The organism is Sphingomonadaceae bacterium OTU29LAMAA1, assembly GCA_024072375.1.
Classification (GTDB): Bacteria; Pseudomonadota; Alphaproteobacteria; order Sphingomonadales; family Sphingomonadaceae; genus Sphingomonas.
Genome location: CP099617.1, coordinates 56,919 through 100,000 on the forward strand (window position 1 = coordinate 56,919; position 43,082 = coordinate 100,000).

39 protein-coding genes, 2 tRNA genes and 1 pseudogene (2 of these 42 cut by a window edge) are annotated in these 43,082 nt (G+C 66.7%); 24 read left to right on the plus strand and 18 right to left on the minus strand.

The features are described from left to right. The 3 genes in view from NF699_00640 to NF699_00650 are tightly spaced (at most 13 nt apart) and all read right to left on the minus strand, a layout consistent with a single transcriptional unit that may run on beyond the window. On the minus strand, nucleotides 1–177 hold the 5' portion of the coding sequence (locus tag NF699_00640; GenBank protein USU05256.1) for a phospholipase D-like domain-containing protein. 1,266 nt of this gene lie to the left of the window's left edge; the window shows 177 of its 1,443 coding nt (coding positions 1–177); it begins with the start codon at nucleotides 175–177; the stop codon falls past the left edge of the window. Further along, nucleotides 158–1,174, minus strand: coding sequence for a Gfo/Idh/MocA family oxidoreductase (locus NF699_00645; GenBank protein USU05257.1), 1,017 nt, complete (start codon nucleotides 1,172–1,174; stop codon nucleotides 158–160). Before NF699_00645 ends, NF699_00640 begins: the two co-directional genes overlap by 20 nt. A gap of 13 nt (nucleotides 1,175–1,187) precedes the next feature. Further along, complete coding sequence (locus NF699_00650; GenBank protein ID USU05258.1) at nucleotides 1,188–2,195, minus strand: zinc-binding dehydrogenase; 1,008 nt, start codon at nucleotides 2,193–2,195, stop codon at nucleotides 1,188–1,190. A gap of 14 nt (nucleotides 2,196–2,209) precedes the next feature. Here NF699_00650 and NF699_00655 point away from each other — a divergent pair, with 14 nt between their 5' ends. Then, nucleotides 2,210–2,704, plus strand: a complete 495-nt coding sequence (locus NF699_00655; GenBank protein ID USU05259.1) for a DUF1003 domain-containing protein — start codon at nucleotides 2,210–2,212, stop codon at nucleotides 2,702–2,704. A 2-nt stretch (nucleotides 2,705–2,706) separates the two neighbouring features. Here NF699_00655 and NF699_00660 read toward each other — a convergent pair whose 3' ends face one another. Genes NF699_00660 through NF699_00670 form a run of 3 tightly spaced genes read right to left on the minus strand, consistent with a single transcriptional unit; the run spans nucleotide 2,707 to nucleotide 5,023 of the window. Beyond that, nucleotides 2,707–3,633: a glycosyl hydrolase gene (locus NF699_00660; protein ID USU05260.1), complete on the minus strand. Its 927-nt coding sequence runs from the start codon at nucleotides 3,631–3,633 to the stop codon at nucleotides 2,707–2,709. Beyond that, nucleotides 3,630–4,427: a TIGR04290 family methyltransferase gene (locus tag NF699_00665; GenBank protein USU05261.1), complete on the minus strand. Its 798-nt coding sequence runs from the start codon at nucleotides 4,425–4,427 to the stop codon at nucleotides 3,630–3,632. Before NF699_00665 ends, NF699_00660 begins: the two co-directional genes overlap by 4 nt. Continuing rightward, entirely contained in the window at nucleotides 4,424–5,023 is a 600-nt protein-coding gene (locus NF699_00670) for a histidine phosphatase family protein (GenBank protein ID USU05262.1), read from the minus strand. Before NF699_00670 ends, NF699_00665 begins: the two co-directional genes overlap by 4 nt. A gap of 231 nt (nucleotides 5,024–5,254) precedes the next feature. Between NF699_00670 and NF699_00675 the strand changes: the two genes are divergently transcribed. The 11 genes and pseudogenes from NF699_00675 to NF699_00725 all read left to right on the plus strand — a co-directional run bounded on the left by NF699_00675 (nucleotide 5,255) and on the right by NF699_00725 (nucleotide 17,573). Further along, nucleotides 5,255–6,370 (plus strand): NAD-dependent epimerase/dehydratase family protein, encoded by a 1,116-nt coding sequence (locus NF699_00675; protein ID USU05263.1) that lies wholly within the window; start codon nucleotides 5,255–5,257, stop codon nucleotides 6,368–6,370. 153 nt (nucleotides 6,371–6,523) lie between these two features. Beyond that, nucleotides 6,524–7,591, plus strand: a complete 1,068-nt coding sequence (locus tag NF699_00680) for an SDR family NAD(P)-dependent oxidoreductase (protein ID USU05264.1) — start codon at nucleotides 6,524–6,526, stop codon at nucleotides 7,589–7,591. Continuing rightward, nucleotides 7,588–8,835, plus strand: coding sequence for a glycosyltransferase family 4 protein (locus NF699_00685; protein USU05265.1), 1,248 nt, complete (start codon nucleotides 7,588–7,590; stop codon nucleotides 8,833–8,835). The genes NF699_00680 and NF699_00685 overlap by 4 nt, the downstream gene beginning before the upstream one ends. After that, nucleotides 8,832–9,941, plus strand: a complete 1,110-nt coding sequence (locus NF699_00690; protein USU05266.1) for a glycosyltransferase — start codon at nucleotides 8,832–8,834, stop codon at nucleotides 9,939–9,941. The genes NF699_00685 and NF699_00690 overlap by 4 nt, the downstream gene beginning before the upstream one ends. Continuing rightward, entirely contained in the window at nucleotides 9,938–11,020 is a 1,083-nt protein-coding gene (locus tag NF699_00695) for a glycosyltransferase (GenBank protein USU05267.1), read from the plus strand. The genes NF699_00690 and NF699_00695 overlap by 4 nt, the downstream gene beginning before the upstream one ends. Before the next feature lie 770 nt (nucleotides 11,021–11,790). Continuing rightward, nucleotides 11,791–11,976 (plus strand): annotated as a pseudogene (locus NF699_00700) (glycosyltransferase). Between the two features lie 90 nt (nucleotides 11,977–12,066). Further along, on the plus strand, nucleotides 12,067–13,059 hold the full coding sequence (locus tag NF699_00705) for an SDR family oxidoreductase (protein USU07162.1): 993 nt from the start codon (nucleotides 12,067–12,069) through the stop codon (nucleotides 13,057–13,059). 46 nt (nucleotides 13,060–13,105) lie between these two features. Continuing rightward, nucleotides 13,106–13,888, plus strand: coding sequence for a Crp/Fnr family transcriptional regulator (locus tag NF699_00710; protein ID USU05268.1), 783 nt, complete (start codon nucleotides 13,106–13,108; stop codon nucleotides 13,886–13,888). Continuing rightward, a complete protein-coding gene (locus tag NF699_00715) occupies nucleotides 13,885–14,091 on the plus strand; it encodes a hypothetical protein (GenBank protein ID USU05269.1) in 207 nt (68 codons plus the stop codon). Before NF699_00710 ends, NF699_00715 begins: the two co-directional genes overlap by 4 nt. A 90-nt stretch (nucleotides 14,092–14,181) precedes the next feature. Further along, complete coding sequence (locus NF699_00720; protein ID USU07163.1) at nucleotides 14,182–16,287, plus strand: M3 family metallopeptidase; 2,106 nt, start codon at nucleotides 14,182–14,184, stop codon at nucleotides 16,285–16,287. Then, the gene (locus NF699_00725) at nucleotides 16,284–17,573 is read left to right on the plus strand and encodes an MFS transporter (GenBank protein USU05270.1); all 1,290 of its coding nucleotides are present in this window, start codon (nucleotides 16,284–16,286) and stop codon (nucleotides 17,571–17,573) included. Before NF699_00720 ends, NF699_00725 begins: the two co-directional genes overlap by 4 nt. A 63-nt stretch (nucleotides 17,574–17,636) precedes the next feature. Here the strand turns inward: NF699_00725 and NF699_00730 are convergent, their stop codons facing one another. From NF699_00730 to NF699_00750, 5 genes are all read right to left on the minus strand, one after another. Beyond that, the gene (locus NF699_00730) at nucleotides 17,637–18,962 is read right to left on the minus strand and encodes a HAMP domain-containing histidine kinase (GenBank protein ID USU07164.1); all 1,326 of its coding nucleotides are present in this window, start codon (nucleotides 18,960–18,962) and stop codon (nucleotides 17,637–17,639) included. A gap of 29 nt (nucleotides 18,963–18,991) precedes the next feature. Beyond that, the gene (locus NF699_00735; GenBank protein USU07165.1) at nucleotides 18,992–19,711 is read right to left on the minus strand and encodes a response regulator; all 720 of its coding nucleotides are present in this window, start codon (nucleotides 19,709–19,711) and stop codon (nucleotides 18,992–18,994) included. Between the two features lie 68 nt (nucleotides 19,712–19,779). Beyond that, nucleotides 19,780–20,271, minus strand: coding sequence for a hypothetical protein (locus NF699_00740; GenBank protein ID USU05271.1), 492 nt, complete (start codon nucleotides 20,269–20,271; stop codon nucleotides 19,780–19,782). Nucleotides 20,272–20,390: 119 nt separating this feature from the next. Then, nucleotides 20,391–21,161 (minus strand): thioesterase family protein, encoded by a 771-nt coding sequence (locus NF699_00745; protein ID USU05272.1) that lies wholly within the window; start codon nucleotides 21,159–21,161, stop codon nucleotides 20,391–20,393. 73 nt (nucleotides 21,162–21,234) lie between these two features. Further along, nucleotides 21,235–22,437 (minus strand): MFS transporter, encoded by a 1,203-nt coding sequence (locus NF699_00750; protein ID USU05273.1) that lies wholly within the window; start codon nucleotides 22,435–22,437, stop codon nucleotides 21,235–21,237. Nucleotides 22,438–22,595: 158 nt separating this feature from the next. Between NF699_00750 and NF699_00755 the strand changes: the two genes are divergently transcribed. Both NF699_00755 and NF699_00760 read left to right on the plus strand, forming a co-directional pair. Beyond that, complete coding sequence (locus tag NF699_00755; protein USU05274.1) at nucleotides 22,596–23,804, plus strand: acyl-CoA dehydrogenase family protein; 1,209 nt, start codon at nucleotides 22,596–22,598, stop codon at nucleotides 23,802–23,804. A gap of 97 nt (nucleotides 23,805–23,901) precedes the next feature. Further along, nucleotides 23,902–24,966, plus strand: a complete 1,065-nt coding sequence (locus NF699_00760) for an acyl-CoA/acyl-ACP dehydrogenase (protein ID USU05275.1) — start codon at nucleotides 23,902–23,904, stop codon at nucleotides 24,964–24,966. A gap of 40 nt (nucleotides 24,967–25,006) precedes the next feature. Here NF699_00760 and NF699_00765 read toward each other — a convergent pair whose 3' ends face one another. After that, entirely contained in the window at nucleotides 25,007–26,266 is a 1,260-nt protein-coding gene (locus NF699_00765) for a TetR/AcrR family transcriptional regulator (protein USU05276.1), read from the minus strand. A gap of 154 nt (nucleotides 26,267–26,420) precedes the next feature. On the opposite strand from NF699_00765, the gene NF699_00770 reads away from it, so the two are divergent. The 6 genes from NF699_00770 (at nucleotide 26,421) to NF699_00795 (ending at nucleotide 32,877) form a co-directional block, all read left to right on the plus strand. Further along, the gene (locus NF699_00770) at nucleotides 26,421–27,683 is read left to right on the plus strand and encodes an acyl-CoA dehydrogenase family protein (protein USU05277.1); all 1,263 of its coding nucleotides are present in this window, start codon (nucleotides 26,421–26,423) and stop codon (nucleotides 27,681–27,683) included. Nucleotides 27,684–27,793: 110 nt separating this feature from the next. Then, complete coding sequence (locus tag NF699_00775) at nucleotides 27,794–28,876, plus strand: Zn-dependent alcohol dehydrogenase (protein ID USU05278.1); 1,083 nt, start codon at nucleotides 27,794–27,796, stop codon at nucleotides 28,874–28,876. 172 nt (nucleotides 28,877–29,048) lie between these two features. After that, a complete protein-coding gene (locus NF699_00780; GenBank protein ID USU05279.1) occupies nucleotides 29,049–30,092 on the plus strand; it encodes a phosphotransferase family protein in 1,044 nt (347 codons plus the stop codon). A 22-nt stretch (nucleotides 30,093–30,114) separates the two neighbouring features. Next, the gene (locus NF699_00785) at nucleotides 30,115–30,879 is read left to right on the plus strand and encodes an SDR family oxidoreductase (GenBank protein USU05280.1); all 765 of its coding nucleotides are present in this window, start codon (nucleotides 30,115–30,117) and stop codon (nucleotides 30,877–30,879) included. Then, nucleotides 30,879–31,679, plus strand: a complete 801-nt coding sequence (locus NF699_00790; protein ID USU05281.1) for an SDR family oxidoreductase — start codon at nucleotides 30,879–30,881, stop codon at nucleotides 31,677–31,679. Before NF699_00785 ends, NF699_00790 begins: the two co-directional genes overlap by 1 nt. Nucleotides 31,680–31,719: 40 nt before the next feature. Then, nucleotides 31,720–32,877, plus strand: a complete 1,158-nt coding sequence (locus NF699_00795) for an energy transducer TonB (GenBank protein USU05282.1) — start codon at nucleotides 31,720–31,722, stop codon at nucleotides 32,875–32,877. A gap of 4 nt (nucleotides 32,878–32,881) precedes the next feature. On the opposite strand, the gene NF699_00800 is transcribed toward NF699_00795, so the two are convergent. The 5 genes from NF699_00800 to NF699_00820 all read right to left on the minus strand — a co-directional run bounded on the left by NF699_00800 (nucleotide 32,882) and on the right by NF699_00820 (nucleotide 39,522). Then, nucleotides 32,882–33,775 carry an acyl-CoA thioesterase II gene (locus tag NF699_00800; protein ID USU05283.1) on the minus strand — a complete coding sequence of 298 codons (894 nt, stop codon included), beginning with the start codon at nucleotides 33,773–33,775 and terminating at the stop codon, nucleotides 32,882–32,884. Further along, entirely contained in the window at nucleotides 33,775–34,908 is a 1,134-nt protein-coding gene (locus tag NF699_00805) for an acyl-CoA/acyl-ACP dehydrogenase (protein USU05284.1), read from the minus strand. The genes NF699_00800 and NF699_00805 overlap by 1 nt, the downstream gene beginning before the upstream one ends. A 97-nt stretch (nucleotides 34,909–35,005) precedes the next feature. Next, a complete protein-coding gene (locus tag NF699_00810) occupies nucleotides 35,006–36,190 on the minus strand; it encodes an acyl-CoA dehydrogenase family protein (GenBank protein USU05285.1) in 1,185 nt (394 codons plus the stop codon). Next, complete coding sequence (locus tag NF699_00815) at nucleotides 36,187–38,199, minus strand: 3-hydroxyacyl-CoA dehydrogenase NAD-binding domain-containing protein (protein USU05286.1); 2,013 nt, start codon at nucleotides 38,197–38,199, stop codon at nucleotides 36,187–36,189. The genes NF699_00810 and NF699_00815 overlap by 4 nt, the downstream gene beginning before the upstream one ends. Nucleotides 38,200–38,301: 102 nt before the next feature. After that, entirely contained in the window at nucleotides 38,302–39,522 is a 1,221-nt protein-coding gene (locus tag NF699_00820) for a beta-lactamase family protein (GenBank protein ID USU05287.1), read from the minus strand. Nucleotides 39,523–39,628: 106 nt separating this feature from the next. Between NF699_00820 and NF699_00825 the strand changes: the two genes are divergently transcribed. The 4 genes from NF699_00825 to NF699_00840 all read left to right on the plus strand — a co-directional run bounded on the left by NF699_00825 (nucleotide 39,629) and on the right by NF699_00840 (nucleotide 42,969). Further along, a complete protein-coding gene (locus tag NF699_00825; GenBank protein ID USU05288.1) occupies nucleotides 39,629–41,398 on the plus strand; it encodes an acyl--CoA ligase in 1,770 nt (589 codons plus the stop codon). Nucleotides 41,399–41,448: 50 nt separating this feature from the next. Beyond that, nucleotides 41,449–42,672 (plus strand): AI-2E family transporter, encoded by a 1,224-nt coding sequence (locus NF699_00830; GenBank protein USU05289.1) that lies wholly within the window; start codon nucleotides 41,449–41,451, stop codon nucleotides 42,670–42,672. Nucleotides 42,673–42,724: 52 nt separating this feature from the next. Further along, nucleotides 42,725–42,801, plus strand: a tRNA-Asp gene (locus tag NF699_00835). Between the two features lie 91 nt (nucleotides 42,802–42,892). Next, a tRNA-Asp gene (locus NF699_00840) sits at nucleotides 42,893–42,969 on the plus strand. Nucleotides 42,970–42,990: 21 nt separating this feature from the next. Here NF699_00840 and NF699_00845 read toward each other — a convergent pair. Further along, nucleotides 42,991–43,082, minus strand: the 3' end of a protein-coding gene (locus NF699_00845) for a DUF2842 domain-containing protein (protein USU05290.1). The gene runs 115 nt beyond the window's last position; the window shows 92 of its 207 coding nt (coding positions 116–207); its start codon lies beyond the right edge, outside the window; it ends in the stop codon at nucleotides 42,991–42,993.

Genomic DNA, 43,082 nt, shown 5'->3' on the forward strand with positions numbered 1-43,082 from the left:
GCCGGTGCTACCTACCAGCCGGATGCGCGCGTCGAAATCCCAGCCGACCAGCATGATCCGCTTCTTCGCCTGAAGGAACGCCTCGCGCGCGACTCCGAAATAGCGATCCGCATCGACGATCACCGACAGGCGATCGGCACGTTCGATACGCCAGACGTTACGGCCGGGGTCGAGCATCGTGGGCGTTCAGTCCTTCCTGTCGGCCATAGATGCGGTCGAGCACCTCGGCACTGCACGCGAACTGCTCCGCGGCGGGGTCGAAACGGGAGGACGCAGCAAGCTGTTCCGCCCATATGGCAGCGGACCGGGCGCCCCATGGATCGGGAGGCTCGGCCAGCGTGATCGCCTGCGTACCGGTGAAATGCTGCGCCGTGAAGTCATAGAAGGACCCGGAAACGTTGCGTAATGCCGCGCCGCCGCGGGTGCCGTAGAAGGCCGCCTCGATCACCGCATCGCGACCGGCGTGCAGATTCCACGAGCAGGCGAGGCGGATCGCCGTGTCGCCGGCCATGAACTGTGCGGTGGCGTAATCCTCGACCGATCCGGACTGCAATGGCCTGCCTTTCGCGAGCAGCGTCGCCTCGACGTTCCCGACGTTCGGGAAATTCAGCGTCCAGAGTGCCAGATCGACCAGATGGACGCCGAGATCGATGACGCAACCGCCGCCCGATTGCGCGGGGTCGAAGAACCACGGCTTGCCCGGTCCGTATGCGTTGTGGAAGGTGAGGTCGACCGCGAAGATCTCGCCCAGCGCTCCGCTGCGGACGCGATCCGCTATCGCCGTCATCGCAGCCGTGTGGCGATAGGACAGGTCGACGCCCAACAGGCGATCGGCAGTGCGTGCGGCGTCGATCACCGCCTGCGCCTCGGCTGCCGAGCGACCGAGCGGCTTCTGGCAGAATACGGCGGCGCCGGCTTGCAACGCGGCGATCGACTGTTCGGCGTGCAGCGCGGACGGCGTCGCGATGACCACGCCGTCGAGGCCGAGCGCGAGCATGTCGTCCAGCGACGAAACGATTCGTGCATCCGGGGCCAGCGCGACCGCATCCGCGATGCAGTCCGGGGACGGGTCGCAGATCGCGCCGACCCGGATCGCACCGGTGGCGACCATCGCCTCCATCCGGTGACGACCGATCCAGCCGGTGCCGAGAAAGCCCAAGCGTGGGATGTTCAAGCGGATGTTCCTTTTACGATGCCGTGCCCGCCGGGGAGGATGTCATGTCCACCAGCGCCTTCACGAACCCGCCGGGCTTGTCCCGTGTCGCGTCCAGCGCGTCGCCCAGCCGTTCCAGCGGATAATGGTGCGTGTACAACGGTGCCGGATCGAACCGCCCGCTTGCGACCGCATCGATCGCCTCGTGCAGCCCGCGCATCTGCACCGCCGGATCGCGTTCGTGCGCGTTGACGACGTCGATGCCCTTCCAGTTCCAGTCCTGCATGTTGACCTGGCGCGGGCCGTCCTGATGGTAGCCCGCGATCACCAGCTTGCCCCCGAACCCGATCAGTGCGGTGGCGAGGTCCAGTGGCCATTGCTTGCCGACAGCCTCGATCACCCGCTCGCACATCGCTGCGCCGGTCAGCGCCTTCACCTGTTCGATGATCTGCCAGTGATCGTGCATCGGGATCGTCTCGGCCGCGCCATAGTGCGTCGCGAGGTCGAGGCTTTCCTGCCGACGCGAGATCGCGATCACCCGTGCGCCGGCATCACTGGCGAGCCGGGTCAGCACCGCGCCCAAAAATCCGATACCGACGATCGCCACCGTCTGGCCAGCACGAATGTCGCTGCGTCGAAAGATGTTGAAGGCGCAGCCCAGCGGCTCACCCGGAAACGGCTGGCCATCGAGTGCGGCGGGTAGTCTGGCGACCATGTCCGCCTTCGCCAGATCGTATTCCGCGAACGAACGGTAGGAGAGGGCGGCGACGCGATCGCCGACGCTCAGTCCCTCGACCCCGGCGCCCAGCGCATCGATCCGCCCCCAGCCTTCATGCCCCAGTCCGCCGGCCTCGCCGGGGTAGGTAACCCAGGGCAGCCCGGCCCATGGCTCGAGGTTCGACGCGCACACGCCGCAACCCTCCAGCCTCAACCGTATCTCGCCCGCGCCCGGCTCAGGCACTGCGACCCGGTCCACCCGCATCGCGCCCGGCGCATCCAGCACCGCAGCGCGCATCATTCCTGCAACCATCTGATCTTCCATGTCTTATTGATCCCATGAGCGATCCCGGGATGCAGACGACCTTGCGCGATAATATCGCCGCGCTCGCGGATCGCGCACGTGCCGAACGCCGTGCCGCACCGCTGCCGGCGCGTATCGCCGATCGGATCACGCGCTTCACCGGATCGATGACCTTCGTCGCGATCCATCTGACCATTTACGGCCTGTGGATCGTCGCCAACCTCGGCTGGATACCGGGCATTCCCCGTTTCGATCCGACGTTCGTCATTCTGGCGTCCGAAGCGTCGGTGGAAGCGATCTTCCTCTCCACCTTCGTCCTCATCAGCCAGAACCGCATGGCCGAACAAGCCGATCGCCGCGCCGATCTCGACCTGCACATCAACCTGCTCGCCGAACACGAACTGACCCGCCTCGCCGCGCTGGTCGGCCGAATTGCCCAACGGCTCGACGTGCCGGTCGAGGACCGCGAGATCGAGACCGACGTGGAGCCCGAACGCGTGCTCGACGCGCTCGACGCTCAAAAAGCCTGACGTCACGCCGCCGCGATCTGCGGCACGGATGAGACGCCCGCAGGTGCATAGCGATCGATCATCCACGCGCAAAAATCGGCGAATTGCTGCGGGTCCTTCGCCGCGCTGGTATGGTGCGGCTGGATGCCGAGATGTTCGGGCGTGAAGCAGAAGGTGACGGTGACGTCGAAGTCCTGCAACGCCTCCATCTGCCGGTCGAACCAGTCGATCGCATCGGGGCGGAAGCTGTCCGCCCAGCTGAGGCCGGTGCGCAGCCGCTTCGTGCCGAGCCGCTTCATCCACGCCACCGCCTCATCCAGCCGCGGGTCCTGATAGTGGAACCATTGCATCAGCCCCATGCGATCCGCGACCTCGGCATAGACGTCCAGCGACGCCTTGGGCGTGCCGTCCTCGCGGATCAGGCCCATGTAGAAATGGCGGTAATAGCTCGACCCCTCCGCCTCGCGATGACGGGTGGTCGCGCCCCAGGCATGCGGCAGGTCGAACAGCGAATACCAGAACACGCGGTCGACGCGGTCGAGCAGCAGTTCGGCGGTACGGCGGACCCCGAATTCCTGCACCTCCTCCGCCCCGAAGCTGCCGACGCCCACTTCAGTGGCCCAGATCGGCTTGTCGGGACACACCGCCTCAATCTCGGCGATCTTGTCGGGCCAGGCGTGGATCGGCCACAGGTTCCAGTCGAGCGGGAAGCCGTGCACCGCGACCACGTCGACCGCATCGAGCGCGCCATGGCCGCGCATCCGGTTGACCCATTCGGGATCGATGGGGCTCATGCCGCCGAGCACCCGCGTCACCGCCGGATTGATCGCCTGGATCGCGTTGCCCGCGCGGATCACCGTGTCGGCGAACAGCGACCAGTCGGGATCGACCTCCGGGTCCCAATGCGATTTGTTGTTCGGCTCGTTCCAGATCATTGCCGCTTCGATCATGCGTCGCTCCCCCTGTTTGGCCCCGTGCTGGGGTAGACCGCTGCGGGTCCGAATTCTGCGTAAGGCACCGGCGCGACCCGGCAGAGATAGACCTCGCTCTCCGGCTGCGCCTCGATGGTGAAGCCCGATGCGCGCAGCATCGCCGCGCTGCACGCTGCATTGGGTGCCCACCAGTTGGTCCAGTCGTGCGCGAACTCGCGCTCGATGAAGTGCATTCTGGGATAGCCCGGCTCGTCGAAATACGGCGGCGGTTCATGTGTATCCGGCATATGGAAGGGATGATCCGCCGGCACCGGATACACCTCGCGCGATCCCTGTTGCATTGTCTGGAACAGCATCAGGTCGCCCGCAACATGCTCGCGGATCAGGTCGAGCGCCAGCAACGGATGGCGCAGGTGATAGAGCACGCCCATGAAGATCACGAGGTCGAACCGCTCGCCCAACGCACCCACATCGTAGACCGACAGGTTGCGGAACTCGACGCCCTCGAAGCCCAGTGCAGCGCTCGCCAGCCGCGCCTGCGCCAGATAGCGGTCGTCGCTGTCGATGCCGAGCACGCGATCCGCCCCGCGCCGCTTCATCTCGACCGAATAGAAGCCGGCGTTGCAGCCGATGTCGAGCACCGATTTGCCGGTCAGATCGGCGGGCAGCGCGTCGGCGAAGCGCGCGAACTTGAATCGCGGATAATCGCCCAGAAAATGCTCCGGCGCGGTCTCGATGCCGTGCCCCAGATCGATGTTGTGAAACCACGGGCCGAGGCGCTCCACCTCGGCACGCAAGACATCCGGCGTCATGCAGCCACCCTTTCGTTCAAGCTCAACAGCCGCGCGCCCCAATCGCCCAACACCACGCGGCTGACCGAGGCCGGCGCGACATCGAAGCGCAGCAGATTATCCAATGGCAATCCGATCGCGTCGGCGACCGCAGCGCGGATCATGTCGGAATGTGTCACCAGCGCAATCACCGCGCCATCCTCAGCCGCGGCGACCGCGTGCATATAGCCGACGATCCGCGCCTGAGCCTCGGCCATTGTTTCCCCATCGGGAATCCGCGCGGTGCCACGCGATCCGTTCCAGTCGTCCCATGCCGGCCCTGCCAGCGTGCCGAAGGCGGCACCGGTCCAGTCGCCCATGTCTATCTCGATCAGCGCCTCGACCGGGATCGGAGCCGCCAGCCCGCAGGCCTCCGCGATCGCCGCCGCAGTGTCGCGGGTGCGCTCCAGCGGTGAACAGGCGATCCGGTCGATCCGTTCGCCGCGCAGGCCCCGTCCGAGAGCAGCGGCCTGCGCATGGCCTTCGCCGCTCAGCGCCACACCGTGCATCCGCCCGGACAGACGGCGATCGAGGTGCACATGCGCGGCATGCCGGATGAGGAGGAACGTCGCCGTCAACTCTGCGCCCTTGTCCAGAAACGCCGGCGAGTCGATGGCGAAACACCAACTTGCCAGCTTAACATCGGTTAAGAGGTTTGTACCTCAAGCTACTAGGAACAAAGAAGAAGAACCTTCGTTCCACCCTCGTAGCGATTGTCCATACGAGAGGGCCGGGCACCGGATGCTTCGAACAGACACCAACAGCCGCAACCTGTCCTTGACCTCGATCATCAACATGGGTCAGTCGGCATGAGCGAGACGGTCCTGATCACCGGCGGCGCCGGTTTCATCGGTCGCTTCGTCGGCGACGAACTGCTCCGCCGCGGCAACCGGGTCCGCGTACTCGACAGCCTGATCCCGCAGGTTCACGGCCATGTCGACCGGCCGCCGCTGCTCAACGGCGAGGTCGAGCTGATCAAGGCGGACGTTCGCGACGGCGACGCGGTCGCGCGTGCCTTGCAGGGCATCGACAGCGTCATCCACCTCGCCGCGGAGGTCGGCGTGGGCCAGTCGATGTACGAGGTCGAGCGCTACACCTCGACCAACGACGTCGGCACCGCGGTGCTGTTCGAACGGCTGATCGACAACCCGGTGCGCCGCGTCGTCACCGCCTCGTCGATGTCGATCTACGGCGAGGGGCTGTACCGCGACGCCGACGGTGCGCTGGTCGAGAATGCGGAGCGTGGCGCGGTGCGCGACGGCATGGCGAACTGGGACCCGGTCGATGCGCAGGGTCGCACGCTGACCCCGGTGGCGACGCCGGAATGGAAGCGACCCAGCCTCGCCTCGATCTACGCGCTCAACAAATACGTGCAGGAGCGCACGACGCACATCATGGCCAAGCCCTATGGCATGGAAGGCGTGTGCCTGCGCCTGTTCAACGTCTACGGACCGGGGCAGGCGCTCTCCAACCCCTATACGGGTGTGCTCGCGATCTTCGCGTCGCGGTTGCTCAACGGGCAACAGCCGATGATCTTCGAGGATGGCGAGCAGCGGCGGGACTTCGTCCATGTGTCCGACGTCGCGCGCGCCTTTGCCGATGCGCTGGTGCTGCCCGAGGCGGTCGACCAGACCTTCAATATCGGCTCGGGCCACGACCGCTCGGTAACCGAGGTCGCCGAGGCCCTGGCCAAGGCGATGGGCAAGAACGACATCCGCCCCGAGATCGTCGGCAAGGCGCGCATCGGCGATATCCGCCATTGCTTCTGCGACACCAGCCTCGCCGAGGAGCGGATCGGGTTCCGGGCGACGCAGGACTTCATCGAAGGGCTGGCGGAACTGGCCGAATGGGTCGGCGAACAGACCGCCGAGGACAATGTCGGGCAGGCGAGAGCAGAGCTGGAGAAGCGGGGGCTGGTCGCGTGACGCCGCAGCCGTCCACCCGCACTCTTTCCGTCATCCCGGCGAACGCCGGGACCCATGGAGGGGGTGCCGCCTCTGAGTCGCTCCACCGGCAGCCGATCGGGTCCATGGGTCCCGGCGAACGCCGGGATGACGGACGTGTGGAGACGAGCCACCATGCTCTCTGACGCGCCCATTCTCGTCACCGGAGGGGCGGGCTTCATCGGCTCCAACATCGCCGACCGTCTGGCAAGCGAAGGGCATCACGTCCTGATCTACGACGCGCTGACCCGACCCGGCGTCGAGCGCAACCTGTCGTGGCTGCAACAACGCCACGGCACGCAGATCACCGCGATCCAGGCCGACGTCCGCAACGCCGCGGACCTGACCCGCGCGGTGAACGAGGCGCAGGCGGTGTTCCACATGGCGGCGCAGGTCGCCGTCACCACCAGTATGGAAGACCCACGCGCCGACCTCGAGATCAATATCCTCGGCACCTTCAACCTGCTCGAGGCGCTTCGGCAGAAACCGGGCACCCCGGTCATCTTCGCCTCGACCAACAAGGTCTACGGCGACCTCGCCGACCTCGATTTCGCGCGTGACGGCGACACCTACGTCCCCGTCGACGCCGCCGTCCGCGCCCATGGCATAGGAGAGGATCGGCCGCTCGATTTCCACACGCCGTACGGCGTGTCGAAGGGGGCGGCCGACCAATATGTCCTCGATTACGCGCGCAGCTATGGCGTCCCCGCCGCGGTGTTGCGCATGTCGTGCATCTACGGTCAGCGCCAGATGGGGACCGAGGATCAGGGCTGGGTCGCGCACTTCCTGATCCGCGCGCTCGAAGGCAAGCCGATCACGCTCTACGGCGACGGCTATCAGGTCCGCGACATCCTCGACGTGTCGAACGCGGTCGAGGCGTATCTGCACGCGTGGCAGCGCATCGATCAGGTGAAGGGCAGGGCGTTCAACCTGGGCGGTGGTCCCGCCAACGCGATATCTCTGCGGGTGCTGCTGGGCCACATCGGCGACCTGATCGGCCGCGAGGTCGACGTGTCCTTCTCCGACTGGCGCGCCGGCGATCAGCGCTATTTCGTCGCCGACACGCGTGCGGCGGAGGTGGCGCTCGGCCTGTCGTCGAAGGTGGCTTGGCGCGACGGTGTCGCCAATCTCGCGCGGTGGCTGGCGACGGAGCGCGGGCTCAATCATCCGATCGGCGAGCGGCTGACGGTGGCCGCCGAATGAAGATCCTGCTCACCACCGATGCGGTCGGCGGCGTCTGGCAATATACGACCGAACTGGCGCAGGCGCTGAGCGCGCGCGGAGTCGAATGCGTGGTGGCGGTGCTCGGGCCGGCGCCTGACGAGAATCAGCGTGGGGCGCTGGCGCCAACCCCGGCCAAAAGCACTCCGTCACCCCGGACTCGTTCCGGGGTCCACTCATCCCCATCGGAAGGCCTCTCGCCTCAAGCCCTGCGTCTCGCCGTGGAGTGGACCCCGGAACACGTCCGGGGTGACGGGGGAGGTGGGGCAGCCCCGTCCCCAGCCCCCATCACCCTCATCGAAACCGGCCTCCCGCTCGACTGGACCTGCGTCGACGCCGCGCCCGTCCTTGCCGCCGGGAAGGCGATTGCCACGCTGGCCAAGGACCATGCCGCCGATCTCATCCATTATAACATGCCGACGCTCGCAGCCGTGGGTACGCCGCCGGTGCCGTCGATCGCGGTTGCCCACGGCTGCGTCTCGACCTGGTGGGAAGCCGCCAAGGGCACGCCGCTCGGTCAGGATTATCGCTGGCACCGCGCACTCACCGCCGATGGCCTGCGCGCGGTCGACCGCGTGGTCGCACCCAGTGCCGCTTATGCCACGATCGTCGAGCGTCACTACCGCCTCGAAACGCCGGTGCTGGCGATCCACAACGGCCGCACGCTCGCCGGCGCCTACGATTCCGCCGCGCCGATGGCCGATATCGCGCTGATCGTCGGTCGGCTGTGGGATGGCGTCAAGAACGCCGCGCTGCTCGACAAGGCCGCCGCGCGCCTGCCGATCCCGTTCCTCGCCGCCGGCGCGTCTAAGGGGCCGCACGGCGAGACGATCCGCCTCGATCACCTGCGCGAACTCGGCCACCTGTCGGGCGAGCAGATCGCCGCGCACCTCGCCAAGCGGCCGATCTTCGTCTCCGCCGCCAGCTTCGAACCCTTCGGCCTCGCCGTGCTCGAAGCCGCGCAGGCCGGCTGTGCACTCGTCCTCGCCGATATCCCGACGTTTCGCGAATTGTGGGACGGCGCGGCCAGCTTCGTCCCCCTCGATGGCGGATGGTGCGAGGCGATCGAGGCGCTGGTCCACGACACGCCGCGCCGCGCCGCACTGGGCGAGGCCGCCCGCAGCCGTGCAGCCCGCTACACTCCCGATGCGACCGCCGATCGCATGCTCGCGCTCTATCGCGACGTAATCGCCTCGCATCCGCCCGCCCGGAAAGCCGCCGCATGAAAATAGTCTACTTCACCCACAGCCTCGCCTCGTGCTGGAATCACGGCAACGCCCACTTCCTGCGCGGCGTGCTGAGCGAACTGATCGCACGCGACCACGACGTCCGCGTTTATGCGCCCGAAAACGCCTGGAGCCTGACGAACCTCGTCGCCGATCATGGCCCCGAAGGGCTCGATGCCTATCGCGAGGCCTATCCGGAATTGGGCTCGGTCAGCTATCCCGAGCGGCCCGATGTCGCCGAGATGGTCGACGGGGCGGACCTCGTCATCGTCCACGAATGGAACGACCATGCACTCGTCGCCGCGATCGGTGCGCTGCGCAAACGGGGCGCGCCCTTCACGTTGCTGTTCCACGACACCCACCATCGCGCGGTCAGCGAGCCCGATCAGATGCGCGCCTACGACCTGTCGGGTTATGACGGCGTGCTGGCGTTCGGCGAGACGCTGAGCGAGGTCTATCGCGGCTGGGGCTGGAGCGGGCGCGTGTGGACGTGGCACGAGGCCGCAGACATCCGCCGCTTCCACCCGCCCGCTGCCGAAGGGCCGCGCGAAGGCCTCGTCTGGGTCGGCAATTGGGGCGACGGCGAGCGCACCGAGGAGCTCGAGACCTATCTGTTCGAACCGGCGAAGGCGGCGGCCCTCAGTCTCGACGTCTACGGCGTCCGCTACCCGCAGACCGCGCGCGAGACGCTCGCCCGCTATGGCGCGAGCTATCACGGCTGGGCCGCCAACGCTGCGGCGCCGGGCCTGTTCGCGCAGCACCTCGCCACCGTTCACGTACCCCGCCGCTATTATGCGACGATCCTGCCGGGCATCCCGACGATCCGGGTATTCGAGGCGCTGGCCTGCGGCATCCCGCTGGTGAGCGCGCCGTGGGACGACAGCGAAGGCCTGTTCCGCATCGGGCAGGATTTCCTGATGGTCCGCTCCGGTGCCGAGATGACGCAGGCGCTGCGCGACCTGCGCGAGGATGCCGACCTGCGCGCCGCGCTCGTCGCATCCGGATTGGAGACGATCCGCGCCCGCCACACCTGCGCCCACCGTGTGGACGAACTGCTCGCCATCGTCGCGCGCCTCCAGACCCCCGCTCGCAAGGACGCAGCATGAAGATCGCCTTCTACGGCTCCAGCCTCGTCTCCAGCTACTGGAACGGCGCCGCCACTTACTATCGCGGCATCCTCAAGGCGCTGCACAAACGCGGCTACGATATCACCTTCTACGAACCCGACGCGTTCGACCGGCAGCAGCACCGCGACATCGATCCGCCCGCCTATGCGAAGTCGGTCGTCTACCCCGCGACGGTCGACGCGCTGTACGGCGTCCTCGCCGAAGCCGTCCAGGCCGACATCGTGGTGAAGGCCAATGGCGTCGGCGTCTTCGATGCCGAATTGCTGGACGGCATCATCCGCCACGCGCACCCGCAAGCCCTCAAGATCTTCTGGGACGTGGACGCCGCCGCGACGCTGGACGAGATGCGTGCCGATGGGTCGCATCCGGTCCTGAAGGCGCTGCCCGATCTCGACATGGTGCTGACCTACGGCGGCGGCCCGCCGGTCGTCGATGCCTACACCGGCTTCGGCGCGGCGCGTTGCATCCCCGTCTACAATGCACTCGACCCGGAGACGCATCACCCGGTGCCGCGCGACGCGCGCTTCGCCTGCGACCTCGCCTTCCTCGGCAACCGCCTGCCCGATCGCGAGGCCCGCGTGGAGGAATTCTTCCTGCGCCCCGCTGCGCTGCTGCCCGATCAGAGCTTCCTCATCGGCGGCAACGGCTGGGATACCAAGGTGATGCCGGCCAACGTCCGCCATCGCGGCCACGTCTACACCGCCGAGCACAATGCCTTCAACTGCACCCCGCGCGCGGTCCTCAACGTCGCCCGCGACAGCATGGCGCACATCGGCTTCTCGCCCGCGACCCGCGTGTTCGAGGCGGCAGGCGCGGCGGCCTGCCTCATCACCGACGCGTGGGAAGGCATCGAGCAATTCCTGATCCCCGACGAGGAGGTGCTCGTCGCCCGCGACGGGCAGGACGTCGCGGAGCATCTCGCGGCGCTAACCCCGGCACGCGCGCAGGCGATCGGCCAGGCGGCGCTCCGCCGCGTGCTCGCCGAACACACCTACGACCTGCGCGGCGCAGAGGTCGACGCGCTGTTCCGGGCGCACATGCTGCAGGTGGCGGCATGAAGCTCGTCGTCCTCGGCCTCAGCCTCGGCTCGTCCTGGGGCAATGGCCATGCCACGACGTTCCGCGCGCTGCTGAAGGCGTTCGCCGCGCGCGGCCACGACGTGCTGTTCCTCGAACGCGAGGTCCCCTGGTACGCCGACAACCACCGCGACCTGCCGAACCCCGCGTTCTGCCGCCTGGACTATTACCGCGACCTCGACGACCTCACCCGCTGGCAGGGCGAGATTGAGGCGGCCGATGCGGTGATCGTCGGCTCCTACGTTCCCGAAGGCGTGTCGGTCGGCCGCTACGTGCAGGCACACGCGCGGATCGCGGCGTTCTACGACATCGACACGCCCGTCACGCTGGCGAAGCTCGCCCGCGGCGATTTCGAGTATCTCTCGCCCGCGATCATCCCCGGCTACGACGCGTACCTCAGCTTCACCGGCGGCCCGACCCTCGATCGTCTGGAACGCGACTTCGGCTCCCCCGCCGCCCGCGCGCTCTATTGCTCGGTCGATACGCAGGCCTACCGCCCGCTCGACGTGCCCGTGAAGTGGGACCTCAGCTATCTCGGCACGTATAGCGACGATCGCCAGCCGACGCTCACCCGATTGCTGATCGACGTCGCGCGGGCGCAGCCGCACCGCCGCTTCGCCGTCGCCGGCCCGCAATATCCCGCCGACATCGACTGGCCCGTCAATGTCGAACGGATCGAGCATCTGCCGCCGTCCGAACACGCCGCTTTCTACTCGGCATCGCGCTTCACCCTCAACGTGACGCGCGCCGACATGATCGCCGCGGGCTGGTCGCCCTCGGTCCGCCTGTTCGAGGCGGCGGCGTGCGGCACGCCGATCATCTCCGATCGCTGGCCCGGCCTCGACAGCATCTTCGCGGAGGGGACGGAGATCATTCTCGCCGACACGACAGCCGACGTCGTCGCGGCACTGGATCGCGATGCCACCGTACTCGGCCATGCCGCCCGCGCCCGCGTCCTCGCCGATCACACGGCCGTCACCCGCGCCGCTCAGCTCGAAGCGCACCTCATCGAAGCAAGGGGGAAGTTCATGACCCGTACTCTCGTCGCCGGCGGCGCCGGCTTCATCGGATCGCACCTGTGCAGGGCGCTGCTGGATCGGGGCGAGCGGGTCGTATGCGTCGACAGCCTGCTGACCTCCCGCGCGAGCAATCTTGACGCGCTTCAGGATCATCCGAACTTCACTTTCGTCGAAGCCGACGTGGTCGACGTCCTGCCACCGTCGGTCACCGACCTTCGGTACGATCGCGTATACAACCTCGCCTGCGCCGCCTCGCCGCCGCAATACCAGGCCGATCCCGAGCATACTATGCTGACCAACGTCGTCGGCACCGACCGCCTGCTCCGCCTCGCGGAGGCGAATGGAGCCCGCTTCCTGCTCACTTCGACCAGCGAGGTCTACGGCGATCCCGAACACCACCCGCAGCAGGAAAGCTATCGCGGCTTCGTCAGCTGCACCGGCCCGCGCGCCTGCTACGACGAGGGCAAGCGGGCGGCCGAATCGCTGACGTTCGACTTCGCCCGCACCGGCCGCGCGCAGGTCCGCGTCGCGCGCATCTTCAACACCTACGGCCCCAACATGAACCCCGACGACGGCCGCGTCGTATCGAACCTGATCTGTCAAGCGCTGTCGGGCGAACCGATTACCGTCTACGGCGACGGCAGCCAGACGCGCAGCTTCTGCTACGTCTCCGACCTCGTCGCGGGCCTGATTGCGCTGATGGATGCGGAGTTCGACGGCATGGAGCCTGTCAATCTCGGTAACCCCAACGAGTTGACGATCAACGATCTGCTGACGCAGGTCGTCACCCTCACCGGGACGACCGCACCGATCGTTCATCGCCCGCTGCCTGTCGACGATCCCCGCCGCCGCCGCCCGGACATCGCGCGTGCCCGAGCGCTGCTCGACTGGGAACCACGCATTGCGCTGTCCGAGGGCCTGTCGCTGACCTGCGCATGGTTCGCGCACGAGCTTGCGGACGGGCCATCGTCGGCGGATCGGCTGGCCTGCGCGGCGGAATAAGACGTACAGGGAACGTTACGATGCCGATCCGGGTTTGTACGTGTCGATGAGAGACGATCCAACGCCACGCGTGCTGCCTGCCGCCGATCTGGCCACGTTCCCGCTTACCGGGCGGTTCCTGCTCGGCCGGGGCAGGGACCGGATGACCGACGACGAACGCCACGTTCTCGAAAGCGCGGCATCCGCGGTGAAAGATTATCCTGCGCGCCACCATCTGGTCCGCCGCGGCGAGCCGGTCCACCAGAGCATGATGCTGATCGACGGCTATGTGACGCGGTATATGGACGATCGCGAAGGATACCGGCAGCTTGTATCCGTCCATATCCCGGGTGATTTCGTCGATCTTCACGGTTTCCCGACCGGTCGCCTCGATCATGACATCGGAACGCTCGGGCCGGTCCGCATGGCGTTGTTCGATCACGAGACGCTGGTCGGCATCACCGAAGAGCATCCACGGCTCACCCGCTTCCTGTGGTTCGCGACCCTGATCGACGCGGCGATGCACCGTGAATGGATTTTCCGTCTCGGGCGCCTCGGCGCGGACGGCCGCCTTGCGCACTTCTTTTGCGAATTGAACGCGCGACTGGAACTGGTCGGGCTGGCGAGCGGCGGCAAATTCGACCTGCCGCTGACGCAGCCCGATCTGGCCGAGGCGTGCGGGCTGACGGGCGTCCACGTCAACCGGACGTTGCGGTCGCTGCGCGAACAGGGCCTGCTGCTGTTCAAGAACGGGCAGGTCGAGATACTCGATTCGCAAGGCCTGTGTGCCGTCGCGGAGTTCGAGAGCGATTACCTCTATTCCGATTTCGGCCCGTGGAAGACGACATGAACGACGACGAACAACACAGCCACGCCCAGTCGCCCCAGACCAGGCCCGGTTCGGTATCCACCGAGAATGGTCAGGTCATGCTGGACGGACCCGACGGCGTCGCGGTGGCGATGACGCCGGAGGCTGCACTGGAAACCGGCCGGCGCCTGATCGCGGCGGCGGAGGCGGCCGCTCCTTCCGCTACCATGCCTGCAACGGGGTGACGCACACGGATCATCGGCTATGCTGCGGCCAGTCATGATCCGGAGAGTATCTTGCGTCACATCCTTCTCGCTGCCGGCGCGAGCGCGCTGATGGCCACCAGTGCGTTCGCCCAGACCAATCCGCCAGCCGCAGCACAGGCCACCAATCCGCTAATGGCGGACTGGACGGGACTCTATGGCGGGGTGCCGCCGTGGGACAAGGTGAAGCCGGAGCTGTTCCCCGCCGCGTTCGAGGTGTCGCTCGCCGAGCGCGCCGCGGATTATCGCAAGATCGCCGACAATCCCGCGGCGCCGACCTTCGCCAACACCTTCGTGCCGATGCAGCTTGCCGGCCAGCGCTACGGCCGCGTGATGACGCTGTTCGGCGTCATGACCGGCAACATGAACAGTCCGGCCTATCAGGCGCTCGACCGCGAATGGTCGCCGAAGTTCGCCGCCGCGTCGGACGCGATCACCTTCGATCCGAAGTTGTTCGCGCGGGTCGAGGCGGTCTACGCAGCCCGCGCCAAGCTCGACCCACAGCAGCAGCGGCTGGTGACGCGCACCTACGACAGCTACGTCCGCCAGGGTGCGAAGCTGGATGCGACGCAAAAGGCGCAGCTTTCCGCCTACAATCAGGAACTCGCGAGCGCGTTCAGCGACTTCTCCAGGCGGCTGCTCGCCGACGAGAACACCGCGATCACCGTGACGGACGAGGCGCAGCTCGCCGGCGTGCCCGACAGCGTCAAGGCGGTGGCCAAAGCTGCCGCTACCGAGCGCGGGCAGACCGGCTGGGCGATCGTCAACACCCGCTCGGCGGTCGACCCGGTGCTCACTTTCGCCACCGATCGCGGGTTGCGCGAGAAGGTATGGCGCGCCTTCGTCAACCGCGGCGACAATAACGACGCCAACGATACGAATGCGACCATCGCGAAGATCGTCAAGCTCCGTGCCGACCGCGCGCACCTGCTCGGCTTCAAGACGCATGCTGACTGGCGGATGCAGGACACGATGGCGAAGACGCCCACCGCGGCGATGGACCTGATGATGCGCGTCTGGCCGGCCGCCAAGGCGCGCGTCGCCGAAGAGGTCCGCGACATGCAGGCGATCGCCGACACATCGGGCACGAAGATTACGATCGAGCCGTGGGACTATCGCTTCTATCAGGAACAGGTTCGGAAAAGCCGGTACGACCTCGATCAGGCGCAGCTGAAGCCGTATTTCGAGCTCAACAACATCATCCAGGGGTCGCTCTACGCCGCCAACCGCCTGTACGGGCTGAACTTCAAGGAGATCACCGGCACCGTTCCCGTGTTCGAACCGAACATGCGCGTCTGGCGCGTCACCGACCGCGCCGGGAAAGAGGTCGGCCTGTTCTACCGTGACGATTTCGCCCGTTCCGGCAAGCGTTCGGGCGCATGGGCCAACACGTACCGCGGCCAGCGCAAGCTTGCCCCGGCGCAGACGGTGCTGTCGTCCAACAACAACAACTTCGCCAAGGGCGCAAAGGGCGAACCGATCCTCATCAGCCTCGACGACGCGCAGACGCTGTTCCACGAATTCGGCCACGCGATCCACGCGATGTTGCAGGACGTGACCTATCCCGGCCTTGCCGGTACACCGCGCGACTTCGTTGAATTTCCCAGTCAGGTGAACGAACATTGGCTGCTGACGCGCGACGTGCTCGATAAATATGCGCGTCATTACCAGACCGGCGCAGCGATGCCGCAGGCTCTGCTCGATAAGATCGAAGCATCAAAGACGTTCAATCAAGGGTTTGCCACTACAGAGTATCTCTCTTCCGCCATCGTCGATATGAAGTTGCACACAATTGCCGACGGAGTCGTCGATCCCGATGCCTTCGAACGCGCGACATTGGCGGAGGTCGGGATGCCGAAAGAACTGGTGATGCGTCACCGCCTGCCGCAATTCAATCATCTGTTCTCTTCAGATAGTTATTCCGCGGGATATTACAGCTACTTGTGGTCGGAGACCATGGATGCGGACACCTTCGCGGCCTTCGAGGAAGCAGGCAGTCCGTGGGACAAGGCGACCGCCGATCGCTTCGCGAGGATCCTGCTGTCGACCGGCAACGAAACCGATCGCGCCGCCGCCTATCGCGCCTTCCGCGGGCGCGACCCCGACGTGAACGCCTTGCTTGCCAAGCGCGGGTTCCCAACCACCGGTGTCGCCCCGCCGGCGGGCGTGACGCGGTGAGTGGGGCGACGGCCAACCCGGCGCCTGCGGGCCGACTGAAATCGATCCTCGGCGGATCGGCGGGCAACCTGGTCGAATGGTTCGACTGGTACGTCTATTCCGCGTTCGGCCTCTATTTCGCGCCCCATTTCTTTCCGAAGGGCGATCCGACCGCGCAACTGCTCAACACCGCTGCAGTGTTTGCCGTCGGTTTCATCATGCGGCCGATCGGCGCGTGGATCATGGGCATCTACGCCGATCGTCGTGGACGGAAGGCCGGGTTGACGCTGTCGGTGACGTTGATGTGCGCCGGTGCGTTCTTGATCGCCATCTGTCCGGGCTATGCGACGATCGGCTGGGGGGCGCCCGCGTTGCTGGTCTTCGCCCGACTCATGCAGGGTCTGTCCGTCGGCGGTGAATATGGCGCGAGCGCGGTGTATCTGTCCGAGATGGCGGGCAAGAACCGCCGCGGCTTCTTTTCGTCCTTCCAGTACGTCACGCTGATCGCCGGGCAGTTGCTCGCGCTGTTCACGCTGCTGCTGTTGCAGGGCGTCCTAAGCGAGGCGCAGCTCGAGGAATGGGGCTGGCGCCTGCCGTTCGCGCTCGGTGGCCTGCTGGCGATCGTCGTCTTCCGCATCCGCCGCGGACTGATGGAGACAGAGGCCTTTACCAATGCCAGGGACAAGCCGAAATCGAGCGGCTGGCTGCTGTTCACCCAGCATCCTCGGCAGGCGATCACCGTCATCCTGCTAACCGCCGGCGGCACGCTCGCCTTCTACGCCTACACCACGTACATGCAAAAATTCCTGGTCAATACCAGCGGGTTCAGCCGCGAAAGCGCGACCTGGATCATGACGCTGGCGCTCGCACTCTATGCCGGTATCCAGCCGCTGGCGGGCGCGTTGTCCGATCGGATCGGCCGCAAGCCGCTGATGATCGGTTTCGGCATCGCCGGCCTGATCGCGACCGTGCCGATCTTCACCGCGCTGGAGACGGTCAAGGATCCGGTCGTGGCATGGGCTCTGGTGATGACGGCGCTCGTGATCGTCACCGGCTATACCGCGATCAATGCCGTGGTGAAGGCGGAGCTGTTCCCGGCACATATTCGCGCGCTCGGCGTGGCTTTGCCCTATGCGCTGGCGAACACCGCGTTCGGCGGGACCGCGGAATATGTCGCGCTCTGGCTCAAGAACGCGAACATGGAGCGCACCTTCTACTGGTACGTCACCGCGATGATCGGCATCTCGCTCATCACCTATTGGCGGATGAAGGACACTCGCGCGAACAGCCAGATTGCCGAGGATTGATTGCCCCCGTTCCTCCCTCGCGTCCGCGGAGGAGGAATGAGGACCACCGCCGTTGCGATCGTGCTACCGCGGCAATTCGATCGTTGCGCACAGCCCGCCGCCCTCGCGGTTCGCCAGCCGCACGTCGCCGCCCGCTTCGCGCACGATCGACCGCGCCAGTGCCAGCCCGAGCCCGATCCCGCCGGTATCGCGGTTGCGCGATGTCTCCAGCCGGGTGAACGCCTCGAACACGTCGGCCAGCCGCGCCTCCGGAATGCCCGGCCCGCGATCCGCGACCTCGATCAGCACCGCTTCCGCGCGGGGCACGACCCGCACCTCGGCACCGCCGCCGTATTTCACCGCATTCTCGATCAAATTGCGGATCGCCCGCCGGATCAGCGAGGGGCGCAGCCGCATGCGCAGCCGCTCCGCCTCCTCGAACGCGACGTCCTGCCCCAGATCGCGGAAGTCCTCGACCACCGCATCGACCAATGCGGCGAAATCGACCTCGGTCATCGCCTCGCTCGGCCGTCCCATCCGCGCCAGCGACAGGATGTCGTCGAGCGTCCGGTTCATCTCCGCGATCGTCTCGACCATCCGCAGCCGATCCGTATCGTCCTCGACCGATTCCACCCGCACCCGCAGCGCGGCCAGTGGCGTGCGCAGGTCATGTCCGATCGCGCCCAGCATCCGGTCCTTTTCGTCGAGCATCGCGGTCACGCGCGTCTGGAGCGCGTTGAACGACTGCACCAGCCCGGCGATATCCGCTGGCCCGCGCACCTCGACCGGTTCCGACGCATCGCCGCCCCGGCCGAAGCGCTGTGCGGCCGCGGTCAGGTCGCGCAATGGCCGAGAGATGCGGCGCACGATCCACAATACCGGCAGCAGCACCGCGCCGTAAAGTACCAGCGTCTGGGCAAACAGCCGCCAGAACAACCGCATGCCGCCGCCATCGCCCCACGGCACGATCACTGCCAGCCAGCCGTGACCCGGCTGTTCGATCGCGATTAGCAACGCTTGCTGCGGCCGATCCTCCTGTCGGCGTGGTCGCGCACTCCGCGGGAAATTGCGGCCCAAAACCGCATCGTCCAGCGCGGTCCAGTTGCGCACGCCGGTATCGATCCGCCCGACATCGAGACCCTGTTCGTGAAGCTGCGTGCGCAACTCGGCGGCGATCTGGGGCATGCGCGGCAATGTCGCCGGGATGCCGTTGCCATCCGCCCGTCGTATCCGTCCGCGATTGCGCGGGATCGCGCGGACACCCTGCGTTTCGCGATCGATCGCGTCCGCCACCCGGATCGCCACCGGTCGCGTCGCCTGCGCCAGCCGGAACTCCGCCCGATCCCGCAGCACCAGCGCCAGATTGACCGCCTGCGCAATGAACAGCGCCAGTGCGATCAGCACCGCCATCTGCCCTGCGAGGCTGCGCGGCCACAGTCTCACAATCGGGTCACTTCGGCGGCCAGCGTGTAACCGCCGCCCCACACCGTCTTGATGATCTCCGGCAACTTCGCATCCGCCTCGATCTTGCGCCGTAACCGGCTGACCTGATTGTCGATCGCGCGGTCGAACGCCGCCGCCTCGCGCCCCTGGGTCAGGTCGAGCAACTGGTCGCGCGTCAGCACCTGCCGCGGCCGCGTCACCAGTGCGAGCAGCAGGTTATACTCGCCCGTCGACAGCGGCACCGACACACCCTCACGATCCACCAATGCCCGCTCGCCCGTTTTCAGCACCCAGCCGGCAAAGGCATAGGAGCCGCTTTCGGGCGCATGCTGCCGCGCGCCGCCGGCGGTCAGGCGGCGCAAAACCACCTTTACCCGCGTCGCCAGTTCGCGCGGTGAGAACGGCTTCACGACATAATCGTCCGCTCCCATCTCCAGCCCGACGATCCGGTCGGTCTCCTCCGCCTTGGCGGTCAACAGGATCACCGGCGTATCGCTGGTCGCGGCGATATGCCGGCACAGCGACAATCCGTCCTCGCCCGGCATCATCACGTCGAGGATGAGGAGGTCGATCGCATAGGCTGCCAACCGGGTCCGCGCCGCTTCGGCATCCGCCGCCTGCGTGACGCGAAATCCCTGCTTCGTCAGATATTGCGCCAGCGGCTCACGGATCGAACGCTCGTCGTCGACGAGCAACAGGTGCGGCATGTCTCCCATCGGTTCGGCATTAGCCATGCGGGCGGCCTCCTGCAAAGCCGGGCGGTGCTAAACGCCCGGCGTCATATTCACTGGGCGGGAGCGGGAGGGATCGCACCACCGCCGCGCGGGCCACGTCCCGGCCGCGCCGCCGCCAGTTCCGCCGCATCCAGCTTGCCGTCGCGATTGGTGTCGAGCCGGTCGAACCGCGCACCCGCGCGCTGCACCGTCTCGGCGCGCGTGAGGACACCGTCGGGATCGCCCCGCATCCCCATGCCACCGCCACGCGGGCCACCGCCCCGGTTGCCGCCGTTACCGCCGCGCCATTGTGCCCGCATCGCCTCGCGCGCGGCATCGCGCTCCGCCGCGGTGACCGTGCCGTCCTTGTCGCCGTCCATCGCCGTGAAGCGCGCCTCCGCCTCCGCGATCATTTCGGCCCGCGTCACAATGCCGTCGCGGTTGGCGTCCGCGCGCATCATGCCGCCGCCGGGTGGGGGAGAAGGCGGAGCCGCCATCTGGGCGGTGGCACCCACCGCCAGGAAACCGCTCGCGGCAATCACAAGACCCAGGGTAATACGCATTGTCAAACCTCCACCGGCGGGGCCGATCCCTCACCGAACGATAACGCTTATCGCCCGGTCCTGTCGCCGGTCTGTGTCCGGGGAGGGGGAAAGTGTCGCAATCTGTCGCACCCACGCGGTCAGGCGAACACCGCCACGCTTTGCATCTGCTCTGCCACCGGCGTGCCATTCGCCGCCCATATCGCCATTCGCTGGCTTGAATTGCCCGTCCGCACATAGTCGCTGGTCGCCTGCAACAGCCACCAGCCATCCTGCGTCACCGGCGCATCGCCCAGCAGGTTGAGCTGCCACGTCATCGAACTGACCGGCGCCGGCCGCCCCAGCAGCTTCAACGCGACCGGGGGCAGGCAATCCGCCACCGTCATCAGTTCGACCATCGGATGCAGCCCGTCGCGATCCTTCAGCCGCACCCAGCGCAGCCATTCCGCCGTCCCCGGCTCGTGCCGCTCGACCAGCTCAAAATTCTGCGAGAAGGCCACGGCCGGATGCCCGCGCAGCACGCGATCGTCCGGTCCCGGCGGCGCCACCGCCGGCGCGGCGCCTGCGTGATGATCCACCGCTGATGGCACCGTTCCCATGAACACGAACGTCGCGCGCAGGCCCAGCCCCGCCTCGCTCTCGACATCGGCCTGCACGAATGCGGCGTTACGACCGCGCCGTAAGCGAGTAGCGCGGATCGTGATCGCGCCGGACAGCGGTCCGATGAACGCGACCAGCGCGGATCGCAGCGGCGGCAGGTCGTCGTCCGAGGCCATTGCGGCATGCAGCGCCAGCGCGGCCGACAACCCGCCATAAGCGGTGCGACCCTGCAACCAGCCTTCGGGCACATGCGCGCGCCAACCGCCCTCGATCGGCTCCAGACCCGCGATAACCTCTCGCAATGCCGTCATGCTCTCTCCCGTCGCGATACACGTCGCACGCTAGGTCAAGCGCTCTGCCCGCGCCATACGCAATCTTCGAAAGTCACGCCGCGGCCGCCACCCGCACCCGCGCCACGACGATGGCCGCGGCGGCAAGGCCCAGCACGCCGGCGATCACGAACGACGCGCCGGGAAAATCATGGTCGATCCCCCATGCCAGCACCTGCGTCAGCAGCAGCGGCGCGATGATCGCCGACACGCTGCCCATCGATCCCAGCCCGCCCTGCAACTGCCCCTGCCGGCTCGCATCGACCATGCGCGACAACAGCCCCTGCATCGCGGGCATCGCAAAGCCGGACAATGCACTGGTGCAGAACAGGACATAGACCTGCCAGCTCGCCGTCACCGCGGCAAACGCCAGGAACGAACAGCCGCCCGCAATCAGTCCGATCAGCAACGCCCGCCGTTCGCCGAACCGAGCGATCGCCCGTCCGGTCAGTCCGCCCTGCACGATCGTCGACACCAGTCCGACGAAGGCGAGGGACCAGCCGATCGCCTTCGCATCCCAGCCGAATCGCGCCGTCGCCCAGAAGCTCCATGTCGCCGGATAGACCATGTGCGCCAGCTGCCACAGGAACACCGCGATCAGCAGCGGTGCGGCGTTTCCTGCGCGGAACAGCGGCTTGAATGCACCGACGACATGCGCATCGCGCAGCCGGAATGGGCGGCGGTGTTCTGGTGCGAGCGTTTCCGGCATCGCAACCAGCATCACCGATGCGTTGATCAGCGCCAGCGCCGCTGCCGCGAGGAACGGCGCACGCGGCCCCCATAACGAAAACAGCCCGCCCAGCGCAGGGCCGATGATGAAGCCCAGACCGAAGGCTGCGCCGATCAACGCAAATGTCGCGCCCCGCTTTTCCGGGTGCGTGACGTCGGCGATCACCGACCCCGCGGGACCGTAGACCGCGCCTGCCACTCCGGCGACGGCGCGCCCGACGAACAGCCAGGCGACGCTCGGTGCCATCGCCATGACCGCATAATCGATCCCGAAGCTCAGCATCGACGCGATCAGTACTGGCCGCCGCCCGAACCGGTCGGACAGATTGCCGAGCACTGGCCCGGCGACGAACTGCGCGGCGGCGTAGACGACCAGCATCCAGCCAGCAGTCCGGGTCGCATGTTCGATGTCCGTCTGGCCAAGGCTGGTCAACAGCGCCGGGAATACCGGCGCGACGATGCCGAATCCGATCGTATCGATCAGCACGGCAGCCAGTGCCATCGGCACTGCCCTGTGTTCGAACCGCATGCGCTCTCGTCCCCCCGGGGCCTGATCCCCCGGGCCCGGCGCCGTTCTGCCCGATCGACGGTGCGAAGCCAATGGCGGGGCTTTGCACGCGCGATCTTTCATGGCATGGCTCCGCTCGACATACCCGATCTTCAGATTCGGGTCATAGGAGACGTCCGATGGCCACCGCCGCCGAACTCGAACCGCTGGCGACGTTCCGCGAACAGGCGCGCGAATGGCTGATGGCGAATTTCCCCAAGAGCCTCGCGCATCAGGATGCCGGCCTTTCCGCGCTGGAAGGTCCGCATGATCCGACGCCGGACGAGGCGGCATGGACCAGCGCCATGGGCGAGAAGGGCTGGGGCGTTCCCACCTGGCCCAGGACCTATGGTGGCGGTGGCCTGTCGCGGGCCGAGACGCGGGTGCTGCAGGATGAGATGGCACGCATCGGTGCATCCAATCCGATCGGCGGCATGGGGGTGATGATGTTCGGCCCGACGCTGCTGGAATATGGCACCGAGGAGCAGAAGCAGGAGCATATCCCCGCGATCGCGCGCAATCAGGTGCGCTGGTGTCAGGGCTATTCCGAACCCGGCGCCGGCTCCGACTTGGCCGCGCTCCAGATGTTCGCCGAAGACAAGGGCGATCATTATCTCGTCAACGGGCAGAAGACGTGGACCAGCGGCGGCCAATGGGCGGACAAATGCTTCGCGCTGGTCCGCACCGACAAGACGAAGAAGCATGAAGGCATCAGCTTCCTGCTGATCGACATGGATTCACCGGGTGTCGAGGTGAAGCCGATCCGGCTGATCTCCGGTGCGTCGCCCTTCTGCGAGACGTTCTTCAGCGACGTGAAGGTGCCCAAGGCCAATCTGGTCGGGCGTGAAGGCGAGGGATGGACGATCGGCAAGCGCCTGCTCCAGCACGAACGATCCAGCCTGTCGGGAGGCGGCGGTTCGGCAGGACGCCTGCTGGCGGGCAAGCCGCTGTCGCAGGTGGCCAAGGATTATCGCGGCACCGATTCAGAGGGCCGCGTGTCCGACGCCGACCTGCGTATGCGCCTCGTTCGGCACGAGATGGACACGCGCGCCTTCATGCTCACGTTGCGTCGTGCTGCGCTGGAGGCGAAATCCAATTCCGGGCCGTCCGCCGCGACCTCGATCATGAAGAACGTCGGCGCCCGCGTGACGCAGGATCGCGCCGAACTCGGCATCGAGATCATGGGTATGAACGGCCTCGGCTGGGACGGCGAGGGCTTCACCGAGGCCGAACTTGCCCAGACCCGCACATGGCTGTGGGGGAAGGCGGTGTCGATCTACGGCGGCTCGTCCGAGATCCAGAACAACATCGTCGCCAAACGCATTCTCGGCATGCTCGACCACCAGTAAGCGTCGCTGCCGAACACGAGTTGGAGAGGAGCGGGAGGGCGGCGCGAGCCGACACCTCCCGCCAAATTTTGCCCGCCAATTTTGCAGGAACACCGACATGGCCGTCCTCACCGAAGAACAGACGATGCTCCGCGACATGGCGCGCGAATGGGCGGACAATGAGTCCCCCGTCACCGCCTTTCGCAAGCTGCGCAATGCCGCGCCTGCCGAAGGATATGACCCCGCCGCCTGGAGCGAGATCGGCCAGATGGGCTGGGGCGGCATCGTCATTCCCGAAGAGCATGGCGGTTCGGCGCTGGGCTATCTGTCGCTCGGGATGGTCGTCGAACAGCTTGGCCGCAACCTTGCCGCCAGTCCGCTTGCCTCGACCGGCCCTGCCGCCACGGCGATCGCGCTGGGTGAGAACGACGCGGCGAAGTCTGAATGGCTCGCCCGCATCGCCTCGGGCGATGTCGTCGCCACGCTGGCGGTCGACGAGGGGCCGATCCACGGCGGCCCGGTCACTACCGCGGTCGTGGGCGACCGTATCACCGGCACCAAGGCTTTCGTCGCCGAGGGCGACAGTGCCACCGTCTTCATCGTGGCCGCCACCGACGGCCTCTATCTGGTCGCTGGTGATGAAGGCGTCACCCGCTCGCCACGCCGCATGGCCGACGCGCGCAGCCATGCCGAGGTCCGCTTCGACGACGCGCCCGCGGTCCCTCTCGGCGGCCCGGACCTCACGGCGAAGGTCGTCGATCGCGCCACCGCGCTCATCACCGCCGAGATGCTCGGCCTCGCCGAACAGGCGTTCGCGACCACCAACGACTATCTCAAGACCCGCGTCCAGTTCGGCCAGCCGCTCAGTACGTTTCAGGCATTGCAGCACCGCATGGCTAGGATGCTGACCGAACTCGAATTGATGCGATCCGTCGTCGAAGGCGCGCTGGAGGCGATCGATTCCGGTCGCTCCGACACCGATCAGGCGGTCAGCCTCGCCAAGGCGGTCGCTGGCGACACGCTGAAGCTGGTCAGCCGCGAGATGATCCAGCTCCACGGCGGTATCGGCATGACCGACGAACACGATGCTGGCTTCTACATGAAGCGCGCCGCGGTTCTGGAAGCGATGTGGGGCAACGCCGCCTTCCACCGCGAACGCTTCGCCCGTTTGAACGGCTATTGATCGGCACGCAGAGAAGACGCTGGATTCACGCGTCGAAGGATCAAGCCTCCCGCAAAGCTCGATCATCGAACAGCCCGAACAGCAACGTCGAGGCATACATGGCGATCGCCCGGTCGCGCGGCATCGCCGCCGCCCATTTGCGCATGTCGAACGCCGCATTCTGCAACGCCATCAGCGCCTGCGCCGCCACCAGGGCATCGACCGCCCGGATCGAGCCTTCGGCGATCCCGTCCATCATCGTCCCCGCAAACCGCCGCGCAATCCGGTTCGACCGATCGACCATCGCCGATCGCACCATCGGCGGCAGCCCCGACAGGGCGGTCGTGCGCAGCAACGGTGCGCGTTCGGTGAACTGCACGTCGAGCAGGGTCGCGATCGTGCTCGACAGGCGATCCCAATACGATCCACCCGCTTCGTCCGCCAACCGCTGCGCATCGGTGATCGTGTCGAAACTGCGCCGGTAGCAGGCGATCACCAGATCGTCCTTGGCATCCAGATGGTGGTAAAAGCTCCCCTTGGTGACGTTCAGCTCCGCCGCGATCCGCTGCACCGATGCGCCGCGATAGCCCAGTTCGTTGATCAGCCGCGTCGCTGCCAGCAGGAACGCGGCACGCCCCGGCTCGGTCTCCTCATGCTCCAGATCGATCAGCGCCGGCGCCCAGCGCGCATCAGGCCCCGCGACGCCATGGTCGAACACGTCCATCAGCCGCGCCTCGACGCGGGCATATTGGTCCGGCTCGTACCGGTTGAGCCACGCCGTCAGCCAGAAGGTATTCTCGAGCAGGACGTGCGCCCGCGCGCCGAACAGATCCGTCTGCGCCCGGTTCGCCGGAGTACCCCACAGCGCGCGCGTCCGCCGGAACACCTCGCGCCAGCGATTCATCAGTCGGGTACGGTTGGGCTCTTCGGTCGCCCGCAGGTCCGACAGCACCGCCATCGCTCGATCCTCGCCGCGCTGCACCCGCGCCAGCCGATCCATGTTGAGGCTCAGGTAGCGGCGAACGCGTTCGCGCGGGCCCCCTTCCGTCATCGCCTCGTCGATCATCGCCAGCAGCTGGTCGAGCGTATGCTCGAACGCCGCCGCCGCCAGATCTTCCTTGCGCTTGAAATAATAGGTGACGCTGGTGGTGTTCAGCCCTACCCGCCGCGCCACGTCGGCAAAGGTCATGCCCTTCGCGCTTTGCTCGTTGATCGCCTCCGCAGCGGCGGACAGGATCGCGTCGCGCTTCGCACGGAAGCGCTTCGTCCCCTGTTCCTCTCCGCCGATCGCGTGGCTGGCGTCCGCCCCCGTCTGGTCCATCCGGCCAGTCTATCCACTGCGCTTTCGAAGAAACAGTGTTTTTTCTGCTGCGGTACGATCAGGCGTGAAAAAGCGCCGCACTGGCGCTCGCGACCACTTTACCGAATGTACGGTACGGCCTAGACCGTCGCCAAAGACGTTTGGAGAGAGCCACATGGACTTCACCCTCAGCGAGCGCGAAACCTATTTCCGCGATCGGGTGCGCAGCTTCATCGACCAGGAAATCCGGCCGCGCATGCCCGAACACGACGCGCAGGAGCATGAGGGCGAGCGCTGGAAGGTGATCCCGGTCATCGAAGCGTGCAAGGAAAAGGCGAAGGCCGCCGGCCTGTGGAATTTCTTCATGCCGCCGAACTCCGGCCAGACGCATGTCGACGATACGTTCGAATTCGAGGGCACGCAGCTCACCAACCTCGAATACGCCCTGTGCGCGGAGGAAATGGGCAAGATCGGCTGGGCATCGGAGGTGTTCAACTGCTCCGCGCCCGACACCGGCAACATGGAGGTGTTCCACCGCTACGGCACCCGCGAACAGAAGGAGCAATGGCTCGGGCCGCTGATGCGAGGGGAAATCCGCTCGGCATTCCTCATGACCGAGCCCGCCGTCGCCTCGTCCGACGCGACCAACATCGAAACCTCGATGGTCCGCGACGGTGACCATTACGTCATCAACGGCCGCAAATGGTGGTCGTCGGGTGTCGGAGACCCGCGTTGCAAGGTCGCGATCGTCATGGGCAAGACGGATACGTCTGCCAAGCGCCATGCGCAGCAGAGCATGATCCTGGTGCCGATGGATGCGCCGGGCGTCACGATCGAGCGCATGCTGACCGTCTACGGCTACGACCACGCGCCGCATGGTCATGGCGAAGTGGTGATGAAGGACGTCCGCGTGCCGGTCGAGAACGTGCTGCTCGGCGAGGGCAGGGGGTTCGAGATCGCTCAGGGGCGCCTCGGGCCGGGCCGCATCCATCACTGCATGCGGACGATCGGCGTGGCGGAGACCGGGATCGAGGCGATGGCCAAACGACTGCTGTCGCGCGTCGCCTTCGGCAAGCGTATCGCCGATCATTCGGTATGGGAGCAACGCATCGCAAAGGCCCGGATCGACATTGAAATGACCCGCCTGCTGTGTCTCAAGGCGGCGGACATGATGGACAAGGCGGGCAACAAATCGGCCCAGCTTGAGATTGCGATGGTCAAGGTCGCCGCACCGACGATGGCGCTCCAGATTCTCGACGACGCGATCCAGGCGCACGGCGGCGGCGGCGTCAGCCAGGACTTCCATCTCGCCCACGCATGGGCCGCCCTCCGCACCCTCCGTTTCGCCGACGGCCCCGACGAGGTCCACAACCGCGCCATCGCCCGCGCCGAATTCGGCAAATACGGCGAATACGCCGCGGACCGCCCGGTGCGGTGATGCCGGCGGCCGGTGCTCCTGCGAAAGCAGGAGCCAGAGCCACAAGCGCGCCGCTCGATAACCCTGGGCTCCTGCGGTCGCAGGAGCCCGATCGCTCACAGGATCACGCCATGAAAGCCGCCGTCCTCTTCGAACCTAAACAGCCGCTCACGATCGAAGACGTCACCGTCGCCAATCCCGCACCGCACGAAGTGCTGATCCGCACCGTAGCCGTCGGCGTGTGCCGGTCGGACCTGCATTTCGTCGACGGCATCTACCCGCACGCGCTCCCCACCATTCCCGGCCATGAGGCTGCGGGCGTCGTCGAGGCGGTCGGCAGCGAGGTCCGCACGGTCAAGGTCGGCGACCACGTCGTCACCTGCCTCAGCGCGTTCTGCGGCCAGTGCGAATTCTGCGTCACCGGGCGGATGTTCCTGTGCGTCGACGCCGGCGTCCGCCGTCCAAAGGGGGCACCGCCGCGCCTGATGCTCGGCGACCAGCCGGTCGCGCAGATGCTCAACCTGTCCGCCTATGCCGAGATGATGCTGGTCCACGAACATGCCTGTGTCGCTATCGACCCGGAGATGCCGATGGACCGCGCCGCGCTGATTGGCTGCGCGGTCACCACGGGCGCCGGCGCGGTGTTCAACACCACCGACGTGACGCCGGGTGAGACCGTCTGCGTCGTCGGCTGCGGTGGCATCGGCCTCGCCGCGATCAACGCCGCCAGGATCGCCGGTGCCGGCAAGATCATCGCGCTCGACCCCGTACCCGAAAAGCGTGCGCTCGCGGAAAAGCTCGGCGCCACCCACAGCATCGATACGATGTCGCCCACCGCCGCCGACGAGGTGGTCGAGATCACCAGGGGCGGCGTCCATCACGCGATCGAGGCGGTCGGCCGCCCGCAGAGCGCCGCCACCGCGGTGAAGGTCCTGCGCCGCGGCGGCACCGCCACGATCCTCGGCATGCTCCCGCCCAACGAAAAAGTCGGATTGTCGGCGATCGACCTTCTTTCGGGCAAGAAGCTGCAAGGCGGATTGATGGGCAGCAACCGCTTTCCGGTCGATATCCCGCGACTGGTCGATTTCTATATGCGTGGCCAGCTCGACCTCGACACGATCATCGCCGACCGCATGCCGCTGGAGCGGATCAACCACGCTTTCGACGAACTCCGCAAGGGTGACGCCACCCGCAGCGTGATCGTGTTCGAATGAGGCAGTTTTCCCGCCCCTCACGCCCGACGTGTTCCGGGGGTCACGTACCGCAACGGCAGGACTTGAGGCGCAAAGCCTGTGCTTCGCCGCAGAGTGGAACCCCGGAACACGTCCGGGGCGACGGGGGAGGTTGGGCACCGTGCACGACCAGCAACCCATGAGCGGTGAGAGCATGACCGACACCATCCCCGTCGCCGACAAGGATCGCCTGAACGAAGCGAACCTCATCGTATGGATGGAGGCGAACGTCGCCGGCTTCACCGGCCCGCTCACCTACGCCAAGTTCGCTGGTGGCCAGTCCAACCCGACCTATCGCATCGACAGCCCGTCCGGCGCCTACGTTCTGCGCCGCAAGCCGTTCGGGCCGCTGCTTCCCTCCGCCCACGCGGTCGATCGCGAATACCGGCTGATCGCCGGCCTCCACCCCACCGGCTTCCCGGTCGCCAGGCCCTACGGCCTGTGCACCGACGACAGCGTCATCGGCGCGATGTTCTACGTCATGGGCCTCGCCGATGGCCGTAACCTGTGGGACGGCACGTTGCCCGACTACACGCCCGATCAGCGCACCGGCATCTATAATGCCATGGTCGACACGCTCGCCGACCTTCACAACACCGTTTACGTCGCCGCCGGTCTCGGCGATTACGGCAAGCCGGGGAACTACTTCGCACGTCAGGTCGAACGCTGGACCAAACAATACCGCGCGAGCGAAACCGAACACATGCCCGAGGTGGAGAGCCTCATTGCATTCCTGCCGCGCACCGTCCCCGAACAGACGCGCACGTCGATCGTCCACGGCGATTATCGCATCGACAACATGATCTTCGCCGCCGCCGAACCGCGCGTCGTTGCGGTGCTCGACTGGGAACTGTCGACGCTGGGCGATCCGTTGGCGGACTTCAGCTATTTCCTGATGAGCTGGGTCACCGAACCCGAAGGGCGATCGGGCGTGAAGGGACGCACCGGTCCGGAAACCGGCATCCCGACGATCGAGGACATGACGACCCGTTACTGCGCGCGGACGCAGCGCGACGGCGTTCCCGACCTGAACTGGTATTTCGCCTACAACCTCTTCCGCCTGACCGGGATCGTGCAGGGCATCAAGAAGCGGATCGTCGACGGCACCGCATCCAGCGCGCAGGCCGAACGGTCTGCGGCCCAGGTCCACCGCCTTGCCGCCGCCAGCTGGCACTTCGCGCAGGCGGCGGGGGCTTGATCATTCTATCTGAAAGGGTTGCATGTCACTCTTCGATCTCACCGGCAAAGTCGCCGTCATCACCGGCTCCTCACGCGGCATCGGCAAGGCCAGTGCGTTCGAACTCGCCCGCGCCGGTGCGCGGGTTGTCATCAGTAGCCGCAAGCAGGACGCGTGCGACGCGGTAGCCGCCGCGATCAACGCCGAATTCGGTGAGGGCAGGGCGATCGCGGTTGCCGCCGGCATCTCGTCTAAAGACGCGCTTCGGCATCTTGTCGACGAGACCCGCCGCCAGTTCGGCCGCATCGACGTCCTCGTCTGCAATGCCGCCTCCAATCCCTATTACGGCCCGCTGGAGGGCATTGCCGACGACCAGTTCCGCAAAATCCTCGACAACAACATTCTCTCCAACCACTGGCTGATCCAGATGGTCGTGCCCGAAATGCGCGAACGCCGCGACGGATCGGTGATCATCGTCAGCTCGATCGGCGGCCTGCGCGGCTCCGACGTGATCGGGGCCTATAACGTGTCCAAGGCGGCGGACTTCCAGCTCGCGCGCAACTATGCGGTCGAATACGGCCCCGACAACGTTCGCGTGAACTGCATCGCGCCGGGGCTCATCAAGACCGACTTCGCCCGTGCGCTCTGGGACACGCCGGAGGCGGAGACGCGATCGAGCAGGCACACGCCGCTGCGCCGGCTGGGCGATCCGATCGATATCGCCGGCGCGGTCGTCTATCTCGCCTCCGATGCAAGCCGCTACATGACCGGACAGGCGATGGTCGTCGACGGCGGGGTTACGATCTGATGGCCCGCTTCACCGGCAGATCGATCGTCGTCACCGGCGCCGGCAGCGGCATCGGTCGCGCCGCAGCTCTCCTTTTCGCCGCCGAGGGTGGCCGCGTCATCGTCGCCGACAAGACCGAAGGCGCTGACGACACCGCCGCGATGATCGCGGCAGCCGGCGGCATCGCCCACTCCATCCGCATCGACGCCGGCGTCGAGGAGGATGTCGTCCGCACCGTCGCGCTCGCCTGCGACCGGTTCGGCGGGCTCGACGTGATGTTCGCCAACGCCGGCATATCCGGTGGCATGGCCAACATCTTCGACACCGACGTCGCGCTCATCACCGACGTACTCCGCGTCAATCTGATCGGCCCATTCCTCGCGATCAAGCACGCTGCGCCGCGTATCGCCGAACGGGGAGCGGGAGCGATCGTCCTTACCGCCAGCGTCGCCGGCATCCGTTCCGGTGCGGGTTCGCCTGCCTATTCGGCATCGAAAGCGGGCGTCATCAACCTCGCCGCTGTAGCGGCGCAGCAACTGTCCGGCAGCAATGTCCGCGTCAACGCGATCTGCCCCGGCCTGACCGAAACCGGTATGACCAAACCGACCTTCGACTACGCCCGCGATGCCGGCAAGATGGACCGGCTCGGCCGCCTCAACCCGCTGCACCGTGGCGCGCAGCCGGAGGAGCTGGCCAGGGTGGCGCTGTTCCTCGCCTCCGACGACGCGAGCTACGTCAACGGACAGGCGATCGCGGTCGACGGCGGCCTGTCGTCCAGCCATCCGGTCACGCGACAGGATTACGGCAGAACGGCCGTCTGAGTGACTTGCTAGCGTCATCGGCGTGGGACAGGATGCCGTCATGGTTATCCTCCTCGCCGCCGCGATCACCGCAGCAATCGTGCAGCAGACGTCGCCGCCGCCGCCGGTAGTGATGTACAAGCGGGAGCCGGGACCGCACGCCGTGACCCTCGAACCTCCGCAACAGCAATTGGGGCGCTGGGTGATGCGTCCGGTGTTCTGCGAGCGGTCCGATGGCCCGGGCGGCACCGCGCAGGCCATCGTGCGGGAACCCGACGCCCGGCGTTTCCTGACCTGGAGCCGGTCCGAACCCCGTCGCCCCCTGACGCTGGAATTCCGGATCGATGCCAGCGGCCGGCCGCTGTCGATCCGTCGCCGGATGGCGTCGGAGTTCGAGTATGTCCCCGACGCAGAGGACGTCGCCCCGGCGCTTGCGGCGAGTCGCTTCGCGACCGGCGGGGAGCGGAGCGGGTGCACGGCGACGTTCGTCGTCGACGCAGTGTCGATTGCCGGGGCCCCAATCGCGGAGCTGATGGCCTATGCCGTGTTCCCCACGACGCCGCCGCCGAAAATGGTCTGGCAGCGGATTACGCCCGCGGGCAGCACGTGCACCAATCCGTCGCCGGACGTCCTGCTGCGCGGCTTTCCGGCGTTCGGGACGCTGCCCGAACAGCCCGGTTACGCGACATGGAGCATGACCGGCTACGACCTCGATCGTGGCGGCAAGCCGCGCAACCTCCGGACGCTGGCAGGAACCGGCACGGCGGCGCTGGACCGGACGGCGCGCGAAGCGGTGGCGAAGTCGCGGTTCGTACCGGGCGTGCGGGTCGGCTGTTTCTACCCCTATCACAAGAACGGCACGATCCTGCCGGCGCCGGTCCCGCCTCAGGAAGACGCGGTCCGCCCTGCCGGCGCCACCTGCCCGCGGGAGCATGGATGGGACCGCCCACCGGTCTTGACCTATCCCGCTGCCTATCGGCGTCGCAGTATCGAGGGGTGGGCCATGGTCACGTACGACGTCGCGCCCTGGGGGCAGACCGGCAACGTGCGGGTGCTGCAATCGGAACCGACGTCCGAATTCGGCGATGCCGCGGCGGCGATGATACGCTCGGCCAGCTTCCGGAAGGGCGGCACCGGCTATACGGGCTGCGTCGACCGGGTCCGCTATGTGATGCGCAAGCCCGGCGCCCCGGTCGTGCCCGAAGCGGTGGTCGACTGAGGCATCACGCTTTGGGCGGGCGGCGCCGGATCAATCCTTCCTGCGCGACGCTCGCCACAAGCCGCCCGTCGGCACTGAAGATGCTACCGCGGTTCATCCCCCGCGCATGACCGGCCCACGGGCTATCGGTGGTGTAGAGCAGCCAGTCGTCGGCGCGGAACGGCTCGTGGATCCATAGCGCGTGGTCGAGGCTCGCCGTCTGCATCTCGGGCATCAACCAGTTGACGCCGTGTGGCATCATCGACGTCGCCAGCAACGCCATGTCGGATGCATAGGCGAGTGCGGCACGATGGAGCGCGGGGTCGTCGCCGATCGATGCGGCGGTGCGAAACCACGCGGCATTGTTCGGCGGACGCTTCTCCGGGGCGAACCAGCTGCGCGGATGGAGCGGGCGCATCTCGATCGCGGTTTGCCGACGGGTGAAGAAATCGCGGAATCGCTCCGGCACCTGATGCGCGATCGCCTGCCGCAGTTCGCGCTCGGACTTCAGCGTGTCGGGGCCGGGCACATCGGGCATCGTGTCCTGATGATGCAGACCCTCTTCCGGCGTCTGGAAGGACGCGGCCATGGTCAGGATCGGCTGCCCCTGCTGCATCGCGACCACCCGCCGGGTGGCAAAGCTCTTGCCCTCGAAATCGCGGGTGACCTGGTAGACGATCGGAAAATTCTCGTCGCCCGGCCGCATGAAATAGGCGTGGAGCGAATGCGCGTCCTTGCCCTCGACCGATCGCTGCGCCGCCTGCAATGCCTGCGCGATCACCTGTCCGCCGAACACCCGGCCGCGACCGCCGGGCTGGCGCGACCCTCGATACAGGTCGACGTCGATCTCCTCGACGTCCAGCAACGTGACAAGCATCGCCGCGAGCTGTTCGGGCGTTCGTTCGATGAACTCCGCCATCAATACCCTGCCGCTTTCGCCAGCCGGTCGGCGTGGAACCCGACATCGCCGAACATCTCGGCCAGCACGCGCGCGCGCTTCATGTAGAAGCCGATGTCATATTCATCGGTCATGCCGATGCCGCCATGCATCTGGATGCCCTCCTGCACCGAAAGCGTCGTCGCCATGCCGGTGATCGCCTTGGCGATCGACACCGCCCCGTCCACCATCTCCGCATCCGCGCCCGTATCGAGCAATTGCTGCGCCTTGAGCACCGCGGCGCGCGCGACCTCCATCTCGCTATAGAGGTGCGCGGCACGATGCTGGAGCGCCTGGAAACTGCCGATCGCGACGCCGAACTGCTTGCGTTCCTTGAGGTAGCCGACGGTCATGTCCATCGCGCCCCCGCCGATGCCGAGCAGTTCCGCCGCCGCGCCGGTGCGACCCGCACGGAGCAGGCGGCCGAGCGGGTCGCGACCGGCATCGACCTCTCCGATCACCGCATCGGCATCCACCTCGACTCCCTCGAATGCCATGCGTGCGGCAAGGCTGGAATCCGCCAGTCGCTCGGGCGAGGCGGTGAGGCCGGCGGCGTCGCGGGGGACGGCGAACAGCGTCACGCCCTCGGCATCGTCGGGCGATCCGGCAGTACGCGCGGCGACGATCAGCAGGTCGGCGACATGGCCGTGCGTGACGAACCGCTTGGCCCCGGTCAGGCGGAAGCCGTTGCCCGAGCGCTCGGCCTTCAGCGCCACCGCGTCGCGATGCTTGGCACCCTCGTCGATCGCCAGCGCCGCCACCGTTTCGCCGGCGACAATGCCAGGGAACCAGCGGTCGGCCTGCGCCGATCCCTTCAGCGCCTCGACCGCCGCGACCGCGGTGGTGAGGAAGGGGGATGGCGACAGGTTGCGGCCGATCTCCTCCAGCACCACGCCCGCCTCGACATGGCCGAGGCCGAGGCCGCCCTGCGCCTCGGGGATGAGAATGCCGTTCAGGCCCATCTCCGCAAACTGCTTCCACAGGTCGCGGCTGAACCCGGTCGCGTCGTTCGCATCGCGGAGCGCGCGGAGGTGCGACACGGGGGCATGTTCGGCGACGAAGTCCTTCGCGGTGTCGCGGAGCATCGTCTGTTCTTCGTTGAGGTAGAGAGGCATCGTGGCAATATCCGTGTTCCGGCGGAAGCCGGAACCCAGGGTTCCAGGCGTTCCGCTCTATGGCTATCGGCTCCTGCGTGCGCAGGAGCACGCTCGGTCACGCGCCCGGCAGTTCCAGGATGCGCTTGGCGATGATGTTGAGCTGCACCTCCGACGTGCCGCCCTCGATCGAATTCGCCTTCGTCCGCAGCCACGCGCGCGGGGCGGCGCCGGTGTTCGACCGCTCGCTCTCCCATTCCAGCGCGTCCGATCCGCCCGCCGCCATCATCAGTTCGTGGCGATCCTTGTTCAGCTCGGTGCCCACGTACTTCATCATGCTCGGCTGCGCGGGATGCGCGCGGCCCGCCTTCAGCTCGTCGATGAAGCGTTCGGACATCGCCGCGAACGCCTTCGCCCGCACCTCGAACAGCGCGATCTGCGTGCGCAGCACGGGGTCCGCCAGCCGCCCGTCGTGATCGAGCCCGACCGTTGCGATCGCCCCCTCGATCAGCGGATTGCGGCCACCACCGCCCAGGCCCATGCCGCTGATCATCTCGCGCTCATGGCCGAGCAGATATTTGGCGACGTCCCAGCCCTTGTTCTCGTCATGGATGCGATTGGCCTTGGGCACCTTCACATTGTCCATGAAGGTCTCGCAGAACGGCGAATAGCCGCTGATCAGCAGGATCGGCTTGGTCGAGACGCCCGGCGATTCCATGTCGAACAGCACGAAGCTGATCCCGCCCTGTTTCGATGCCTTGCTGGTGCGGACGAGGCAGAAGATCCAGTCGGCCTTGTCCGCGTAGCTGGTCCACACCTTCTGCCCGTTGACGATATAATGGTCGCCGCCGTCCTCCGCCGATGCAGCGAGCCCGGCGAGGTCCGACCCGGCATTGGGTTCGGAATAGCCCTGGCACCAACGGATTTCGCCGCGGGCGATCTTGGGCAGATGTTCGAGCTTCTGTTCCTCAGTGCCGTACTTGAGCAGCGCCGGCCCGAGCATCGAAATGCCGAACGAGTTGAGCGGATTGCGCGCACGGATCGCTGCCATTTCCTCGCGCAGGACCTTGGTCTCCGCCGCTGACAGCCCGCCACCACCATATTCCTTCGGCCAGTCCGGCACGGTCCAGCCACGCGCCGCCATGCGGTCGAGCCAGTCCTTTTGCGCCGGGCTGGAGGGTGCGAAGTGGCGGCCGCCCCAGCAGATATCGGCGTCGGAGCGCACCGGCTCGCGCATCTCGGGCGGGCAATTCTCCGCCAGCCAAACGCGGGTGTCGGCGCGGAAGGTGTCGAGGCCGCTCACTTGATCGCTCCCGACTTCAGGCTGTTGGCGACGGTGAAGCCGTGCTTCTCTAGCCCGGCGGCGACCTTGTCGTAACCTTCGCTCTTCGCCCAGAACATCGGCCCGCCGCGATAGATCGGCCAGCCGTAGCCGTAGATCCAGACGACATCGACGTCCGACGCCCGCTGCGCCATCCCCTCTTCCAGGATCAGCGCGCCTTCGTTGACCATCGTGTACAGCGTGCGCTCGACGATCTCCTCGTCGGTGACGTCATGCTGCGGCGTCCCCGTCTTCTCGCGCCATTCCGCGATGATCTCGGCGACGCGGGGGGAGGGGGTGGGGTTCCGCTTCGCGTCGTAATCGTAGAAGCCGGCCTGCTTCTTCTGCCCCCAGCGCCCCTCGGCGGCGAGCGCGTCGCGGACGTTCTCGATCCGGTTCGGGTCGCGATGCCAGCCGATGTCGACACCGGCCAGGTCGGCCATCTGGAACGGCCCCATCGGCATCCCGAAAGCGACATGAACGCGGTCGATCTGCTCGGGCGTCGCGCCTTCCAGCAGCAGCTTGTTCGCCTCCACCTGCCGCGGCATCAGCATGCGGTTGCCGATGAAGCCATAGGTGACGCCGGCGACCACTGCGACCTTCTTGATCTTTTTGGCGAGGTCCATGACCGTCGCCAGCACGTCCGGCGCGGTCTTCGCCCCCCGCACGACCTCCAGCAATTTCATCACGTTGGCGGGCGAGAAGAAGTGCATGCCGACCACGTCCTGCGGGCGGGCGGTGCAGGCGGCGATCTCGTCGATGTTGAGGTAGGAGGTATTCGACGCCAGGATCGCGCCGGGCTTTGCGATGCCGTCCAGCCGCGTGAAGATCTCCTTCTTCACCTCCATATTTTCGTACACCGCCTCGATGATCAGGTCGCATTCCGCCAGATCGTCGAAGTTCAGCGTCGGCGTCAGCGCGCCCATCGCCGCCTCGACCTGTTCGGGCTTCATCCGGCCCTTCGCCGCCGATGCCTCATAGTTCTTGCGCATCACGCCGGTGCCGCGCTCCAGCGCGTCGGCCTGCATCTCGACGATCGTCACCGGGATGCCCGCCGACAGGAAGTTCATCGAGATGCCGCCGCCCATCGTGCCGGCACCGATCACGCCGACACGGTTGATCGCGCGGCGCTGCGTGTCGGCGGGGACGTCGTCGATCTTGGCGGCCTGACGCTCGGCGAAGAAGATGTGGCGCTGCGCGGCGGACTGCGTCCCCATCATCAGCTTCATGAATTCCTGCCGTTCGAAGGCGATGCCGTCGGCGAACGACGTTTCGCTCGCCTTGACGACGCAGGCGATGTTGGCGGCTGGCGCCTCGAACCCGCGGAAGCGGCGGCCGTTCTCCTTCTTGAACGCCTCGACCGCGTCGGGATCGGCCTTGGCTTCCTTCTCCGAGGCGCGTGGGATCGGCCGCTTGTCCCTCACCTCGCGCGCGAAGGCGATCGCGTCCGCCTCCAAGCTGTCTTCCCCGACGATCTTGTCGATCAGACCTGCCTCCTGCGCTTTCTTGACCGGGATCGGATCGCCCTTGGCGGTCATTTCCAGCGCCATGCCGACGCCGGCGATGCGCGGGATGCGCTGCGTGCCGCCCGCGCCGGGAAGCAGGCCGAGCTTCACCTCGGGCGTGCCGATCTTCGCGGAGGGCACCGCGACACGGTAATGACAGCCAAGCGCGACCTCGCAGCCGCCGCCCAGCGCGGTGCCGTGGATCGCCGCGACGACGGGCTTGGTCGATGCCTCGATCAGGTCGACGACGGTCGGCAGGCCCGGCTCCTGCATCGGCTTGCCGAATTCGGTGATGTCGGCGCCCGCGAAGAAGGTGCGACCGTCGCAGCGGATCACCATCGCCTGGATCGTATCGTCGGCGACGCCTTCCTTGATCGCCGCCTCCAGCCCGATCCGCACCGCCGCGCCGAGCGCGTTGACCGGCGGATTGTCGGAGATGATGACGAGCACGTCGTCATGGCGTTCGGTGCGGATCGGCGAGGTCATATCGGGTCTCTCCTTGCATGGGCTCCTGCGACGGCAGGAACCCAGGGCCACCGGCGGCGGCATGTACAACTCTGGCTCCTGCCTGCGCAGGAGCACGGACGGCTAGTTCAGCGCGGCATAGATCATCGTCTTCAACTCGCGGCGGATCGGGTAGAGCCCGGACGGGCTGAGCTGCGTCATGAACACCATGTGCAATCGCTCGACCGGATCGATGAAGAAGGCGGTCGAAAACATGCCGCCCCAATAATATTCGCCCGGCGACCCGGGGATCATCGTGCGCGCGACATCCTGCGTCACCGCGAACCCCAGGCCGAAACCGGTGCCGGCATTCTGCGTCTCGCTGAACAGCGACCGCGACAGGCTGGCGAGATCCTTGCCGCCGGGCAGATGGTTCATCGTCATCAGGTCGAGCGTCTTGCGCCCGACGATGCGAACGCCGTCCAGTGTCCCGCCACTCTCGCACATCCGGCAAAAGCGGTGATAATCGAGCGCGGTCGACACCAGCCCGCCGCCACCCGACAGCAGTTTCGGCCGCCGGCTCCACGCGCTCGCCTCGCCGCGATCGTACATCACGCGGCCCTTGCCTGCGACGAGGGTGTAGCAGTCGGTCAGCCGATCGAGCTTGTCGCCCGGCACCTGGAAGAAGGTGTCATGCATACCGAGCGGCGCGAAGATGCGATCGTGGAAGAACGCGTCGAGCGTCTGCCCCGACACGCGCTCGACGACCGCACCGAGCACATCGGTCGACACCGAATAATTCCACCCTTCGCCCGGCGAGAACTCCAGCGGCAGTTTTCCCAGTGCCGCGACGAAGCCGTCGAGGTCGAGGTTGCCGTGCCAGCTTTCCATCTTCGACTCGCGATAGGCGGCATCGACGTTGGAGCGGTTCTGAAAGCCGTAGGTGAGGCCGGAGGTATGCCGCAGCAAATCGAGCATCCGCATCGGTTCGGCTGTCGCGCGGGTGACGAACGGCGCGCCGCCACCGCCACCATTGTAGACCCCCAGTCCCTTGAACTCGGGCAGGACGTGATGGACCGGCGTGTCGACTGCGACCTTGCCCTCCTCGACCAGCATCATGAACGCGATCGAGGTGATCGGCTTGGTCATCGATGCGATGCGGAACAGCGATTCCTCGCTGACGGACGCGCCGCCCTCGCGCGCGCTGCCCTGGTGCGAGAAATGCGCGATCTCGCCATCGCGCGCGATCAGCAACTGGGCGTTGGGGAGCAGCCCGGTGTCGAGATAGCGCGCCTTCAGGAACGCATCGATTGCCGCGAGCCTGCCGCTTTCGAATCCGTTCGCCTGCGCAACGATGGTCGCCATCCTCTGCCATACCCCAGCTTCTAACTTTCTCTTCCTATTGCCTTGAGCGATGGCGGAATCAACAGTAACCTTTCATCGAAACGCAGGAATCGCACCTGCCATCGACATGAGAGAGGAAGCTGCCGTGGCGAGCGAGCCGATCGTAGACCTGCCGCCATCCTGGCCGGCGATGTCGCTTGCCGAGGTGAAGGCGCTGCTGACCGCACCCGGTGCCAAGTTCGAGATGGACGAGGCGGTGATCGACGGCGTGCCGACCCGCGTGTGGAAGAATGCCCCGCCGACGATGCGCTATCTGCTGGAGGCGAGCCGCGGTCACGCCGATCGGCTGTTCGTGATCTACGAGGACGAACGCGTCAGCTACGAGGCGCATTATCGTGCGACGGCGGCATTGGCCGCGCATCTGGTGGCGCTGGGGATCGGCAAGGGCGACCGCGTGGCGCTGGCGATGCGCAACCTGCCCGAATGGTCGGTCGCGTTCTTCGCCGGCGTGGCGATCGGCGCGATCATGGTGCCGCTCAATGCGTGGTGGACCGGCGCGGAGCTCGAATACGGCCTGCGCGATTCGGGTGCGCGGGGGCTGATCGTCGATGGCGAGCGGCACGGGCGGCTGGAAAGCCTGTACACCACGCTGCCCGATCTTGGCCATGTGATCGTCGCGCGCGCGACCACACCGCTCGGCGAGGGAACGCAGCGGCTGGAGGAGGTGATCGGCACGCCCCACGACTGGCCGAGCCTTGCCGAGGTGCCGCTGCCGCCCGCCGCCGTCGCGCCGGACGATGCCGCGACGATCTTCTACACCAGCGGCACCACCGGCGCGCCCAAGGGGGCGCTGGGATCGCACCGCAATTTCATGACCAACATCATGTCGAGCGGCTACACCGCGGCGCGCGCCTGTCTGCGTCGTGGGGAAGCGCCGCCGGAGCCGACGCCGCGCGTCTCGCTGACCGTCATCCCGATGTTCCATGTCACCGCCTGTTCGGCGGGGATGATGGGATCGATCGCGAGCGGTTCGACGATGGTCTTCCTGCGCAAATGGGACGCGACGCGCGCACTGGAGATCATCGAGCGGGAAAAGGTGAACATGACCGGCGGCGTGCCGACGATCGCATGGCAATTGCTCGAACATCCCGACCGCGCCAATTACGACCTCTCGTCGCTCGATACGATCGCCTATGGCGGCGCGCCGTCCGCCCCGGAACTGGTACGCCGCATCCACCAGGAATTCGGCGCGCTGCCGGGCAACGGCTGGGGCATGACCGAAACCACCGCCACGGTCACCCAGCACGGCGGCGAGGATTACCTCAACCGCCCCGACAGCGCCGGCGCGCCGGTCGCCACCGCAGATATCGAGGTGCGGGGCAAGGACGGCACGACGGTGCTGCCGCCGAACACGATCGGCGAATTGTGGGCGCGCGGGCCGATGATCGTGAAGGGCTATTGGAACAAGCCCGATGCGACCGCGGCCACTTTCATCGACGGATGGGTGCGGACCGGCGATCTCGCGCGGATCGACGACGAGGGCTTCCTGTTCATCGCCGACCGGGCGAAGGATATCGTTATCCGCGGCGGCGAGAACATCTATTCGATCGAGGTGGAGAACGTCCTCTACGCACATCCGGCCGTGACCGACGCCGCTCTCGTCGGCGTGCCGCATCGCACGCTGGGCGAGGAGCCGGCGGCGATCGTGCACCTGTGTCCGGGATGCGGGGCGACAGAGGCGGAATTGCAGGCTTTCGTCCGAGAGCGGCTGGCGGGCTTCAAGGTTCCGGTCGCGATCCGCTTCCTTTCCGAACCGCTGCCCCGCAACGCCAATGGCAAGATCCTCAAGAAGGAGTTGAAGGCGCTATTCGTGGATCGCGTGCCGATCACCGCATGATCGCGCAAGAAGCGGGATGGCCAGCCGCGAAAATGCGCTAGGGTAGGGGGATGGCCGACGATCCCGATCCCAGCACTTCCCGCATGACCGCCGAAGAGCAGGTGGCGTTGGGCGCACCGCTGCTGCCGGGTACGCGATCTGAACTGGGGCGGATCGCGTTGCGCCGCGACCGGTTGCTCGCCGCCTTCACGCTGATCTCCGGTATCGGTCTGGCGCTCGGTACGCCGTTCGCGCTGAAGTCGGGCGCGGAATTCTTCATGCCGCTCACCGCGGCGCTGGTCATCGCGATCGCGCTGGTGCCCGTGCTCGAATGGCTGGAACGTCGCCGCATCCCCTCGGCGCTGGCGGCCTTGTTCTGTGTTCTGGTGTTTCTCATCGTCGCCAACATCGCGATCGCCGCGATCGTGGTGCCGGCTACGGATTTCTTCCAGCTACTGCCCAGCAGGATCAGCCGTATCCAGCACAACCTGTCGCCGTTGCTCGACCTCTATTCGACGCTGGAAAAGTCGGTGAACAAGATGTTCCGGCAGGTCGCCTCCACCCCCGTGCGCCAGCCGCAGACCGCCGCGGTCGCGCCGCCCAGCTCGATCCTGGAGCTGGCGGCGACATCGGCGCCGACGGTCATCGTGCAGTTCTTCTTCGGCATCCTGATCGTCTTCTTCTTCCTGTCCGGCTGGACCGGCATGCGCAAGAAGACGATCACCGGGCGGACCAGCTTCGACGGCGCGATGGCGACCGCACGGGTGATCCAGGACGTGGTCGACGACGTGTCCGCCTATCTGGGCACGATCACGCTCATCAACCTCACGCTCGGCGGCATCGTTGCGGGCGCCTTGTATTTCATCGGCATGCCGTCGCCTTTGATGTGGGGCGGCATCGTCGCCCTGCTCAACTACATCCCCTATTTCGGGCCGATCATAGCGGCGTTCCTGCTCGCGATCGGCGGGATGATGACCTTCACCGATATCTGGGTGGCCATGCTGCCGCCGGCGGTGATGATCGGCTGCCATCTGGTCGAGGCGAATGCGATCACACCGCTCGTCGTCGGTCACCGGCTGACGATCAGTCCGCTGATGATCCTCGTATCCATCAGCTTCTGGGGCTGGGTGTGGGGGACGGCGGGAGCACTGCTGGCGGTGCCGTTGCTGATCATCATCCAGACGATATTGGGGGCGGCGGGCAAGCCCGATATCGCCGGTTTCCTGTTCGAACACGGCACGCTCGTGCAGCAGGAACGCGAGCGCCGGCGGCGAAACGACGGTGACGGCGAATAGGCCGTTGACACCCCCGATGCCCTCGCCTAGTTGGCGCGCCTCAACGCTTTCAGCGGGTGTAGCTCAGTTGGTTAGAGCGCCGGCCTGTCACGCCGGAGGTCGCGGGTTCGAGCCCCGTCACTCGCGCCACTCTCCTGTCGGAAGAGTGGGGTAAGCTAATCGGAACATGCGGGAACAGCGCATCGCCGGATCGGCGAAGGTCGCGTTCCGACCGCTTTCAGCGGGTGTAGCTCAGTTGGTTAGAGCGCCGGCCTGTCACGCCGGAGGTCGCGGGTTCGAGCCCCGTCACTCGCGCCACCGGTCGCCAACCGGTATTCCTCAGCGCCAGCGGCCGGTCTCCATCCACTGCAATAGCGGCCGCAGCGGGATGATCCAGATGATCCCGGTGATCAGGTAGAACGGCAGTTGCA

Coding starts and splice junctions, on each gene's coding strand:
- NF699_00800 (USU05283.1), bottom strand. CDS start 33,775: ATGGCGGAGTTCATCGAACGAACGCCCGAACAGCTCGCGGCGATGCTT.
- NF699_00675 (USU05263.1), top strand. CDS start 5,255: ATGAGCGAGACGGTCCTGATCACCGGCGGCGCCGGTTTCATCGGTCGC.
- NF699_00740 (USU05271.1), bottom strand. CDS start 20,271: ATGCGTATTACCCTGGGTCTTGTGATTGCCGCGAGCGGTTTCCTGGCG.
- NF699_00770 (USU05277.1), top strand. CDS start 26,421: ATGGACTTCACCCTCAGCGAGCGCGAAACCTATTTCCGCGATCGGGTG.
- NF699_00715 (USU05269.1), top strand. CDS start 13,885: ATGAACGACGACGAACAACACAGCCACGCCCAGTCGCCCCAGACCAGG.
- NF699_00730 (USU07164.1), bottom strand. CDS start 18,962: ATGGCGGTGCTGATCGCACTGGCGCTGTTCATTGCGCAGGCGGTCAAT.
- NF699_00790 (USU05281.1), top strand. CDS start 30,879: ATGGCCCGCTTCACCGGCAGATCGATCGTCGTCACCGGCGCCGGCAGC.
- NF699_00815 (USU05286.1), bottom strand. CDS start 38,199: ATGACCTCGCCGATCCGCACCGAACGCCATGACGACGTGCTCGTCATC.
- NF699_00825 (USU05288.1), top strand. CDS start 39,629: ATGAGAGAGGAAGCTGCCGTGGCGAGCGAGCCGATCGTAGACCTGCCG.
- NF699_00760 (USU05275.1), top strand. CDS start 23,902: ATGGCCGTCCTCACCGAAGAACAGACGATGCTCCGCGACATGGCGCGC.
- NF699_00690 (USU05266.1), top strand. CDS start 8,832: ATGAAAATAGTCTACTTCACCCACAGCCTCGCCTCGTGCTGGAATCAC.
- NF699_00805 (USU05284.1), bottom strand. CDS start 34,908: ATGCCTCTCTACCTCAACGAAGAACAGACGATGCTCCGCGACACCGCG.
- NF699_00830 (USU05289.1), top strand. CDS start 41,449: ATGGCCGACGATCCCGATCCCAGCACTTCCCGCATGACCGCCGAAGAG.
- NF699_00695 (USU05267.1), top strand. CDS start 9,938: ATGAAGATCGCCTTCTACGGCTCCAGCCTCGTCTCCAGCTACTGGAAC.
- NF699_00750 (USU05273.1), bottom strand. CDS start 22,437: ATGCGGTTCGAACACAGGGCAGTGCCGATGGCACTGGCTGCCGTGCTG.
- NF699_00735 (USU07165.1), bottom strand. CDS start 19,711: ATGGGAGACATGCCGCACCTGTTGCTCGTCGACGACGAGCGTTCGATC.
- NF699_00745 (USU05272.1), bottom strand. CDS start 21,161: ATGACGGCATTGCGAGAGGTTATCGCGGGTCTGGAGCCGATCGAGGGC.
- NF699_00660 (USU05260.1), bottom strand. CDS start 3,633: ATGATCGAAGCGGCAATGATCTGGAACGAGCCGAACAACAAATCGCAT.
- NF699_00710 (USU05268.1), top strand. CDS start 13,106: ATGAGAGACGATCCAACGCCACGCGTGCTGCCTGCCGCCGATCTGGCC.
- NF699_00775 (USU05278.1), top strand. CDS start 27,794: ATGAAAGCCGCCGTCCTCTTCGAACCTAAACAGCCGCTCACGATCGAA.
- NF699_00720 (USU07163.1), top strand. CDS start 14,182: ATGGCCACCAGTGCGTTCGCCCAGACCAATCCGCCAGCCGCAGCACAG.
- NF699_00655 (USU05259.1), top strand. CDS start 2,210: ATGAGCGATCCCGGGATGCAGACGACCTTGCGCGATAATATCGCCGCG.
- NF699_00765 (USU05276.1), bottom strand. CDS start 26,266: ATGGACCAGACGGGGGCGGACGCCAGCCACGCGATCGGCGGAGAGGAA.
- NF699_00755 (USU05274.1), top strand. CDS start 22,596: ATGGCCACCGCCGCCGAACTCGAACCGCTGGCGACGTTCCGCGAACAG.
- NF699_00820 (USU05287.1), bottom strand. CDS start 39,522: ATGGCGACCATCGTTGCGCAGGCGAACGGATTCGAAAGCGGCAGGCTC.
- NF699_00795 (USU05282.1), top strand. CDS start 31,720: ATGGTTATCCTCCTCGCCGCCGCGATCACCGCAGCAATCGTGCAGCAG.
- NF699_00650 (USU05258.1), bottom strand. CDS start 2,195: ATGGAAGATCAGATGGTTGCAGGAATGATGCGCGCTGCGGTGCTGGAT.
- NF699_00705 (USU07162.1), top strand. CDS start 12,067: ATGACCCGTACTCTCGTCGCCGGCGGCGCCGGCTTCATCGGATCGCAC.
- NF699_00665 (USU05261.1), bottom strand. CDS start 4,427: ATGACGCCGGATGTCTTGCGTGCCGAGGTGGAGCGCCTCGGCCCGTGG.
- NF699_00780 (USU05279.1), top strand. CDS start 29,049: ATGACCGACACCATCCCCGTCGCCGACAAGGATCGCCTGAACGAAGCG.
- NF699_00685 (USU05265.1), top strand. CDS start 7,588: ATGAAGATCCTGCTCACCACCGATGCGGTCGGCGGCGTCTGGCAATAT.
- NF699_00680 (USU05264.1), top strand. CDS start 6,524: ATGCTCTCTGACGCGCCCATTCTCGTCACCGGAGGGGCGGGCTTCATC.
- NF699_00785 (USU05280.1), top strand. CDS start 30,115: ATGTCACTCTTCGATCTCACCGGCAAAGTCGCCGTCATCACCGGCTCC.